Below are 57671 nucleotides of genomic sequence, written 5' to 3'. Positions count from 1 at the left end.
AGAACCCCAGCGCCCTGCGCGGCCGGCCTTCGGCGGGCTTCGAGCCGATCGACCCGCAGAACTGGGAGAACCCGGACCACATGACGTGGGCCGACTACAAGAAGATCCCCGGCACCAACTGGAACGACCCCTCCGCCGAGGGCTCCGTGCGCACCTTCAAGGGCGCGCTGGTGCTGCTGGACTACCCCAACCAGCCGTTCGTGGTCACCCAGCCCCAGGGCTCGACCATCTTCGGCAACCCCAGCGCCCAGGCCCACGACGTGCCCCGCGACCAGGTCGCCAAGTTCTACCAGGACTTCCTCAACACCCCGAACGACCTCAACAAGGGCCACACCATCCACGAGTACTGGATGGAGGACTCCGGCGGGCGTTACGGCGTCGATCTGACCGGGTTCGGCCCGTACACGATGCCCGGCAAGGACCACGAGTACGCGCTGGAGTACCAGCGGGACGCCTGCCCCGCCGGCGACACCTGCAACCGCAACCTGCGCACCGACGGCAACGCCGCCTGGCTCGCCGACGTCGGCCAGGAGGTGGCCGACCAGTTCGACTTCGTCTTCTACGTGAGCGCCGGCCAGGACGAGTCGTCCACCTGGCAGGAGTTCGGCATGATGAAGTTCCCCACGAAGGAGGACGTGCCCGACGCGTGGGGCCCCGAGAACGACCCCGCCCTGCCCAACTGGTCCAGGACCCGCTACGTCGAGTGGACCTCCTGGCAGGCGGGCTCCACGTTCTGGCCCAACGCCCGCTTCGGCATCGACTCGGTGCAGGCCGAGAGCTCGGGCATGGCGGTCTACGCCCACGAGCTGAGCCACATCATGGGCATCGCCGACAACTACAACAACCCGTACGGGGTGCCGCCGCGGCGCGCGTACACCGGCATCTGGGAGATGCTCAGCCGGGGCAGCTTCAACGGGCCCGGCGGCCCGCACTCCCGCTGGCTGATCCCGCCCACCGCGGGCGCGTCCATGGGCGCGCAGCACATGCTCCGCAACAAGATCAAGCTGGAGATGGTGGACGAGCGGAACGTGCTGCGCCTGTCCCGTGAGGCGCTGGACGAGTCCGGCCTCGTCACGGCCAAGGTGACCGCCCGCGCCGTCCAGCCGGGCGACAAGGGCCTGTCCGGGATCAACATCGCCTTCGACACCGGTGACAAGAGCCCCGCCTGCGACCCCGGCACCGACCCGATGTGCGACGGCGGCGGCTACGACAACTACACGGTCGAGGTCGTCGACCGGATGGGCAGCGACTCGTTCACCCCCGACTCCGGCGTGCTCCTGGCCAAGACCAAGAACGCCGACCGGGCACCGTTCGAGTGGGTGATCGACGCCAACCCGCAGGACATCGGCATGACCGACTACGTGATGCCCGACGGCACCGAGGTGCCGATCACGATCGGCGACTACCGTCAGCTGTCCGACGCGCTCTTCCACGCCGGCACCGACTCCGGCAGCGAGTACGAGTACGTCGACGAGGCCAACCGGCTGCACTTCTACATCACCGACGTGCACCGCGACCGCAAGGGCATCCTGTCCTACACCGTGGCGATCCGCTCCCTCGACGGCGCGGGCCCGCAGCGGCGCGGCGTGCGGCTGCTGCCCGGCGCCGGCGTCCCGTCCGGCAAGAACCTGTCCACCTGCAGATTCCCGCTGTTCAACACCGGCAGGTCGGCCCCCGCCCAGGGGCAGCACCCCGAGGACGTCAGCGCCTACCTGAAGTCCGACGTCTACCGCCTCACCGCGGAGGTCTCGGGCAAGGGCTGGACCGCTCAGACGCCCAACGCGCTGGCCACCGTCGAGTTCGGCGGGCACGACACCGTGACCGTCAACGCCGTCCGCGGCTCCGGCGGCGACCGGCTGGCCCGGGTCAAGCTCACCGCCACCTCGGAGAGCGACCCGGCCAAGTCCGCGACCGCCACGTGTCTCGTGGTGGGCGTCTGAATGAACGATGGGGTACGGCTGGCGCGAGCCGTGCCCCATCGGTTTGAATCCGATCATGACAGGTGACCTGCCTGACAAACCGCGACCGCGGCGGTTAAGAAAGATCGGGGTGGCCGCGCCGGTCGCCGCGGGCTTCGCCGCCGCCGCGGCCAGCATCTTCGCGGCCGCCCTGGAGTGGGAGATCCCGCCGGTGGCCAAGGTGGGCGTCACGGCGGCGGCCGCCCTCCTGGTGGGCGTGGCCACCTGGGCCACCACCGAGGTGCGGCCCCGCCGCGTGACACCGGCCGAGCCCGCCTCCAGGGCGCCCGAGCAGTGGCCGCCCGTGCCGGAGCACTTCACCGGCCGCGCCGACGCGCTGGCCGAGCTGCGCGAGGTGTTCGCCGCCCGCAGGAAGGCCGCGGCCCCCGCACCGGCGCTGGTGGTCTCCGTGTACGGCAGGGGCGGCGTCGGCAAGTCATCCCTGATCACCCGGTTCGGCCAGGAGGTCGCCGGATCGTTCCCCGACGGCCGCCTCTACGCCGACCTGCGCGGCGGCGTCGACTCCCCGGTACGGCCCGAGGAGGTGCTGATCGGATTCCTGCGCGCGCTCGGGGTCCGGCTGGCCATCGACCCCGGCGGGCTGGAGGAGCTGCGCAAACTCTGGCTGACCTGGACCAAGGACCGCAGGATCCTCATCGGCCTGGACAACGCGCACAGCGCCGATCAGGTCAAGGCGCTGATCCCGGCCGAACGCGGCTGCGCCGTGCTGGTCACCTCCCGCCAGCCGCTGTTCCTCGGCGGCACCCACGACACCCGGCTCGGCCCGTTCAGCGAGGCGCACGGCGTCGAACTGCTGGCCAGGCTGGCCGGCGGCGAGCGGGTCTTCGAGGACCTGGAGTCCGCCAAGGAGATCGTGCGGCTCTGCGACTACCTGCCGCTGGCCATCGGTATCTGCGGCGGCCGCCTGGCCACCCGCGAGCAGTGGACGCTGCGGCAGATGGCCGACCGGCTGGCCGACGAGCGCCGCCGCCTGGACCAGCTGGAGCTGGCGCCCACGGTGGACAAGAGCGTGCGGGCCTCGGTGCAGCTCAGCTACGACGACTGCACCGGCATGCAGCGGCGGCTGCTGCGGCTGCTCAGCGCCCTCAGCTCGGCGCCCGACGTGCCCGGCTGGGTGGCGGGCGAGCTGCTCGACATCTCCACCCTGGACGGCGCCGACCAGCTGGAGGCGCTGATCGACGCCCAGCTCGCCGAGTGCTCCGGCACCGACCTGACCGGCTCGATGCGCTACCGGCTGCACGACCTGGTCGCCCTGTTCGCCGCCGAGCCGGCGGGCGACGACGACCCGGCCAGGCGCGGCGACGCCGTCGAGCGCGTCCTGCACGGCTACCGCCGCCGCGCCGAGGAGGCGGCGCAGAACCGCTGGCCGCAGGACTGGAGCAAGGGCGGCCGCCGCTCCACCGCCGAAGGCCAGATCCACGCGGGCGACTGGCTGAACGCCGAGCGGCTCACGTTCATGGCGATGATCGGCATCGCCAGGCGGCTGGAGCTGTGGGAGCTGACGTGGGGGCTGTCGCGGGCGTTCTGCTCGCTGTGCCACTCGCTGCGCGCCTACTGGGCCGACTGGGCGGAGGCCGCCGACATCGGCTGCGAGGCCGCCGAACGGGCCGGCGACCGGCGCGCGCGGGCCATCGCCGCGCTGGACCGCGCCGCCGTCTGGGGCGGGCAGGGCGGCCAGGAGCGCGGCCGGGCGGACGCCGAGCAGGCGCTGGAGGCGTTCACCGAACTGGGCGAGACGTGGTGGGCGGCCAGGGCGCTGCGCACCATCGGCATGACGCTGTTCAGCGACGGCCACCTCGACCGGGCCCAGGAGTTCCTGGTCGCCGCCATCACCGCGTTCAAGGGCGTCGAGGACTTCTGGTGGATGGCGCGTACGCAACGCAACCTCGCCGAGATGCGGCTGGCGGAACGGCGCCCCGAGGAGGCCAGGGAGCTGCTGGAGGACGCGCTGGAGGTGTTCGAGCGCGAGGGCAACCGCTACTCCGAGGCGCAGACGCTGCGCGTGTACGGCGAGGTGCTCGCCGCCCAGGCCCGCGGCCTGCACCGGGCGGGAGACCAGCGGGCGGCCGTCGAGACCTTCACCAAGGCCGGCTACAGCCTGGACCGGGCGGCCGAGATGTTCCGGCGGCGCGGCGAGCTGTGGGAGGAGGCCCGCTGCCTGCGCGCCGCCGGCGAGGTCGGCGACCCGTCCAGCGGCCTGCGCGAGCTGGAGGTGGCCCGCCGGGCGGGGGAGATCCTGGAGGCGCTCGGCGACTCCTGGGGCGTCGCCCGCTCGGCCCTGTCGGTCGGCCGGGTGCTCGGCAGGCTGCGCCGCGTGGCGGAGGCCGAGCGCGAGCTGCGCCGCGCCGTCGACGCCTTCGAACGGCTGGGCGACCGCTGGTGGATGGCGCGCGGCCTGCAGTACATCGGCGAGGCGCACCTGGACGCGGGCGCCGGGAGCGCCGCCGGGCCGCCGCTGCGCCAGGCCAGGGACATCTACCGCAGCCTGGGCAACGAGGCCGGCGTGCGCCGCACGCTGGAGCTGCTCAAGGCCGCGGAGGCCTGAGCAGCTCGCCCGCCGCCTGCCTGGCCTGGTGGATGCTCTCCTCGAACAGCTTGCGCGCGTGTGCGGCCTGGTCGGTCAGCTCCCGCAGGTGCGCGCGCGCCATGTCGTCGCGCACCGTGTCGGCGATCAGCTCCTGGTAGTCGGGCGTGCGCGCGGCCAGCGCCTCCAGCCGCCGGTGCGCGTGGAACACCCGGTCGGCCTTCACCACCTGCTTGGCGTACTGCTCCAGGTTGCGCACCCGCTTCGACAACGACGTCCAGGCCGCGTCCAGCGCGGTGCTGTACGGCTTGAACGCGTCCTTCAGCCCCGTGGGCAGCTCGCGGGGGACCAGCTTGCCGTGCTCGGCGTGCATGGCCGACAGCTTGCGCAGCCGTTGCGCGATCTGCCAGACCTCCTCCGGCAGCGTCACCCGGTTGTCGATGGTGTCGATCAGCCCTTCCCTGTGCACCTGCGACCCGAGGATCGCCTCGGCCGCCCGCTGGGCGCGCCGCAGCAGCACCTGGCAGGGGTAGTCGAGGTCCTCGGGGAGGATGTAGTAGTTGGCGTACTCGTAGGCCAGGGCGAGCCTGCGGCGGGTCGCCCTGTTGTACGACCCGACGGAGAGCCAGCGGATCAGTCCGAAGAGGCCGGCGCCGACGGCCGCCGTGATGACCGCGCCGGTCCCCGTCACCATCCACAGCAGCAACAGGAAACCGGGCAGGACGAACAGCCAGGTGAGGTTGCGAGGTGCCATCCGCCAGCCGGACCTGGCCAGTCTGAGCACGTGCGGGCTCGACCGGAGCTCGACGGAGACGTCCGGGGGCAGCGATGGATCGATCACCAGCCGAGGGGGCAGAGCACGTGGATCCATACGTTCATGCTGCGTTATGAACCGCGAATCCGCTCATGTTTGCGGGACATATAGGGTCGGCGGGGTGAACGTGATGAGCAGATGGATCGATCTCGACGGCGCCGTCAACGTCCGTGACCTGGGCGGGATTCCGACGCGTGACGGCGGCGTCACACAGTTCGGCCGCATCCTGCGGTCGGACAACCTCCAGGGACTGACCCCCGCCGACGTCTCCCGGCTGGTCGGCGAACTCAAGCTGCGGCACGTGGTCGACCTGCGCTCGACCCCCGAGGTGACGCTGGAGGGCCCGGGGCCGCTGGCCGAGGTGCCCGAGGTGACCCATCACCACCTGACGCTCTTCCCCGAGGGCGGGCGGCGCACCGACGTCGAGGCCGACACCATCGAGGCCGACCGGGTGCTGCCCTGGCACGAGCGCCAGGGCGACGTGGAGCTGCGCGTCACCGGCTTCTACTACGGCTACCTGCGCGACCGGCCCGACGCGGTGGTGCGGGCGCTGCGCACGATGGCGCGCGACGACGGCGCGGCCGTGGTGCACTGCGCCGCGGGCAAGGACCGCACCGGCGTGCTGTGCGCGCTCGCGCTGGAGGTGGCCGGCGCCACCCGCGAGGCCATCGTGGCCGACTACGCGGCCACGGGGGAGCGGCTGGAGCTGATCCTGCGCCGCCTGCGCGGCAGCTCCACCTACCGCGACGACCTCGACTCGCGCCCGGCCGACGACCACATGCCGCGCCCGCGCTACATCGAGCAGTTCCTGAGCGTGCTGGACGAGAGGTTCGGCGGCCCGCTCGGCTGGCTGGCGCGGCAGGGCTGGACCGACGACGACAGCCAGGCGATGTACGACCGCCTGCGCGGCTAGCCCACCCGCACCACGGTCCGCTCGCCGGCCGACCGGCGGGCCGCCTCGATCACGGCCAGCGCCTCCACGGCGCTCTCGGGAGTCACCGGAGGCGGCCCGCCGGTGCGCAGCGCGGACTCCACCTCGCGGTAGAAGTCGAGGTAGGCGCCCGGTTCGGTGGGCACCTCGCGCAGGTCGTCGCCGGCTCCCGCCACGCCCCAGCGGTCCGCGTCCTCCTCGCCGAACCCCGCCGCGGCCGGCGACCGTCCTTCGCGCAGCCGTTCCTCCTGCACGTCGAGCCCGTACTTCAGGTAGGCGCCCGACGAGCCGAGCACGCGGAAGCGCGGCCCCAGGCTCGGGGTCACCGCGCTGACCCACAGGTGGGAGCGCGCCCCGCCCGCGTGCGTCAGCGCGACGAACGTGTCGTCGTCGGCCGCCACACCCGCGCGCCGCACGTCGCTCTCGCAGTAGACGTGGGTGACCGGGCCGAGCAGCTGGAGCGCCTGGTCGACCAGGTGGCTGCCCAGGTCGTAGAGGAGCCCGGCGGCGTCGCCGGGGCCGCCGGTCTCGCGCCAGCCGCCCTTGGGCGACGGCCGCCAGCGCTCGAAGCGCGACTCCAGCCGCCGCACCTCGCCCAGCGCGCCCTCCGCGACCAGCCTGCGCACGGTGCGGAAGTCGCCGTCCCAGCGCCGGTTCTGGAAGACGGTCAGCATCAGGCCCTTCGCGGCGGCCAGCCGGGTGACGGCGCGGGCCTCCTCCGCGGTGCGCGCGAACGGCTTGTCGACCACCACCGCCCTGCCATGGTCGAGGGCCTCGGCCGCCAGGCTCGCGTGCGTCCGGTTGGGCGAGGCGACCACCACCAGGTCGCACCGGCCCCACAGCGCCGCGGCCTCGGAGACGGGCTCGGCGCCGTAGCGGGCGGACACCTCGTCGCGGCGGGCCGGATCGCGCGTCACCACGGCCGTCAGCCGCAGCCCGGGCGTGGCCTCGATCAGCGGCGCGTGGAAGACCGCCCCCGCCGTGCCGTAACCGATCAGCCCGACCTGGATCTCGTCCATCGCCCCAGGCTACCCGGGGTGATCAATCGTCGTCGCGCTCCGCCAGGAACCGCTCGAACTGCGCCGCCAGCTCGTCGCCGGTCGGCATCGGGATGGACTCGGCGATCAGGTTCTCGCGCTCCTCGCCGGCCGCGAACGCGTCGTACTGCTGCTCCAGCCCGCTGATCGCGCTGGACAGCTCCGCCGAGGAGCTGATCTGCTCCTCGATCTCCACGGTCGTGCGCTCCGCGGCCTCGCGCAGGGCGTCGAGCGGGAACATCAGCCCGGTGTTCCTGGTGACCGCCTCCAGCGCGGCGACCGCGGCCGTCGGGTACTCGGCCTGCGACAGGTAGTGGGGCACGTGCACGGCGAAGCCGATCGCGTCACGCCCCTCCGCGCCGAGCCGGAACTCCATCAGGGCGGCCACGCTGCCCGGCACCTGCACCCGGCCGAACGTGCTCGGCTTGCCGCTCATCAGCTCCGGCCGGCTGGCGTGCATGGTGAGGCCCAGCGGGCGGGTGTGCGGCACGGCCATCGGGATGCCGTGCATGGTCACCATCTTGCTCACCCCGAACCGGCCGGCGAGCGTGCCGACGGCCCGGATGAACAGCTCCCACGCGCGGTCCGGCTCGGGGCCGGTCATCAGCAGGAAGGGGGTGCCCGTCGCGTCCTTCACGCTGTAGACGACCAGCTCCGGCGTCTCGACCTCCACCCACCTGTCGGTGTCGAACACCATGATCGGCCGCCTGGACCGGTAGTCGAGCAGCCGGTCCACGTCGAACGTCGCGACGACCCGGTGCTCCAGCTCGTCCAGCACGTGGCGCAGCGCGAGCCGTCCGGCGGCCCCGGCGTCGACGAAGCCGTCGAAGTGATACAGCAACACCGGATCGGTCAGCTCGGGGAGGTCCTCGGCGAGCCTGTATAGATCCGTCGGGTCGAACACGTTGGACAGCCTTTCCCTAGGTACTCACATCCAGAACCCACGGCGAGCCGGAACGATTCCGTGCAGGGCACCCTATCGAGACACAACGGGATACAGGGACGGGGACCCGGAGCCCGAAGAGTCCGCCACCAGGCTGTTCGACCCCGCCAGTTCCGGTGGCATGGAGGGCCTGAGCAACGGAGGGGGCGAATGGTTCACAGTATGAAATAACCTGCAAATGCATGATGGTAGCCGAGTGTGGCCTTTCGGACACTCTCTCGTCATGCTGGGTGGGTGGCTACTTCTGCGCACTCCTTTGGTAGGCGACCACTCCGCATCCCTCCGCTCCCGTGCCCCTTCCCCAACGAGATCAACGAGCACGCGGCCGAGGTCGACGCCGAGAGCCATCTGTGGCTGGCCGCCTCGTCCATGCTCGACGGAACCGGCGCGATCGAGCACTTCCGCCGCTCCAAGATCGGCATGCTCGCGGCGCGGACGAACCCGCCCGTGCCCCGCGAGAGCCTCAGACTGATCAACGATTGGTACAACTGGCTGTTCGCCTTCGACGACGCGTTCTGCGAAGGGGAGCTGATGGGCCACCGGCCCTCCGCCTTGGCCCGCGCCCTGCCGCCCCTGTTCGACGTCCTCGACAGACGCAGGGAACCGGCCCCCGGCGACCCCTTCGGCGTCACCCTGCGCGAGTTGCTCGACCGCATCGCCGAGCTGGGCACCCCCGCCCAGGTCGACCGGTGGCGGACGACCGTGAAGGAGTATCTCTTCGCCCAGATCTGGGAGGCCGCCAACCGCGAGGCCGACCTCATCCCCACCCCCGAGGACTACGTCCTCATGCGGCGCATCACCGGCGCCACGTTCACCTGCTTCGCCCTCATCGACGTCGGCGGCGGCTACCGCCTCGAAGCCGAGGAGTGGCACCACCCCGACGTGCGCGCCCTGTCCGACCTCGCCTGCGACCTCATCGGCTGGGACAACGACCTGCTCTCGTACGCCAAGGAACGCGGCAACGACAAGGCCCGGCACAACCTGGTCACCGTGCTGGCCACCCACCGGGCGCTGACCCTCCAGGAGGCGCTGCACGAGGTCTCCAGGATGCACAACGCCGCCATCGACGCCTTCGTCGAGCGGCGCGCCCGCCTCGACACCTGGGCGCCGCTGCCGGTCCGCAAGTACGTGCTGGGCCTCGAACACTGGGTACGCGGCCACATCGAGTTCTCGCTGGGCAGCGCGCGCTACGTGCACGCCTGGCCGACCGGCACCCGCTGGCCGCAGGCCGTCTGATCCGGTCCCCCCACGCCGTGCCGGTCCCGGGCACGGCGTTCACCGTCTCAGCCGGTGGAGTCCTCCGGGGCGTCCAGGTCGCCGAGCGCGAGCGCGGACGCCTCGTCGAGGTCCAGCCTGCCGCCCTCCTCGAACGCCGCCCAGTAGGCCTTCTCGCCCAGCGACTTCTGGCACTCCTTGACGCACTGGTCGTGGTCGGTGGTGAGGAACGGGGCGCCCAGCATGGGCAGCCCGGCCGTCTTCCAGTTCTGATGGAGCGCGCCGAGCAGCACCGCGGCCACCCGGTCCTGGTCGCGCGCCACGCAGATGCGCGCCGTGGTCTCCAGCGCCAGGAGGGTGCCGAGCGTGTCGTGGAAGTGGCGCTTGACCCGCAGCCCTTCCCGGGCGCTGTGCAGCGCCTCGTCGGGACGGCCGGTGGCCAGCTTGGTCAGCGACATCGCCCACTGCGCGTACGAGCCGACCCACAGCTCGCCCCGCTCACGGCACACCTGCAGGCAGTCCTGCAGCAGCGACTCGGCCTCGTAGACCTCGCCCTGGGCCGACAGCACCAGCGACAGCTCGACGATGGCGGGCAGCAGGCCCGGGTTCAGCTCCTTGTTGTCGGTGTTGAACTCGATCGCCACGCCCAGCAGCGCGCTCGCCTTCTGCAGGTCGCCCTGGAGCAGCGCGGCCGTGCCCTGCATCTTGGAGGCCAGGATGACCGCCCGCGAGTCGCCCACCCTGACCGCCTCGGTGCTGCACGCCTCGGCCGCCTCCAGCGCGCCCACGCTGTCGCCCTGGGCGCTGCGCACGTACGACAGCACCCACAGCGCCTTGCAGCGCTCCTTGCTCACGCCGGGGTTGGCCTCCAGCGCCCGCTCCAGGTAGAGCCGGCCCTCACGGACGAAGCCGCAGCACACCCACATGAACCAGAGCGACGACAGCAGGGTCAGCGCCATGAGCGTCTCGCCGGGGGTGCGCAGCGCGTGCTCCAGCGCGAGCCGTACGTTGTCGTGCTCCTGCCGCATCCGGATGAACCAGTAGATCTGCCGCGGCCCCGACCAGGCGTCCTCGCTGCGGGTGGCCAGCGACAGGTAGTACTGCAGATGCTTGTGGCGCATGACCTGGGTCTGGCCGAGCTTGTCCAGCCACTCCTCGCCGTACTCCGCCAGCGTGTCGATCAGCTTGTAGCGGACCCCGGCGTGGTTGCTGCGGATGAGCAGGATCGACTTCTCCACCAGCCCGGTCACCAGGTCGGTGATGTCCTCCGACGGCAGCCGCTCGTCGGAGCACACGAACCGGGCCGCGTCGAGCTCGAAGTCGCCGGCGAACACCGACAGCCGCGCCCACAGCAGCCGCTCGGCGGGCTCGCACAGCTCGTGGCTCCACCCGATGGCCGCCCGCAGCGTCTGGTGGCGCGGCAGGGCCGTGCGGCTGGCCCCGGCCAGCAGGCTGAACCGGTCGGCCAGCAGGCCCAGGATCTGCTCCACCGACAGCGCGCGCAGCCGCACCGCGGCCAGCTCGATCGCGAGCGGGATGCCGTCGAGCCGGCGGCACAGCTCGGCCACCGCGTTGATGTTGTCCTCGTCGAGCATGAAGTCGGGCTGGACGGCCACCGCCCGGGCCGTGAACAGCTGCACCGACTCGTTGGTGAAGAGGTTCTCCATCGGGTCGTCGTCGGGCACCTGCAGCGGCGGCACCGGCACCACCTGCTCGTAGGGCAGGTGGAGCGACTGGCGGCTGGTGGCCAGCACCTTCAGGTTGGGCGCCGCCTCCAGCAGCTCGTGCACCAGCTCGGCGCAGCCCTCCACGAGGTGCTCGCAGGTGTCGATGATGAGCAGCATGTCGCGGTCGCCGACCCACTCCGAGAGCGTCTCGGACTCGGCGCGCGAGGACTGGTCGGCGATGCCGAGCGCGGAGGCGATCGTGTGGCGGACCATGCCCGCGTCCTGAAGCCGGGCCAGGTCGGCGAACCACACGCCGTCGGGGTAAAGACCGCGGACCTGGTGCGCCAGCCGCAGCACGGTGCGGGACTTGCCGACTCCGCCGATGCCCGTGACGGTGACCAGGCGCGACTCACCGAGGTGTCGCTTGAGGTTGGCGAGGAGGCGGGTCCGCCCCACGAAGCTCGTCAGCTCCGCCGGTAGATTGCCGTCTCGCCGCCATCCTGTCGGGGTGGCCATCAACGACCTCACGGGGGATAGGCGACAACCTGCCCTCGCATCGTACCGCCGCTCCCGCGGGGTGTCCCGGCACCGGATTCCGGCCCGGGAGGGGGTTTGTAGCACCGAGTAGCATGATTGCCGTGCAGGATTTTCTCCCGGAGCAGACCTCCGACGACACCGACCTCGGCTGGGGCGACTGGCGCGACGACGACCCCGACGCCTTCTACCTCGACAACCGCCCCCCTCACTGGGGATAGTCCCGGAGCTCGCCGCGGGTGGCGAAGGCGTCGGTCAGCTTCAGCATGCCGCGCAGCAGCAGCCGCTGCTTGAAGACCTGGTTGCGCAGCGCGATGCGCGCCCGCGTCGGCGGGGCCAGGAACGGCCCCGCGTTGCCCTTCATGGCGGCCTTCGCGTAGGGGCGCATCACCTCCTCGTACTCCGCGAACGCGGCCCGGTGGTCCCCGCCCGCCGCGGCCAGCTCGCCCGCCAGCGTGTACGCGCCCAGCACGGCCAGCCCGGAGCCGAAGCCGCCCAGCGTGTTGCCGTAGGCGGCGTCGCCCAGCAGCACCACCCGGCCGCGCGCGTAACGGCCGAGTTCCGTCCGGCTGATCGCGTCCACGTACACGTCGTCCACGGCGGCGATCTCCCGCAGCACCTCCGGGATCCGCCAGCCACCGCCCCGGTACGCGTCCGCCAGGACGCGCCGCTGCTCGTCCACGTCGAACCTGTCGTAGGCGAGCGGCCCTGAGGCGAAGACGAAGAACGACGCCGCCTCCGGCCCGCCCAGCGACACCATCCGGCCGGGCTCGTTGTACATCTCGCCGGCGCCGTCCACGTCCAGCCGGGCCAGGGCGTAGTAGTAGCCCAGGTGCCGCACGTACCGCTCCTCGGGGCCGAACGCCAGCCCCCGCACGGTCGAGTGGATGCCGTCCGCGCCCACCACGAGATCGAACACACCCGGCGCGCCCCGCTCGAACGCGACCCGGACCCCGTCCGCCGCCTCCTCCAGCGCGGCGATCGAGTCGCCGAACACGTAGGCGCAGTCGCCGGCGGTCCGCTCGTGGAGCAGCGCCGCCAGGTCGCCGCGCAGGATCTCCACCTCACCGCCGGTGAACTCGGCCGGCATGACCGCCAGCCGCCTGCCCGCGCCGTCCACGATGACCTGGTCACTCCCGCCGGTCTGGCGGCGCCGCACCTCCTCCAGCACGCCCATCCGCGCCAGGACCTCCAGCTGCGCGGCGCCCTTGAAGTCCACGGCCTGCCCGCCGGGCCGCGATCCCGGCGCCTTCTCCACGACGGTGACCTCGCACCCGTACCGGCTCAGCCAGTACGCGACCGCGGGCCCGGCGATGCCGGCGCCGGAGACGAGAATCTTGAGTTTCCGCATGTGTCCGAGGCTGCCGCCCGCCGCTGACAACCCGCCCCCGGTCCGCTGACAGCGTCGTCAGCGTCTCGCGGGCGCTCCGCCCTCCAGCAGCGCGAGCGCCTCCTGCCTGCTCATCGCCTTCCCTCGCGCGTACGCCTCGGCGAAGGCCTCCGCCCCGGACAGCGCCCGCCCTCCGGCGGCGGTACGCGCGGCGTGTCGATCACCCGTCACCGGCGCCCCCCGCAGCGCGACCGCCGCCCCCAGCAACACCCCCACCAGCCACCCGGCGTCCACCTCACCGGCGCCGGGCTCCGCAGGCGTCGCGACCGGCTCCCCGGCGTCCACCTCACCGGCGCCGGACTCTCCGGCGGTGCGCGTGTCCGATGGGCGGGTCCTCGTCCCGGCGAGGACGGCGGCGGCCCGGGCCTCGGCGGCGTCGGCCAGGACCGTGCCGAGCGGGACATCGCGCGCGACGGCGAGGATCTCGCCGGAGACGGCTTCCGCGCCGAGGGCCCCGGCGTCGCCCGCCTCGGCCAGGCGGGCGAGCCCGAGCAGCACCCGCACGCGGGCGTGCCGGGCCCCGAACACCGCGCCGTCCGACGCCGCGAGCGCCGCCTCCAGGAGGCGGCGGGCCTCCCGCAGGTCCCCTTCGAGCAGCGCGACCTCCGCCAGCCCCGCCGACACCGGCACCGGCACCTCGCGCCCCGCCCGCCGGGCCGCCTCCTCGGCCCGCCGGTAGCCCGCCAGGGCCTGAGCCGGATCTCCTTCGCGCAGGAAGGCCTCGGCGCGGTGGGCCAGCACATCCGCGGTCTCTTCCAGGGCGCCCAGCTCGTCCAGCAGCTCCAGCGCCTCCCGCCACAGCTCACGCGCCCGCGCCCACTCGCCGCGCCGCCCGGCGATGGTGGCCAGGGCGTCGAGCGCCTGCGCGGTCCCCCACCGCTCGCCGACCTGCCGGAACAGCGCCAGTACCGCCTCCAGTTCCCGCTCCGCCGCCCGGGGCTCCCCGTCCAGCCACCGGACCAGCGCCCAGCCGAGCCGGCCCAGCGCCATGCTCCACGGATCGGACCCCAGCACCCGATCGTCGGCCGGCCGCACGCCCGAGGCGAACGGGCCGGCCGTCATCCCCCACAGCGCCGCGGTGAACGGGTTGCGCAACGGCCGCCGGAACCCCCGCATGTACGCTTCGGCCCGCGCCCAGTGCTCCCGGCCGGCGACGGGCGCGGCGTGCACCACGCACAGCACGTACTCCTCCTCCAGCCCTTCGACCGGGCCGTCCAGCAGCGCGGCGGCCGGCGACGCGGCCTGGCTCTGCCGCCCGCTCAGCCACCAGTACGTCGCCAGCGCCGACACCAGCCGCAAGGCCAGCGGCCTGTCGTGCCGGACGGCCCAGGTGAGCGCCGCCATCAGGTTGCCGTGGTCGGCCGACAGGAGGCGTAGCCGGCCGATCTGCTCCCCGCGCCGCAGCCACGGGTCGGCCTCCCGCGCCATGCCCTCGAACCAGCCGGCGTGCCGCTCCCGCACCCGTTCCCGCTCGCCCGCCCGGTCGAGCCGCCCGGCGCAGAACTCGCGGATGGTCTCCAGCATCCGGTAGCGGTCTCCGTCGAACAGCACCAGCGACTTGTCCACCAGCCCTTCGAGCGCGTCCGCGGCGTCCGGTCCGCACACGCCCAGGACCGCCTCCAGCGCGGCGCCCCCGGTGAACACCGAGAACCGCGCGGCCACCGCCCGCTCGTCCGGCGTGAGCAGGGACCAGCTCCACTCCACGGCGGCCCGCAGCGTCCGGTGCCGCCCGACGGCGCCCCGCTCGCCCCGGTCCAGCGCCAGGAACCGGCCGTCCTCCGCCAGCCGCCGCGCCACCTCCCGCACCCCGAAGGCGCGCAGCCGGGCCGCTGCCAGCTCGATCGCCAGCGGTATCCCGTCCAGCGCCGCGCAGACGCGCACGACGTCGGCCACGTTGCCCTCGTCCACGGCGAACCCGCTCCGCACGGCCGCCGCCCGCTCCGCGAACAGCCTGACCGCCGGGTACCGCAGCGCGTCGCGTACGGGCGAGTCCTCCCTGGGCGGCAGGCCGAGCGGCGCCAGGTCCAGCCGGGCCTCGCCGGTGATCCCCAGCGCCTCACGGCCGGTGGCGAGGATCCTCAGGTCCGGGCACTCGTCGAGCAGCGCGCGCACCAGCTCGGCGGCGGCTTCGACCACGTGCTCGCAGTTGTCCAGGACGAGCAGCGCCGGCCTCCCCGCCAGCGCCGCCACCAGCCGCCGCACCGGATCCCCGCCGCCCGGCGCGCGCAACCCGCCCTCCCGCGCCCCGAGCGCCCACAGGACCACCCGCGCCACCTCACCCACCGAAGGCGTGCTCCCTGCGGAGGGGAAGGCCGGGAGGGTGGAGAGGTCCGCGAAGAAGGCGGGCAGGGGGTCACGGGAGGCGGCTTCGACGGCGAGACGGGTCTTGCCGGTGCCGCCGGACCCGACGACCGTCACCAGGCGGGAGCCGCGCAGGGCGGCCAGCCGGTGGAGCTCCCGTTCCCGCCCCACGAAGCTCGTCAGCCGCGCGGGCAGCCCGCCCCCGGCGGGCGGGGCGGACTCCGGGCCGCGCAGTACGGCGAGGTGGGCGGCGGCCAGCTCGCCGGACGGGTCCACGCCCAGCTCGTCGGCCAGCAGCCGCCGCCCCTCCTCGAACGCCCCGAGCGCCTCCGCCTGCCGCCCCTGCGCCGCCAGGGCCCGTACGAGGAGAGCGCGCAGGCGTTCCCGGAGCGGGTGGGCGGCCACCAGCCGCCGCAGCTCGCCCACGGAGGGGCCGCCGGGCAGGCCCAGTTCGGCCTCCGCGAGGTCCTCGGCGGCGGACACCCGCAGGTCCTCCAGCCGCGTCGCGGCGGCCACCGCCGACGGCAGGTCCGCCAGCGGCGGCTCCCGCCACAGCGCCAGCCCCTCACGGAGGAGGGAGGCCGCCAGCGGCGGATCCCCCGCCTCCGCCGCCCGCCGTCCCTGGCGGACCAGCCGCTCGAAGCGGTGCACGTCCACGTCGTCAGGGTCGACGTCGAGCCGGTAGCCGGCGCCGGTGAACCCGATGAGCCCCGGCTCCAGCACCCGCCGCAGCCGCGACACCTGGGCCTGCACCGCGTTGGCCGCCCCCGCCGGCGGGTCCGCGCCGTACTGCCCGTCGATCAGGTCCCGTACCGCGACCGGACGGCCGGCCCCCAGCAGCAGCATCACCAGCAGCGCACGCGGCCGCCGCCCCGGCACGGAGACCGGCTCGCCCGCCGCCCGGCGTACCTCCAACGGCCCGAGCACCCTGAACCGCATGGGCCGACCCTACTCAGCTGACGACGTCCTTCACCCGGAAGCGGCGGAAGGCGATCGCGATGAGGATCGCCGCGTACGTGATCGACACCGAGGCGCCCTTGGCCATGCCGCTCCAGTCGAGTTCGGGGGCCAGGGCGTCGATCCAGGCGTTGTTCCAGAACGTCGGCAGGAACTCGCGTAGCACCCCCAGCGCCTCCACCGCCTGCAGGATGGTGCAGACGATCCAGAGCCCCACCGCGCCGCCCACCGCGCCCAGCGGCGAGTCGGTGACGGTGGAGATGAGGAACGCCAGCGCCGCCACGACGAGCTGGCTGACCAGCGCGTAACCGATCACGATGCCGAAGCGGGGCAGCACGTCGAGCGCCGGGATGGTCTCGCCGGTGCCGGGCACCTGGATGTCGTCCCAGCCGAAGGCCAGCGTGCCCGCCAGCAGGGCCATCAGCGGCAGGCAGATCACCGCGGCGGCCGAGTAGCCGAGCGCCACGACGAGCTTCTGCCGCAGCAGCCGGTCGCGCGGCACCGGCGCGGCGAGCAGGTAACGCAGCGAGGACCAGCTCGCCTCGCTGGCCACGGTGTCGCCGCAGAACAGCGCGACCGCCACCACCAGCAGGAAGCTCGCCGAGGCCGACAGCGCGAACGCGGCGAAGTTGAGCCCGCTCTCCGTCGCCAGGTCGGAGATCCGCAGCCCCTGGCCGTTGCCGGGGCCCTGCGGCCCGAACTGGAACGCGATGACCAGGATCCACGGCAGCGCCAGCAGCAGCCCGAACGCGACGATCGTGCGCCGCCGCTTGAACTGCCGGACGATCTCGACCCGCAGCGGCAGCGTACGGCGCGGCGCGTAGCCGGGTGCGGCCGTCATGCCTTGTCTCCGATCAGGTCGAGGAACACGTCTTCCAGGCGCGGGCCGTGCCCGTTGGTCGCGGTGGCCGTGCTGAGCAGCACCGACACCGGCCCGGTGGTGACGAGCTTGCCGCGGTGCATCACCACCACGTGGCTGCAGGTCTGCTCCACCTCGGCCAGCAGGTGGCTGGAGACGATCACCGTGCGGCCGTCGCGCGCGTAGCGCTTGAGCACCTCGCGCATCTCCCTGATCTGGGGCGGGTCGAGGCCGTTCGTGGGCTCGTCCAGCACGAGCAGGTCGGGCAGGCCGAGCATGGCCTGGGCGATGGCCAGGCGCTGGCGCATGCCCTGGGAGTAGGTGCGCACCGCGCGCCCCAGCGCCTTGCCCAGCCCGGCGATCTCGAGGGCCTCGTCGAAGCGGGCGTCGGCGGCCGGGCGGCCGGTCGCGGCCCAGTAGAGCTCCAGGTTGTCGCGCCCGGACAGGTGGGGCAGGAAGCCGGGCCCCTCGACGAACGAGCCGAGCCTGGACAGCACCGGCGCGCCCGGGGTGACGGGCTCGCCGAAGATGCGGACCCCGCCGCCGTCGGGGCGGATGAGGCCCATCATCATGCGCATCGTGGTGGTCTTACCGGCGCCGTTGGGGCCGAGCAGGCCCAGCACCTGGCCCTCCTCGACGCGGAACGACAGGCCGTCGACGGCGAGCTCGCCGTTGCGGTAGGCCTTGGTGAGCCCGCTGATCTCCAGCGGCGGCGCGTCGTCCGGCGCCGGGACGCGCTCGGCCGCGGGCGGCCCGGCGGCGCGGCGGGCGCCGGTGCGGCCGGTGGCGAGCACGACCGCGGCGACGGCGATCGCCGCCAGCGGCATCGCCCACACCCACCAGGCGATCCCGGACGGCGGGGCGGCCAGCGAGGACACGGTCGGCACCGACAGGGCGGGCGAGACCAGCCCGATCCGGTAGGAGGCGGGCTCGGCCGGAGTGGCGTAGGCCATGTCGGTCGTGGACACCACCAGCCGCAGCCGGTGGCCGGTCTCGAAGCGGTGGTCGACCGCCGGCAGGGTGACGGTGGCCTCCGCGCTGCCGGCGCCCTCGGGGATCGTCACCCGGAACGGCGCTACCAGCCCGGCGGGCAGCGCCGGCGGCTGGAACGAGTCCGGCACGTCGAAGAGCTTGGCGAACAGCGTCACCTCGCCGCTGCCGTGGACCCTGACCTTGACCGAAGGGCTGCCGGTGAGCTGGAGCGGCGCGGTGAGCGCGGCCGACTCGAAGGCGGCGCTCTGGCCGGGCATGTCGATCGACAGACCGGTGGTGCCCTGGCCTCCGCCGCCGAGCAGGCCGCTCACGCCGGGCACGGTGGAGACGGCGGCGGGGGAGCCGCCCGGCGGGTTGGCGACGTGCTGCTCCGGCCCGCTCAGCGTGACGGCGGTGACGTCGGTGCCGCCGAGTCCGGGGTAGGCGTCGGCCTCGGGGTGCAGGCGGATGCGCTGGCGGGTGCCGGGGTCACGGCCGCCGTCGCGGGTGATGGTGAAGGCGCTCACCGCGGCGGTGTCGTCGCCCTTCAGGTAGCGGCCGAACCAGGCCAGCGTCCGCTCACGCAGCCAGTCGGCCTCGCCGTTGCCGCCGTCATGGCCGCCGTCGTACCAGGCCAGGGAGACGGGCGTGCCGGCGGCGGCGATGGCCCTGGCGTTCGCGTCGGCGTGGCCGAGCGGGAACAGCGAGTCGCGCTGGCCCTGGATGAGCAGCGTCGGCGCCTTGACGCGGCCCGCCACGTGGACCGGGCTGGAGGCTCTGAGCAGCTCGACGGCCTCCGGGGTGGCCTTGCCGGTCTCGGCGACGTCCTGGTAGATCTCGCAGATCGAGGGCAGGAAGCGGCCGCACCGCGCCTGCTCGGCGGTCATCGGCTGCGGCCGGCGGGTGAGCGCCTCCAGCCCCTCGGCGGCGCCGCTCTGGACCGCGCCGCCCTGGCCGAAGAAGATGCCGGCCCACATGCGCTTGAACACGCCGTTGGCGGGCCCGCCGCCCGCGGCGTCGGGGAAGAGCGCGTCGCCCAGGTCGGACCAGGTGATCTGGGGGACGATCGCGTCCACGCGGGGATCGTGGGCCGCGGTCAGCAGCGCGATGGCGCCGCCGTAGGAGGCGCCGGTGATGCCCACGCGCGGGTCGCCCGCCGCGTCGAGCAGCACCTCGGGACGCCCGGCCAGCCAGTCGATGAGCTGCTTGACGTCCTTGACCTCGTAGTCCGGCGAGTTCAGCGCGATCTCGCCGGTCGAGCCGCCGAAGCCGCGCGCCGACCAGGTCAGCACCGCGTAGCCCTGCCGGGCCAGCTCCGTCGCCTCCGCGCGGACGCTCCGCTTGCTGCCGCCGAAGCCGTGCGCGAGCAGCACGGCGGGCGCCCTGCCGCCTCCCGGCGGCGGGAAGAAGGTGACGTCGAGCTCGACCCGCTGGTCGTCGGACGGCCCGTCCACGACGGTGATGCGCTGGGCCTGTCCGCGCACCTCGGGCACGGACGGCCACACCAGCCACACCGTCACCCCGAGCAGAGCGAGCACCGCGACCAGCGCGGCCGTACGTTTCATGCGGGGAGCCTACTTTCCCGACCTGAGAAAACTCTGAGACGGCCCGCACACCGCCCGGAGCCCCTCACAGGTCGTCGGCGGACAGGCCCAGCTCCCTGGCGGCGGCGGTCTTGACCAGCTCGGTGACGCGGCGCCGGGGCAGCACGCGCCCGTGCACGTTCATCTGTATGGCCAGGCCGTCGCCGAGCGCGAAGATCCTCCAGGTGGCGCCCTCCGGGTCGGGACAGGTGAAGTCCCCGGCGGCGACCCCCGCCTCGATGATGCTCTGCATCACCTGCCTGCTCTGCACGTCCAGCCTGCGGGAGGTGCGCTGCAGGTCCTTGTTGCGCATCGACTCCGCCCAGGCGTCGATCCACAGCCGCCACCCCTCGGGGGAGGCGGTGGGGGAGGAGAGCCTGAGCAGCGCCCGCAGCCGGTCGAGCGGCGGCTTCGGGGAGCGCTCGACGGCGGCGAGCGACTCCATATGGCGTCGTGCGGCGTACGCGAAAGCCTCGGCGAACAGCCGGTCCTTGGTCTCGAAGTGGTAGAAGAGCAGCGCCTGGCTGACGCCGGCTGCTCTGGCGATGTCGATGGTCCTGGTGTGCCCGAACCCCTGCGCGGCGATCACCTCGCAGGACGCCTTCAACAAGTCATCACGCCGTAACCGGCCAAAACCTGGAGTCACAGGCCGTAACTCTAATCACCCCGCAGAGGCAATCGTAGGACGAAGCGGGCACCGCGGTCCGACTCTTCGATCGTGAGCCTTCCGCCGTGCTCGTGGGCGATCTCGCGGGCGATGGGCAGGCCGAGCCCGGTGCCGCCGACGTCGCGGTTGCGGGAGGCGTCCAGGCGGGCGAACCGCTCGAAGACGACCTCGCGGTCCTCCGGCGCGATGCCGGCGCCGTCGTCGAGCACCTCCAGAATGGCCTCGCCGTCCTTCCGGACGGCGATGATGATCGTGGACTCGGCGTGCCGTTCGGCGTTGTCGACCAGGTTGGTGATCAGGCGGCTGAGCCTCAGCCGGTCGCCGGTCACCAGCACGCCCGGCTGCAGGGTGGTGATCACCCGCTTGCCGCGCCGCCTGGCCGCCTCCGCGCGGGCCACCTCGGACAGGTCCAGCGGCTCCCGCTCACCCGGCGCCCCCGCGTCCAGCTTGGCCAGCATGAGCAGGTCGGTCACGATGGCCTGCAGCCGGTCCAGGCTGTCGAGCAGTTCGCGGCCGGTCCTCGGCCAGTCCGCCTCCTCGGGATACAGCAGCGCCTCCTCCACCCGGGTGCGCATCGCGGTGATCGGGCTGCGCAGGTCGTGGGAGGCGTCGGAGGCGAACCTGCGCTGCCGCTCGGCCGCGGACTCCAGCCGCTCCAGCGTGTGGTTCGCGGTGATGGCCAGCGCCCGGATCTCGTCGTCGTGGCGGGGCACCGGCACCCGCATGCCGACGTCGGTGGCGGTGATCGTGGCGAGGCGGGCGCGGATGCGGTCCACCGGCTTCAGCGTCTTGGTGACCACCCGCCACGCGCCGATCGCGGTCAGCGCCACCGGCGCGAAGAAGATCGCGGTCAGGGCGAGCGGCACCCGCGGCGTGACGTACCAGGGAACGGCCTTCTCGGTCGTGTAGATGAGCCAGTCGCCGCCCGTCGGCCCGGCGAAGCGGTAGGCGACGACCCAGTTGCACTGGCCGGGGTAGAGCGGCAGGTCACACTGTTCCGCGGTGGTGCTGACGGCGCGCTCCGGCGGCACCAGCGTGCTGATCCGCGGCTTCCCGGCGATGTCGGAGTTGGAGAGGAGCACTCTGCCCGTGTCGTCGACCACCTGGATGTCGATCTCATAGTCGGACGCGAGCCGCTTCGGAGCCTCCCCGTGCTGGATCAGCTCGACCACCCGCATGGCCCTGCGCTCCAGCGCGTCGCGCTGGTGGTCGGCGGCCGTCTGGTAGAGCGCGTACTGCAGGTAGCCGCCCGCCGCGGCGCACAGCACGGCCATGTACGCGGTGGCGATCAGCGTCAGTCGCCCCCGCATGGACCCTATGAACCGTGTGACCACCTGCTCCCCTCCGTGGTCATGTCATCACATAGAGTCACCTTAATTCCAATTAGCGGAGATTCGGCGACAAATGGTGCAAATCTCCACCAGATCATTGCTCTGTACGGTCCGCGAAGGCGTGGCTAGAGTAAGTGAGCACTGATGCGAGGGAGTCGATGTGAACCCAGCGGACTACCAGCGCGCCGCCAGGGACTGGCTGGAGCGGAACGTCCCGTCGGAAGGGCGCGCGGACGGTGATCCGATCGCCCAGGCCAAGGACTTCATGGCCCGGCTCTACGACGCCGGATACTCCGGCATCACCTGGCCGGAGCGGTGGGGAGGCCAGGGCCTGACCCAGGAGGAGGAGCGCGCGTTCGCCGCCGCGGCCCGCGACTTCACCCTGCCCATCTACGTGTTCTCCATCGGCCTGGGCATGACCGGCCCGACGCTGGTCGACCGGGGGACCGACGCCCAGCGCGAGCGGTTCGTCCGGCCGCTGCTGCGCGGCGAGGAGATCTGGTGCCAGCTCTTCTCCGAGCCCGGGGCCGGCAGTGACGTGGCCAGCCTGCAGACCAGGGCCGAGCGCGACGGCGACGACTGGATCGTCAACGGGCAGAAGGTGTGGACGTCGGTCGCCCAGCACGCCGACTGGGGGCTGCTGCTCGCCCGGACGAACGTGGACGTGCCCAAGCACAAGGGCCTGACCATGTTCGTGGTCGACATGCACCACCCCGGCGTCACCGTCAGGCCGCTGAAGGACATGAGCGGCCGGTCCAACTTCAACGAGATCTTCTTCGACGACGTGCACATCCCCGACGAGCACCGGGTCGGCGACGTCGACGACGGCTGGAGCGTCGCCGTCACGACACTGCTGCACGAGCGGCTGTCGATCTCCGCCGGGGTCGGCATGGGCGGCCAGAAGGACAACCCCGCCTCGCTGGAGGCGCTGCGCCGCACCGTCGACACGAGCGACCCGCTGGTCCGCGACGAGCTCGTCGAGCTGCACATCCGCTCGCGCGCCCTGGCCCTGTTCAACCAGCGGCTGGCCCAGGAGACCGAGGCGGGGGTGTTCCCCGGCGCCCGCGGCAGCGCCGCCAAGCTGCTGCTGGCCGAGCTGACCCTCTACCAGGCCGACCTCGCCACCCGGCTGGCCGGGCCCGAGTCGGTCGTCGGCGGCCACCCGCTCGGCACCGTGCTCTCCACCGCGCCGGGGCTGGCGCTCGGCGGCGGCACCAACGAGATCATGCGCAACATCGTCGGCGACCGGGTGCTCAACCTGCCGCCCGAACCCCGGGTGGACAAGACCGTGCCGTTCAAGGACCTGAAGGTGGGGACGCAGGCGTGAAACTCGTACCCAGCCAGGAGCAGCGCGAGCTGCGCGCCGCCGTCCGCGACTTCCTCGCCGCCGCCTCGCCGCCGGCCAAGTCCCGCCAGGGCCACGACCCCGAGGTGTACGCGCGGCTCAACGGCGAGCTCGGCCTGTCGGGGCTGATCGTCCCCGAGGAGTACGGGGGAGCGGGCGCGGGCTTCGCCGAGCTGGCCGTCGCGCTGGAGGAGACCGGGGCGGTGCTGCTCCCCGGCCCCTTCCTGGCCACCGTGTTCGCCGCGGTCACGCTGACCCGGGCGCCCGACAAGGAGCTGCTGTCCGGCATCGCCGAGGGCCGCGTCGCCGCCACCCTCGCCCTGCCGGGAGCGGACGTCACGGCCGACGACACGGGCCGCCTCAGCGGCACGCTCCCGCAGGTGCTGTCCGGCATGGAGGCGGACGTGCTGCTCGTGACCGCCGGATCCGCGCTGCACGCCGTCGACCTCACCGGCGAGGGCGTCACCAGGACCCCGCTGGAAACCCTCGACATCACCCGCGGCCAGGCCCGGGTCGTCCTGGACGGCGCGCCCGCCCGGACGCTCGGCGAGCCCGCCGACGGGATCGCCGACCGGCTCGCCGTGGCGCTCGCCGCCGAGCAGCTGGGCGTGCTGCGGGCCGCGCTCGACGCCATCGTCGGCTACGCGAAGATCCGGGTCGCGTTCGGCCGCTACATCGGCTCGTACCAGGGCGTCAAGCACAAGCTCGCCGACATGCACTGCAAGCTGGAGCAGGCCGAGTCGATCGTCCGCTACGCCGCCTGGGCCGCCGACGAGGCCCCGGACGAGCTGCCGGGCGCCGCCGCGCTCGCGCAGGCGTACGTGGGCCGCGCCTGCTTCGAGGTGGCCCGCGACAGCCTGCTGCTGCACGGCGGCATCGGCTACACCTGGGAACACGACGCCCACCTCTACTTCAAGCGGGCCAAGACCGACGAGGTGCTGCTCGGCCCGCCCCGCATCCACCGTGCCAGGATCGCCGACCTGCTGGAGCTGTGATGGACATCAGCCAGTCGCCCGGCTTCTACGCCATCGCCCAGGCCGACCCCGGCCGGGTCGCCGTCATCGACACCGACGGCTCGCGCACCACGTACGGCGAGCTGCACGCGCTGGTCAACCAGGTGTCCCACGGGCTGCGCGGGCGCGGCCTCGGCACCGGGGACGTGGTGGCCGGCGTGCTGCCCAACGGGCTCGACCAGGTCATCATGCTCATGGCCACCGGCCAGATCGGCCTGTACTACGTGCCGATCAACTGGCACCTCGCCGCGCCCGAGATCGACTACATCGTCAAGGACTCCGAGGCCAAGCTCGTCGTCACCAGCCAGGAGTACGCGGTCCCCGGCGCCGAGATCGGCACCGCGGGGCTCGCGGACGGGCAGCCCGCCACCGCGCCCGGCGACCGCACCGCCGGGGCCGTCATGTGGTACACCTCCGGCACCACCGGCCGCCCCAAGGGGGTGCAGCGGCCGCTGCCCGGCGCCGAGCCCGAGGCGATCGTGCCGATGTACACCTGGTTCCTGGGCGAGGTCGTCGACCTGAAGCCGGGCGACGGGATCCACCTGGTGACCTCGCCCATGTACCACTCCTCGCCGTGCGCCCACACCCAGTTCGCGCTGCACTTCGGCCACACCGTGGTGATCGCGCCCCGGTTCGAGCCGGAGACCGTGCTGGAGCTGATCGAGCGCCACCGGGTGACGAACGCGATGATGGTGCCGACCATGTTCCACCGGATGCTGCAACTGCCCGCCGAGGTCAGGCGGCGCCACGACCTCTCCAGCCTCCAGCAGGTCATCCACACCGCCGCCGCCTGCCCGGTCGCCGTCAAGCAAGGGATCATGGACTGGTGGGGGCCGGTGCTCTACGAGTACTACGGCTCCACCGAGTCCACCATCGCCTTCTCCGTCAAGCCGCACGACTGGCTGGCCAGGCCCGGCACCGTCGGGCGGCCCGCGCCCACCTTCGAAGCCAGGATCCTCGCCGAGGACGGGACCGAGCTGCCCCCGGGAGAGCCCGGCCTCGTCTACGTCAAGTCCAGCCTCGGCAAGTTCGAGTACCGCAAGGACCCGGCCAAGACCGCGGCCAGCATGCGCGGCGAGTGGTACGCCCCCGGCGACATCGGCTACCTGGACGAGGACGGCTTCCTGTTCCTGTGCGACCGGCGCACCGACCTCATCATCTCCGGCGGGGTCAACATCTACCCCGCCGAGATCGAGGCCGCGCTGCTGGAACACCCCTCGGTCGCCGACGTCGCCGTCATCGGGGTGCCCGACGAGGAGTGGGGCCACAAGGTGGTCGCCCTCGTCGAGCCGGCCGAGGGCGTCGCCGCCGGCCCGGAGCTGACCGCTGAGCTGCTCGCCCACTGCGGCCCGCGCATCGCCAGGTTCAAGCACCCGAGGGTGATCGGGTACCGGGAGCGGCTGCCCCGCACCCCGACGGGCAAGCTGTCGCGGTCCAAGGTCAGGCAGGAGTACCTCGACGCGGGCTGAACACCAGCTCCTCGGTGTAACGCTCCGCACCCAGATAGAAGGAGGTCGACAGGGTCCGCTCGGCGGTGTCGAAGACGGTGCTCCAGAGCGTGCGGAACGGCCCGAACTCGGACTGCCGCACCGCCTCCAGGCTGTCACGCAGGTCGCGGCCCGACAGCGTGACGCCCTTGCTGCGCTCGTACAGCGCGCGCAGCCGCCCGTACGTGCCGAGCGTGTTCTCGGTGTCGGCGGGCAGCGCCATCGGGTCCGGATTGCGGTGCAGCAGGTGGTTGGTGACGCACAGCGGCCCGCCGCCGAACTCCACGACGTGCTCCGAGCCGTCCCTGCCGCGCTCCCACACGAACGCCCCGCCGTGCGCGTCGGCCACCAGGTAGTGCAGCGGCGTGCCGTGGTCGTACTGCTTGGCGCAGAGCAGCGCCTGCTTGGCCTGCTCGGCGGTCTCGCAGGTCTCCACCAGGAACCGGGGCAGCTGCACGCTGCTCAGCCCCACCTGGGGGGAGACGTTCTCCGGCGGGGACGCCTGGTCGATGTCGGCGATGAGCAGCGTCACCACCAGCCCCGCCTCGTTGATCCCGTCCATGCACCCGTCCAGGTCGGACATCGTGATCACGGTGGAGGCCAGGCCGTCGTCCGGAACCGTGGTGATCACGTACGGGCGCGACGCCATCGGCAGCTCACCCGGCGCCGGATCACCGCCCATGACCTCACTGGTGGTCAGCGTGAAGAAGTCGTAGTTGCGGCCGATCCTGCCGTGCCCGTCCGCCGACGCCGACGGCGGCACCCACAGGGCCGAGCAGGCGGAACCCGCAGGGACGTACCCGAGCCCGTCGAGGGCCAGCTCGTCCTGGTCCGGGTCCAGGCCGAGCGCCTCGGCCGCGCCGTCCATCCGGGCGTGCTGCTGCGGCCAGTGCCGCTCGAACCAGGCCCGCCTGGCCCGGTTCACGGTGGGGTGCGATGGCTGCGGCCGCCAGCCGAGCCGCAGCGCCTCCTCGGTGAGGCGGCGGCCGATCTCGGTCTGGCCGCCCTCCACGGTCATGTGGCGGACGAGCTGGAAGTCGTCCCTGCTGCCCGCGACTTGGGTGATGTTCATGCCGCCGAGGCTGCCGCCCGCCGCTGGCCGGGCCCTTACCGCTCGCTGACCGCCCGCCCGTAACGCTCCGCCAGCCGCCGCACGGCCTCCGCCAGCTCGGGCGGGTCCAGCACCTCGAAGTCCAGGCCCAGGAAGCCGATCCAGACGGCCATGCCGTCGAGGTCGTCGCTGCCCAGCTTGAGCACGCAGGTGTCCGGCCCGGCCGGCTCGATCTCCATCCGGTCGCCCAGCCCCAGCTCCCGCACCCGCTCGGCCGGGGCGTGCAGCAGCACGGTGCCGCGGTGACGCCACATGGCCGTGTTCACGCCGCGCTCCACGTACGCGGCCACGTCGCCGTCCTCCGGCAGCTCCCGCGCGGTGAACCGGGGGCCCGACGGGACGCGCGGCCTGAGACGGTCGACCCGGAACGTCCGCCAGTCCTGCCGGGTCACGTCGTAGCCCACCAGATACCAGCGGCCGCGCCGGTGCACCAGCCGGTACGGTTCCACGTCGCGGACGGTCGCCGACCCGTCGTGCCCGGTGTAGTCGAAGCGCAGCCGCTCCCGGTCACGGGCGGCGTTGGCGATCGTGGTCAGCAGCGCGGGCGGCACCGACGGGGCCTCGCCGGGGATCTGCACCGTGTACGCGTTCAGCGCGCCCACCCGCGCCCGCAGCCGGGACGGCAGCACCTGCTCCAGCTTGGCCAGCGCCCGCACCGACGACTCCTCGATGCCCTCCACGCCGCCCCCGGCGGCCCGGCCGAGCCCGACGGCGACGGCCACCGCCTCCTCGTCGTCCAGCAGCAGCGGCGGCAGCGCCGCCCCCGCGCCCAGGCGGTAGCCGCCGGCCACGCCCGGCGTGGCGTGCACCGGATAACCGAGGCTGCGCAGCCGCTCGACGTCGTTGCGTATCGTCCTGGTGGTGACCCCGAGCCGCGCCGACAGCTCGGGGCCGGTCCACTCCCGGTGCGCCTGGAGCAGAGAGAGCAGCTTGAGCAGGCGGGCGGAGGTCTCCAGCATGCCCGCCAGTCTGCCCCCTATCGCGGAAAGCGCGGTTCCTCGTTCAGCGGTCAGCCGCCGAATATCCGCTGCGCCTGCTGGATCAGCGTGAGCACGGTCAGCGTCCCGAAGAACGCGATCGACCACACCATCGCCCCCAGCCGGTACGAGCGGATCCTGATCGGCGCGGGCAGCGCCTTCCGGTTGAGCCAGATGAGCAGGATCGAGTACACGAACATCATCACCGCGGCGAAGCTCGCCGACAGCACCAGCAGCACCAGCGGCTGGTCGAAGCCAAGCAGCAGGATCACGATGCCGGTCAGCGCCAGCGCCCACACCACGGCGAAGTAGACCCGGTTCTCCGTGACCTGCTTCCCCCGGAGATACACGGTCTTGATCGTGTCGGCGACCAGCCGCGAGGTGTAGTCCACGATCCCCATCGCCGAGGCGAACAGCGCCAGCGCGCCGATCACCCAGAACAGGACGCCGAACCACGGCGCGACCGTCTGCTGCAGCACCTGCCCCTCGACGCCGAGGAAGTCGATGCTGTTCTCCAGCCCCGGCCGCCCGAACACGGTGGAGTACGCCAGCATCGACATCAGCGCGATCGTCACGAACGACACCAGCGCGAACGTGGACGCCTGCTCGATGTTGGCCACCCGCCACCACTGCCGCCAGCGGGCGAGGTTCTCCTTGGTGGGCGCGAACTGGAAACCGGTCGACGGCGCCGCCTCCTCCTGCCCGGTCACCGGGCTGACCAGGCGCGGCACGTACAGACCCATCCCGAAGCCCTTGTCGCGGATCCAGTTGCTCTGGCACAGGTTCTGCCCGCCGCCTGCGCCCGCGTACGCGATGGCGCCCATGAGCAGCGCGAACTCCAGCGGCGGTACGGGGAGGCTCGCGTCGACCGTGAGACCGCGGCCGAGGCCGGCCCAGGCGTCGGCGTTGATCGCGAACACGATCGCCACGACGATCAGCGTGAGCACCAGGGCGATCTTGATGAAGATCACCCGCTCCAGCACCGTGTAGATCACCGGCGCCAGCGTCAGCCCGAGCGCGATGACGACGAGCATGCCGATGGCGATCCACCGCACGCTGCCCTCACCGGTGCCGGTCAGGTAGGTGACCATGGTGGCCGAGGTGGTGACCCAGCCGGGCCAGAGGTTCGAGCAGAGCGTCATGAGGACGAAGACCAGGCCCCAGTGGCGCCATAACCGGCTGAACCCGGTGAGCGCGGTCTCGCCGGTGGCCAGCGTGTAGCGCTCGATCTCCATGTTGATGAACCACTGCGTGATGATGCCGATCAGCGCGCCCCAGACGAAGATGAGACCGACCTGGGAGGCGATGTACGGCCACAGGATGAACTCGCCCGAGGCGAGTCCGACGCCCGCGCCGACCAGGCCGGGGCCGATGATGGGCCACGCCGACCGGGGCGGCGGGGGAAGGTCGCGGACGGTGACGGGCGGCAGGACGCGGGAGGGGACCGTGGGGGTGAACTCCGTCATGCGGATCTCCTTATGACAGGCATCCGTAACGGAATTGGAACTACCCGGTTAATTCCGCTCCACGACATATTCCCCGTGACGGGTGAAACCGGTTACGCGCGCGCCCGCCGCCATGAGCCCGCCCAGCGTCTCGCGGGTCGCCAGCCGCCACTCCCGGGCCGCGCCGGGGTCCTGCCCCCGCAGCGTCTCGATGTCGGGCGGCGTCGCCACCAGCACTGTGCGCCCCTCGGCCGGCTTGACCAGCGGCCGCCCGCCCGCGTCGGCGAGCACGGCGGGGTAGCGGGCCTCCACCGCCGTGCCCGGCGGCCGGTCCAGCCGCCACACGGCCAGCAGCCGGTCGGACTCGTCGCCCTCGTTGATCTCGTCGGCCATCACCCCGTAGAACCGCTCCAGGTACGCCTCCGGCCTGGCCCCCAGCTTGACCAGGTTGAACCAGGCGTTCCTGCGGACCAGCGGGTCGAACGTCCAGGTGATCCGCTCCAGCCCGCGCCGCAGGCACCACTCCCGCTGGTGCAGCTTGAGCGCGGACCCGGCGCCCCGCCCCGGCAGCGCGCCGGTCACGTGCGAGTGCAGGGCCCGGTCCGCCGCCAGGAACCCGACGGACGCGCCCACGAGCCGGCCACTCTCGAAGGCGCCCGCGACGTAGCCGCCCGCGTGCGCGAAGGCGATCATCAGCTCGACCGGGACGGGCGGGTTGCGCGGGTCGGGGTGCCAGATGTCGTCGAAGAGCCGGTACGCCGCGTGGAACTCCTCCAACCGGCGCAGCTCGTGTATCTCCACCTGGTGGGTCTACCCGAGCGTGCCGGTGAGGAAGCGGTGCACGTTGCCGCCGATGATCTTCTGCACGTCCTTCTCCGGCAGGCCGCGCCCGAGCAGGCCCTCGGTCACCATGGGCAGCCCCGACGGGCCCTCCAGGCCGGGGATGGCGGCCAGCACGTCGACGCCGTAGCTCACCTCCTCGCACGGCGGCATCACGTCGGCCATCACCTCGCGGATGAAGTCCGGGCCCAGGCCGACGTGGTCGATCCCGGCCACGCCCGCGACGTGCTCGATGTGGTCGAGCAGGTGGTCGAGCGTCGCCTCGTGCTCGTGCTCGGTGAGGAACCCGGCGAAGAAGTTCACGCAGATCACCCCGCCGGTGGCGGCCACCCCGCGCAGCTGCTCGTCGGTGAGGTTGCGGTGGTGGTCGCGCAGCGCCCGCGCGGAGGAGTGGGTCGCCATGACCGGCCGGGTGGCCAGCTCCAGCACGTGCGCCACGCCCGACGCGCCCAGGTGGGACACGTCGAAGATCATGCCGAGCCGTTCCATCTCGCGCAGCGCGGCCACGCCGTGCGAGGTCAGCCCGCTGCCGGTGGCGTCCTCGCCGCTGCCGTCGGCCAGCGGGGTGCGGCCCCAGTGGGCGATCGAGGCGATCCGCACGCCCAGCCGGTGCAGGGTGGGGATCAGCTCGACGCTGGCGTCCAGCCCCGGCATGCTCTCCATGGCCAGCACCAGGGCGATCAGCCCGTCGTCCAGCGCCGCGTCGACGCCCGCCGCGTCCGTGCAGAGCCGCACGTCGCCCGCGTTCCCCTCGGCGATCACGTGCGCGCACTCGATCATGCGCAGCGTCCGCCGCAGCGCGCCCTCGGGACGGTACGGGTCGTCGATGAAGACCGGCAGCACCTGCAGCCGCACCCCGCCCTCCTTGAGCTGGGGCAGCCAGCGCTCGCGGAAGAACGCCGCCCAGCGCTCGGGCGGCCTGGCCGAGACCGCCATCAGCAGGTCGTTGTGGGTGTCGGCGACGACGGAGCGACGGTGCAGGGAAGACGTCATGAGGCGGACGCTACCGCGCGGGCCCGCGCCGCCGCCATGTCGGTCCGCACGAGCTCCGGCCCCCTTCTTGGTCGGCGGATTCAAACCTCCCTGTAGGCGGCGCGCGGGGGCTTGGCAGTCAGCCTGCGGTAGAGCATCGTGGTGCCCGGCCAGTTGTTGGTGACCCGGCCGTCGGCGGTCTTGTACCAGCTCCGGCAGCCGTCGCCCCACACCATGCGCCCCATCGCCTCGTCCAGCCGCCGGCGCCAGGCGTCCATGACCTCCGGCCGCACCTCCAGCCGGCGGCCGTCCGACAGGTGCGGCAGGCAGTTCATGATGTGGTTCACCTGGCATTCGATCATGTAGATGATCGAGTTGTGCCCGAGGTTGGTGTTGGGACCGTACAGCAGGAACATGTTCGGGAAGCCCGGCGCCGCGATGCCCAGGTAGGCCTCCGCGCCGCCGGCCCACCGGGTGGCGAGGTCCACGCCGTCGCGGCCCGTGACCCGCATCGGGGCGAGGAACTCGGTGCTGCGGAATCCGGTCGCGTACACGATCGTGTCGGCCTCGTGCACCGACTCGGTCGTCTGCACGCCCTTCTCCGTGATGCGCACGATCTTGTCGGTCACCACGTCCACGTTGGGCCTGGTCAGGGCCGGGTAGAAGCGGCTGTCGATGACCACCCGCTTGCAGCCCGGCGGGTAGTCGGGGGTGAGCCTGGCCCGCAGTTCGGGGTCCTTCACCTGGTCGCGCAGGTGGTTCAGGGCGCGCCTGCGCAGCAGGTCCTCGCTCCAGCCGCGGGCCAGCGCCGGGTAGAGCGTGGCTTCCGCGTACCGGTAGATGTACTCGCGGTAGGCGCGCTGCAGGCCGGGCACGAACCGGAACGCCAGCCTGACCGCGGCGTTGAAGGTGGCGTCGGGCTTGGGGATCACCCAGTTCGGGGTGCGCTGGAACACCTCCAGGCGCTCCGCCTGCCGGGCGACGGGCGGGATGAGCTGGGCCGCCGACGAGCCGCTGCCGATCACCGCGACCCTGCGGCCGGTGAGATCCTGCGAGTGGTCCCAGCGGGAGGAGTGGAAGGACGTGCCGGCGAAGTCGTCCATGCCGGGGATGTCGGGCAGGCGGGGGCGGTTGAGCTGGCCGACCGCCATGACCAGGACGTCGAAGGCCTCGGTGGTGCCCGAGGCGGTCAGCTGCCACCGTGAGCCGTCGAAGGTGGCGTCGGTGACCTCGGTGCTGAACCTGATTTTTCGCCTGACGTCGTATTTGTCGGCGCAGTGTTCTAAATAGCCCAAGATTTCCGGCTGTTCCGGATATCTCCGGGTCCAGCTCGCGTACTTCTCGAACGAGTACGAATACAGATGCGACGGGATGTCGCAGCCCGCGCCGGGGTAGCTGTTGTCCCGCCACGTGCCGCCCAGCCCGCCCGCCTTCTCGAAGATCGTGTACGAGCCGATCCCGGCGCGTTCGAGCCGGATCGCCATGCATAATCCGCCGAAGCCCGCGCCGATGATCGCGACCCTAGGTGTCATGCCACCCCTCCACCGAGTCAGGATCCACTTACATTACGCCGAACCAGGTTCAGTGCCCACCCCTCGCCCACACTCGCCGCCATGACCGACGGAGATCGCGCCGGCCGATAGTCTGCCCTGGTGGCTGCATGGAACCTGACCGACGTGATCGACGTGCTGGAGGCGGCTTACCCGCCCGGCCGGGCCGAATCCTGGGACGCCGTGGGCCTGGTCTGCGGCGACCCCGCCCAGGGAGTGGAGAAGGTGCTGTTCGCGGTCGACCCGGTCGCCGCCGTCGCCGACGAGGCCGTGGAGTGGGGCGCCGACCTGATCGTCACCCACCACCCCCTCTACCTGCGCGGCACGACCACCGTCGCCGCCACCACGCCCAAGGGCAGGCTCGTCCACCGGCTCATCAAGAACGACATCGCCCTGTTCACCGCCCACACCAACGCCGACGTGGCCAACCCAGGCGTTTCCGACGCCTTGGCCCGCGCCGTCGGGCTGACCGGCGACCTGGTGCCGCTGCAGCCGTTCGCCGACGACCCGTGGCGCGGCCTGGGCCGCGTCGGCGACCTGCCGGAGGAGCTGACGCTCGGCGAGTTCGCCGCCCAGGCCGCCGCCGGGCTGCCCGCCACCGCCTGGGGCATCCGCGTCGCCGGCTCGCTGTCCCGCCGCGTCTCGCGCGTCGCGGTCAGCGGCGGCGCCGGCGACTCGCTCCTGGCCACCGCGCGCGCGGCGGGCGTGGACGTGTTCCTCACCGCCGACCTGCGCCACCACCCGGCCAGCGAGTTCGTCGAGGCGGGCGGGCCCGCGCTGATCGACGCCGCCCACTGGGCCACCGAATGGCCCTGGCTCGACACCGCCGCGTCCATCCTCACCGCCAGGGGCGTTAACGTTGAGACACGTGTCTCCGCCACGGTCACCGATGCTTGGACAAGAGGATATTGATCATGAAAGCAGCCCCCGAGGTCCAGAAGAGGCTCCTCGACCTCGCCGAGCTCGACTCCGCGCTCGACCGGCTGGCCCACCGCCGCCGCAGCCTGCCCGAGCTGGCGGAGATCGACGACCAGTCCAAACGCTACGCCAAGCACGCCACCGAGGTCATCGAGGCCGAGACCGAGGCCGGTGACCTGGCGCGGGAGCAGACCAAGGCCGAGAGCGACGTCGACACCGTCCGCACCCGCATCGAGCGCGACCAGCAGCGTCTCGACTCCGGCGCCGTGTCCTCCGCGCGCGACCTGGCCGGCCTCCAGTCCGAGATCGTCTCCCTGAACAAGCGGCAGAGCGACCTCGAAGAGGTGGTGCTGGAGATCATGGAGCGCCGCGAGGCCGCCGACGCCCGCGCCGCCGACCTCAAGACCCGGCGCGACGAGGCCAGGGCGACCCTGGCCGACGCCGAGTCCCGCCGCGACGCCGCCCTCGCCGAGATCGACAAGGAGACGGGCGAGGTCCGGTCCCGCCGCGCCGCCGTCGTCGGCGACATCCCCGCCGACCTGCTCAAGCTGTACGACAAGCTGCGCGAGCAGTACGGGGTCGGCGCCGCCATGCTGCAGGGCGGCCGCTGCCAGGGCTGCAAGGTGGCGCTGTCCATCGCCGAGATGAACCAGATCAAGGCCGCCGCCGCCGACGAGGTGGTGCGCTGCGACGAGTGCCGCCGCATCCTCGTCCGCACGGCGGAGTCGGGCCTGTGACCCCGTCCCCCCGCGCTGAGAGGAAAGAGTGACCGCCTACATCGTCGAGGCCGACGGTGGCTCCCGCGGCAACCCCGGCCCGGCCGGCTACGGCGCCGTCCTCCGCGACGCGGCCGACGGCCGGGCCCTCGCCGAGTCGGCCGAGGCCATCGGCGTCGCCACCAACAACGTCGCCGAGTACCGCGGCCTCATCGCCGGCCTCCGCCTGGCGCTCGACGTCGGCGGCGAGGGCGCGCGGGTGGCCGTGCGGATGGACTCCAAGCTCGTCGTCGAGCAGATGGCGGGCCGCTGGAAGGTCAAGCACGAGGGCCTGCGCCCGCTCGCCCTCGAAGCGGGCAAGCTGGCCAGGCGGCTGCGGGTGACGGAGTGGACCTGGATCCCGCGCGCCCGCAACGAGCACGCCGACCGCCTGGCCAACGAAGCGATGGACGCCGCCGCCCAGGGCCTCTCCTGGAAGTCCGGCGGCGCGAGATCAGCCGCGGAAAGCCCCGCCGAAGAAGCGCCCTCACCCCCGAAGGCCCGACTGGTGGAGCAGACCGACCTCCTCGACCTGTCGGGCCCCACCGCCTCCGTCGCCACCGCCCAGCAGCGCACCGCCAAGGGCACCGGCTGGGCCCCGCCCACCCGGGTCGCCACCTCGCTCGTCCTCCTGCGCCACGGCGAGACCCCGCTCTCCGTCGAACGCCGCTTCTCCGGCCTCGGCGACCCCGAGCTCACCGCCAATGGCCTCGCCCAGGCCGCCGCGGCCGCCGACAGGCTCACGCGCGACCCGTACAAGCTCGACGCCGTCGTCACCTCCCCGCTCACCCGCGCCAGGCAGACGGCCGAGACCGTCGCCGAGCGCGCCGGCCTGGACGTGGAGACCGACGAGGACCTCAGGGAGACGGACTTCGGCGCGTGGGAAGGCCACACGTTCACCGAGATCCAGCGCCGATGGCCCGCCGAGCTGGCCGCCTGGCTCGCCGACCCCGACGTCGCCCCGCCGGGCGGCGAGAGCTTCACCGCCGTCGCCGACCGCGTCACCCGCGCCCAGCGCCGCCTCATCGACAGGTACGAGGGCCGCACCGTCCTGCTGGTCTCCCACGTGACGCCCATCAAGACCCTGCTGCGCCTGGCCCTGGACGCGCCCCCGGCCGCCCTCTACCGGATGCACCTGGACCTGGCCTGCCTGTCGCTCATCGAGCACTACGCCGACGGCAACCCGGTGGTGAAGTCCTTCAACGACACCGCCCACCTCCGCTGACGGTTCGCGCTCTCGTACAAGTCCAGGAGCCGGTCGTGCCGGGCGCCGCCAGAACACCCGGCACGACCCCTGGCGCCACCGCCCCCCTCAGGCGATGACACCCCGTCATCTCATCGTGCGGATCTTGTCATTTGGTTGCGGACCGCTTGCATGCGCTAACCTCGACACCGGACGAGCCGGCCGGGCGACCGCGTCGGGCCTCTTCACGAGGCCCGCCGAGGAAGGTCCGGGCTCCACAGGGCAGGGTGGTCGGTAACGCCGACCCGGGGCGACCCGCGGGAAAGTGCCACAGAAAGCAAACCGCCTTCCGGATTTCCGGGAGGTAAGGGTGAAAGGGTGGTGTAAGAGACCACCAGCGCCCACGGTGACGTGGGCGGCTCGGTAAACCCCACCCGGAGCAAGGTCAAGAAGGGACGTTCCCCTCGGGGACCGTCCCGCGTGCGCCGCTTGAGGGCTGCCCGCCCGAGGCGCACGGGTAGACCGCTCGAGGCCGCCGGCAACGACGGCCCTAGATGGATGGTCGCCCCTTCGCCTCGGCGAAGGACAGAACCCGGCCTACAGGCCGGCTCGTCCCATATTTGCTGCTCTGACCTCGCATGGAACCGTCGGCGCGCATGCGCAGGGCACATCGGGGGCACTCCGGCCTGACGCCCATGGGCGCAGGACGGATTACATCTCCTAGCGGATGGGTCTAGAGGCGCCGGCCGGGTGCCCCTTACGCGAAGGTAAGGTCCGTGGGCGCCTCTGGCATGGCGTTGGCTCGCAGGCGTACTGTCACATCGAATAGGCGTTCGATCCCGGGGCGTCCGTGATCAATATAGGAAGGTGTTCCCTTCTGGTAACCCTGTTCGCGTGCGGAGAGCATCAATAGCCCTCTCTCTTCGCATCAAACCCAAAGGTCAACTACACAACGGAGTAGGGAAACATGAACGAGGAATTCTTCCCGGCCGGTTCTGTTTCACATGATGACCCAGCGGTCGAACGGGCTATGGCAACAATTGATGGGTTGAAACCGGCTGAACAGAGAGAGCTCCTACGTAGCACCTACCGTGCAACGCTGGCCTTCCAGCGAACCAAGGATATTGACCACCTCGTGCATTTCGCTAACAATCTCCTCGCGACCATTCGTCTGCGCGGCATTCCCGATTATGCCGAAGCGGTAAGGAGCGCTTCGAAAGATCACGGGGGCTCTGGTGGGTCGCTGGACATCAATGAGGTGCTTAACCGACTCATGGAGTAGCCATGGCGGAGCTCCGGCTCCAGGCGGGAAGTGATCGAGTACTTGCGAAGTGGTGGAACTCGGATAGCTGCAAGGAGGGAGATCACCAGCTTGTCGCAAAGGTGCTTGAGACCATCAGAACCGGAGCCTGGCGGAATCGATGGTACTGGACTGAAGATCAAGCTAACGATCCAACTACCCTTCGACCAATATCCATCTGGCCGCGAACAGACTTAGTGATCACGATTCGGTTTTGGCCAGCGGAAGATCCTCCCGAGGTCCAACTAATCAGCATTCTTGATCTAGCCGACCTGCCTGAAAACGACCTCCGAGAAGAGGCCTGAGGATCATTCCTTAGATGATCAGAGTGCTTGAATCCCCTTTGAAAACGCCTTGTTCATAGCTGTGCGCGCACGCTGCGATGCTTCAGGCACCAGGTGACCGTACAGGTCCACGGTCGTGGTAATGGACTCATGCCCCAGCCACCGGGACACCTCAGAGACAGGCACGCCCTCAGCCAACGCCGTACTGGCGAAGGTGTGCCGCAGATCGTGGAACGTCATGTCCGCTGGCACCTCGGCCGCGAGGATCGCTGGCTTGAGGACGTCGGCGTTGAAGTAGTCGCGCCGGATCAGGTTGCCGCGCGACGTCCGGAATAGCGCGTCCTTGGGCTTCCGTCGATCTATGTGCTTCGCCAGGGCGTCAGCGAGCACGGCCGGCATCGGCACGTCCCGCACGGACGCCCGCGTTTTCGGCGGAGCCAGCACCGGCCGCCGATCGATCACCACAATCTGCCGGTCCACCCGCAGCATCTCTTCCTGGAAATCGACCCGATCGACGGTCAGACCGAGTGCCTCCCCCTGCCGTAGGCCGGCCGCAGCCCCGAGGAGGACCAGCGGCGCGAACTCGGGCCGCATCGCACGGTAGAGCGCGATCACTTCGGCAGGGGAGAGGAGCCGGATCGTGGTCTTATCCGCCTCTGGCAAGCGGATGTCGACGCAGGGCGAGCGACGGATCATGCCGTCCCGTACGGCACCACGCATGATGCTGGAGAAGATCACATAAATGGTTTCGATCGTCCGCGGCGTCAGGCCCTTGACGTGCAAATCCTTCACCCAGCCCTGCACGGCGGTGGGCCGGATGGCGACCAAGGGCACCAGGCCGAAGACTGTGCTGGGCGAACGTCCGCACGCTCATCCGCAAGGCGAGACGAAGTGCATGCGCTTCGCGGCCGGTCCACTCATGCACCGTCGTCACGTCGCCGCTCCCTTCCACGGCCATGAAAGCACGCAGAGTTACCGAGGGCCTACGGAAGTGCAACGGAAGTGCGACAGCGGGTCGTATCCAGCCGGGCCGGGACTGGCCATGCTCGATGAGCGTGCCATCAGCTCCGGACCACGGTAAGGACGGCTACCTTGTGGACACAGATGTGGACGGCCCATTCGCCTGCGGGTACCCGCGGGACCCAATGAGATCAGTGGCGCCTGAGGTCGCGGCGCACTCAAGTTCTCTCGGGCGGAGCCTGGTCTGGCGGCTTCGCGATGACGCGCGGGCGGTGGGGGACGCCCGCGCCTTCTCCGCCGTGCGCTCCTGCTGGTCGGTCTGCGGCCGGATCTCGTGGACGACGCGGTTCTGATGGTCAGCGAGCTGGTCACCAACGCGGTGCTGTACGGTGCCGCGCCGTATGAGCTGGTGGTACGGGTCGATCCAGCCGAAGTGGTCTGCATGGTGGTCGACGCCGGGGCCGTTCTCCCGAAGCTGCGGGGTACGGATGCTCAGGCCGAGAACGGCCGGGGGTTGTTGATCGTGGCGGAACTGTCGGCCGGGCTCTACGGCTGCATCCCACAGAGGTTCGCCACGTGCCCTGAGGTGGAGGGAAAGGCGACCTGGTTCGCGCTGCCTCGTACGGAGGGCTGGCGATGAGCATGACATGAGAAGGAGCCACGCGGCCCCCTGTCGGGGAGAATCCTGGGCCGCTCGCATGGGTGAGCCGGCCGCCTGGCGTGGGCTGGTTCGAGTTCTGGGTCAGCCGAGGACGAGTAACCTGGACAGGCAGAGTGGTTCGAGACATTTAGGCAACAAAGGCGGTCGCTCCCCATAGTTCGGGATTGCCGCCTTTGTCACGGCCTATCCGCCACAACGTGGCATCAGCCTATCTTCACGCTGATGTCCGCACCCGACTTCAATAGGGCAACTGCCGCGAGGGTGGCGATCGCCGCCATCCAGGCGGCATGAATCACCCACCACGGGATAGAGATGGTAATTTCCAGCTTCCTCATGTCCCAGGTCCTCCTTTGGGCTCTGTGCGGTCGAAAGGTGCCGGGACCTGGGGCACGATGCAATGGAGGCGCTACACTGGGATTGTCCAGATCGCCAGTGTGCGCCTCCAGCCCCAGGCTGGACGACACTCAGAGCCCGACACCCGTCTGGTGTCGGGCTCTTGTGTTGCGCGCCTCAGCCTAGGCCATCTGAACCCGCTCCGCAGCGAATACACACGTTTACTCGCCGCCTTAGAAGAGCGCAATCTTAAAGCGGTGCTCTCTATTGTGGAGCCGCCGGTTTGGTCGGCTGGCAGTGGGGAGCATGCTGCCCTACATCCGCAGGTGAAGAGGGTAGCGCGCTGCGCACTGCGTTTTGGCCGCCGTATTTCGTACGCCATTTGCATCGCGGATCGAATCCGCGTTTCGGTTCTCGTTTTGTTTGCCGTTTGCAGCTGCCGGTAACCTGGGGTTACCGCAGTTCTTTCTATTGGCGCAGTTACGAGCGGAATCTCGGAGTTGGAGCGAGAGCCCCTGTGTGGGCTTCTCAGGGCCTCCCGGCTATCGAACGCATGAACGCATTGCGGTGCGCCGGTCACGGCGTGCGATTCGAGGATCATCGTGGCGATCAACACCCATGGGCGGACCACCGGGCCGAGCGCGGGCGGGCGCCGCATCGTCGGGATGCGCGCGGATGACATCTACAGGGTGATGGCGTTCTTGGCGCGGTCGAGTGACTCCTCTGAGGCCGGCCCGCCCGGGTTCTCGGTCGCGAGCGCCTGGTTGAGCTCGACGAAGGGACGCATGCGCGTCTCGTACCGGATAAGCGCCGTCGCGTGGTCGGCGGCGGCGAGTTCGGCGGCGAGCACGTACGCGCCGACGAGGGCGAGGCTGGTGCCCTGGCCCGACAGCGGCGAGGCGCAGTAGCCGGCGTCGCCGAGGAGCGTCACCCGGCCACGCGACCAGGAGTCCATCCGCACCTGCGCCATGGCGTCGAAGTAGAAGTCCGGCGCCGTCTCCATGGCCGCGAGCAGCTTGGGCACCTCCCAGCGCAGCCCGCCGCACCGCTCGGCGACGAGCCGGCGCTGGGCGTCGAGGTCGCGGTGGTCGTACGGTACGGGATCGGACTCGAAGCCCAGGTTGACTCGCAGTTCGGTGTTGTCGCGCACGGGGTAGATGCCGCCGCCGGCCTGGCCCTCGCGGATCCAGACCTGCCAGTCGTCCAGGCCGAGGAAGTTGTCGGCGGTGAAGATCGACAGGTAGGTGCCGAGGTGGTGGACGAACTCCTCCTCGGGGCCGAACGCCAGCCGCCGCACCGTGGAGTGCAGCCCGTCGGCGCCCACGACCAGGTCGAAGGTCCGCGGCCCGCCCTTCTCGAACGTCGCGCGCACGCCGTGCTCGTCCTGCTCCAGCGCGGTGATCGAGTCGTCGAAGACGTACTCGACGTCCTGCCTGGTCCGGTCGTACAGGAGGGTGGTCAGGTCCTCGCGCAGCAGCTCGATGTCGTCGTTGTCGAGGCGGCCGCTGCTGATGGCGTGCTCGGTGGACCGCATGATCTCGTTGCCGTCGCCGTCCAGCATGGACATGCCACGCATCCGGGTGCGTACCTCGCGCAGTGGGGCCAGCAGGCCCATCCGGTCGACCACGTCGAGGGCCACGCCGCGGATGTCGATGGCCTGACCGCCGGCGCGCGGCGCGGGCGCCCGCTCGACGACGGTGGGGGTGATGCCGTGGCGGCGCAGCCAGTAGGCGAGGGCGGGGCCGGCGACGCTCGCGCCGGAGATGAGGACGGTGGTCATGTCTCGCTCCTTGTGTTGCGGTCTTCGCGGACCTGAATGTACAGCGTACTAATTTCGAGTGCAACGCTCTGACCTGCGTTTATGTACTAGGACAGCGAGAGCTGTGCTAGTTTCTGTGCTAGTACAGATGGACGAAGGAGCAGGTCGTGACCGATCCCACCGGGCCGCCCTATCTGCGCATCGCCGCGGAGATCCGCCGGAGCATCGCCGACGGCCGGCTCAGGCCGGGGGATCGGGTGCCGTCCACCCGCCAGATCGCCAGGGAGCACGGGGTGGCGCTCGCCACGGCCACCAAGGTCCTCAACCGCCTGCGCGACGAAGGGCTCGTGCACTCCAGACCCCGCGCCGGCACGGTGGTCGCCGCCCCCGCCGAGCCGCGCGGACCCGCCGAGCCGCCCGACCCTGCTCAGCCCCGCGATCCCGCAGAGGCGGGTGATCACACCGCCGCCTCTGCGCGTGCCCCGGCGCGGGCGCGCGAGCCCGGGGACCAGCCGCGGCGGCGTGGGCCGCGGCCGTCCGGGCAGCCCGACGGCGAGCTGAGCCGGGACCGCGTCGTGCGCGCCGCGATCGAGCTGGCCGACGCCGAAGGGCTGGACGCGCTGTCCATGCGCGGCGTCGCCGCACGGCTCGGCGTGGCGACCATGACCATCTACCGCTACGTCGCGGGCAAGGAGGAGCTGGTCCTCCTCATGGCTGACGCCGCGTTCGGCGAGCTGGGCTATCCGGGCGAGCCGCGAGCCGGGTGGCGGGCCCAGGTCGAGCGCGCGGCGCGCACCCTGTGGGCGGTGCATCGCCGTCATCCGTGGCTCGCCCAGCTCAACTCGCTTTTCCGGCCGCTGCCGCTGTCCAACCTGCTGGCCCACGGCGAGCAACTGCTCGCCGGGCTGGAGAGCCTCGGCCTGGACGAGACGACCAGGATGGACCTCCAGGTGGTGATCTACAGCCACGTCCAGGGCCTGGCCGTCCACCTCGAACGCGAGGTCCTGGCCGAGGCCGCCACCGGCCTGTCTGAGGAGCAGTGGATGGAGAGCCAGGGGCCCGCCCTCGGGTCGATCGCCGCGACCGGCGCCTATCCGGCCTTCTCGCGGCTCATGGCCGCGTTCGGCCGCGACGGCTACGACCTCGACCTCGACCGGCTGTTCGAGCTCGGCCTGCGCACCCTCCTCGACGGCCTGACGGTGCTCGTGGAGGAGCCCTGACAACACGGAAGGTCACGAATGAGATCGATGTCTTGATCGGCCCGACACCGGGCTGTTAGACAGGGGCAGCGGTTGCTCAGGCCCGAGAAACGGTGGTCCCCCCATGCAGCAGTCCGTTCTCACCACAGTCATGCTCCCCGCCGCGCTCGCACTGATCATGTTCGGGCTCGGGCTGTCCCTCACCCTCGGAGACTTCGCCCGCGTGGCGACCCGGCCCAAGGCCGTGATCGTGGCCCTGGTCGCCCAGGTGCTCGTGCTGCCCGCCGCCTGCTTCGGCCTGGTCGTGCTGTTCGGCCTGGACCCGCTGCTCGCCGTCGGGATGATGCTGCTCGCCGCCTCACCCGGCGGGACGACGGCCAACCTCTACAGCCACCTGTTCGGCGGCGACGTGGCGCTCAACATCACCCTCACCGCCGTCAACTCGGTGCTGGCCGCCTTCACGCTCCCCGTGGTCGTCAACCTGTCGCTGAACCACTTCCTCGGCGACGGCCAGGACATCGGGCTGCAGGCGGACAAGGTGGTGCAGGTCTTCGCGATCGTCCTGGTGCCGGTCGTGATCGGCATGCTCGTACGGCGGCTCAGCGTGCGGTTCGCCGACCGGATGGACAAGCCGGTCAGGATCCTGTCGGCGCTGGTGCTGGCGGCGGTCATCGTCGGGGCGATCGTGCAGGAGCGGGAGCGGCTGGGCGGTTACATCGCCGCCGTCGGGCTGGTGGCGCTGCTGTTCAGCGTGATCAGCCTGACCGTGGGCTATTGGCTGCCCCGCCTGTTCAAGGTGGAGCGGCGGCAGGCCATCGCGTCCGGGATGGAGATCGGCATCCACAACAGCACGCTGGCCATCACGATCGCGCTGAGCCCCTCGCTGCTGGCCAACTCGACGATGGCGGTGCCGCCCGCCGTCTACGGGGTGCTGATGTTCGGCACCACACTGGTCTTCGGCTATCTCGTACGCCGCCGCGCCGGCCTCGCCGAACCCGAGGAGCGCCTGCCGGCGGAAGCCTGAGCGTCCGCCGGGAAGGCGACCGCCGGTCAGCCGTCAGGAGGACGACCACCGGCGCGTCCGCGCCCTAGCTTGGGCGGAATGTTAGGCAACCCCGTGACCTTCCGCCGCACCGCGGCGGGCATCCTGCTCATCCTGGCCCCGCTGCTCCAGGCCGTCGCCGTCGTCGTCGACCCCGGCACCTGGGGCGACGACAGGGAAGCCGTCAGCTTCGGCGACAACCCGGCGCTGGCCCAGCTCCAGTCGGTGCTCTACCACTGGAGCTGGATCCTCATGGCCTTGGCCGCCCTCGGGCTCATCCATCTCACCCGGCGCAAGGCCACCGCCTTCGGCCATGTGACCGGCGCCCTCACGGTCGTCGGCTACATCTCGGCCTCGGCCCTGCTGATGAGCGACCCCGTCGAGTGGTGGCTGGGACAGCGGTACCAGCCGGAGGAGTCACAGCGGATCATGGAGGAGATGCTCGGCCTGCCCGGCGTCATCTGGGGCTTCCAGCTGCCATGGTTGCTCTTCGGGACCCTCGGGCTGCCCCTGCTGACGGCGGCGGTGTGGCGGGCCGGTTTCGTCGGTTGGTGGGTTCCCGCGCTGGTCGCCGGCGGGTACGTGCTGTCCTTCCCGGTGCCGTACGGACCGCTGACAGCGGTCTTCTGGGCCCTGCCCGTCATCGGCCTCGGCTGGACAGGGCTGAAGATCCTGCGCATGGGAGACGCGGCATGGGCCGCGTACTATCCGGCGGCCGTGCGGGCCGACGCCTGAGACCCGGGGACTTACGCGGTGAAGGGCGGAGGCGGTGGTCCCGCCGCCGGCGGCCCTCGTCAGGGGACGCGGCTCGGCGGCGGGCGCCTCCGCCCTCCCGGCCCCTGGGAGTCAGGACCTCCGCGAAGCGCCACCTCGCGTACCCCGCACGCTAACCCCGGCCGGCCGGTCGAGTCTGTGCAGGAATACGCAGAACGGACGCCCCAGGCTCACGCCTTCACGGAGAGCGAGGACGACACCGGCGGCAGCATGTGCACCCGCGCCGAGCCGATGTCGAAGTAGAGTCCCACCAGCTTCAGCCGGCCCGCGCGGACCTGGTCGTCGACCTTCCGGTAGGTGCGCAGGTTGTCCAGCTGCTGCTGCACGTTGACCTTGCAGAGCAGGTCGAGCGCGTCGGCGTCGAGCCGGTCGCCCGCGGTCTCGATGAACCTCGCCAGGCTGTGGTTGCCGTGACGCAGCCAGCGCCGCAGCGACGGCAGGCTGCCCGCCTTCACCCCGCCGCTCAGCAGCCCCGCCATCGCCCCGCAGCCCGAGTGGCCGCACACCGTGATCGTGTGCACGCCCAGCACCTGCGTCGCGTACTCGATCGCCGCCCCCATCGAGTCGTCGTGCGGCTCGGTCCCGCGGCGCGGCACCAGGTTGCCGATGTTGCGCACGGTGAACAGGTCTCCGGGGCCGCTCGCGGTGATCAGGCTCGGCATGATCCGCGAGTCCGCGCACGTGATGAACAAGTGCGTGGGCTGCTGCTTGCGCGCCAGCTCGGTGAAGATGGGCCGCACCAGCGGAGCCGTGCGCCGGTGGAACTCCCGCGCGCCCTCGGTGAGCCGGCAGTCGGCCTGGCCGGGCGTGCCGTGCGGCGGCTCCACCCGCTGCGAGGCGCGGGAGCGGCGGTGCGCCCACGGCAGCCACGACCGGTCGGGGCCGCTCGACAGGGTCTTCGCCGGATACATGCGCACCCCGCTGGCCGCCATCGCGTACCACTCGTCGTGCAGCTCGTCGATGTCGACCGTGCCGCCGAGCCGTTCGTGGTCCAGCCGCCACGCGTGGATCGCCTCGAAGGCGGCGTTGTCCATGAAGTCGATGTTGAGGTCCAGGTCCACGGGCGCCCCGGCGGGGATGGCGCGCAGCTCCTGCGTCAGCCTCGGCACGCCGAGGAACGTGAGCGAACCGGAGATCGTCGCGTGGTAGCGGCCGTCGGGTTGCTGCCGCGTCCGCACCGTCACCCCCGTCAGCCTGCGCAGCGCCATCAGCGCCGCCAGCGCCAGCCCGAACAGCACGCCCTCGGCCAGTCCGAGCAGGATCACCGCCGCCATGGTCACGATGTAGACCGGCACCTCGCCATGGCCGTGGACCTTGCGGATGTGGCCCAGATTGACCATCTGCACGCCGATGAACACCAGCAGCGCCGCCAGCGCCTCGACCGGGATCAGCTGGATCGACCACCCGAATCCGATCGCGAACACCAGCACCCACACCCCGTGCAGAATCGTCGAGGCCCGGCTGCGGGCGCCCGCCCGCGCGTTCGTGGTGCTCCGCACGATCACGCCCGCCAGCGGCAGCCCGCCCAGCGCCCCTGACACCATGTTGGCCACGCCCTGCCCGGTCAGCTCCTGGTCGAGGTCGGCGCGCGGCCCGGTGTGCATGCTGTCGACCGCGACCGAGCACAGCAGCGACTCCACCCCGGCCAGCAGCGCCACCAGCAGCACCGCCGCCACGACCATGTGCCAGTCGCCCTGCGGCAGCACCGGGAACGTCCACTCGGTGAACGCGCCGGACAGGTCGATGCGGGTGACGTCCCAGCCGAACGCCCAGGCCGTGACCGCCGCGACCAGCAGCGCCGCCAGCGGCGCCGGCACCACCTTGACCTGCTTGGGCAGCCGCAGCCAGAGCGCGAGCACCCCGATCGTCAGCATCCCGACCGCGATCTTGTGGCCGTGCGGGTCGACGAGCTGGCCGGGCAGCTCGATGATGTTGGCCAGCGCCGAACGCTGCGGGCTGCCGCCGAGCACCACGTGCAGCTGCGACAGCGCGATCACCACGCCCACCCCGGCCAGCATGCCGTGCACGACCGCGGGGGAGACCGCCAGCGCCGCCCTGGCCGCCCTGAACACCCCCAGCAGGAGCTGCACCGCCCCCGCCAGCAAGGTGATCATACAGGTGGCCCGCCAGCCGTAGGTCTGCACCAGGTCGGCCACCACCAGCGACAGGCCGGCCGCCGGGCCGCTCACCTGGACGGCGGAGCCGCCCAGCGCGCCCGCGACCACGCCGCCCACCACGGCGGCGATCAGCCCTGAGGCGAGCGGGGCGCCCGAGGCCATCGCGACGCCCAGCGAGAGGGGCACCGCGACGAGGAAGACCACGATCGAAGCGGGCACATCATGGCGGAGTGTGCTCAGCAGGCTACTCTGCGTAAGGCGGACCATGCGCAAACCCTAGCGGGGCCGACCCTCATTTGAGTGGCCCGCTAGGGGTTTTACGGATTCCTGTCTCGCTCCCGCGACGCCGATCAGCGGTAGTAGTCGGGGAACTCCTGCTCGGGCGTGGTGCGCCGGTGACCGCCGCCGTCGCGACCGGTCTCGGCCGCGCCGTACGTGTCCGCGCCGTAACCGGCGTTCGCCGGAGGGGCGGGCCAGGCCGCCTGGGAGGTGGCCGGGTTGGCGAAGTCGCCGGTCTCGTACGCGAACGACTGCGGCGACGGAGCGGGCATCGGCGTGGACGTCGGCGCGGCGAGCACGTCGTCGTAGGCCGGGACGGGCCTGGCGGGCGCGGCCGGGGCGGCGCTCGCGGGGGAGGGCCCGGACAGGGCGTCGGAGTCGTCGGCCACCGCCCAGCCCGCGCGCACCTCGTAGGAGGAGCGGTACGGCTGCTGCGGCTCCTGGAAAGCGGGCCAGGAGCCGCTCGTGGCGCCGGGCGCCGGGTCGTCGAGGATGTCGGGCGACGGGGTGGCGGGCCAGCCTCCGGACGCGGTGGCGGCGGGCTGCGCGGGCCAGGAGCCGCCCGGACCGGCGGCGGGGGAGCCCCCGTTGTAGGCGGGGAACGGGTCGCTGGTCGGCGCGGCGTTGATCGGCGAGGCGGGCACGGCAGGGAAGGAGCCGCTGGAGGCGGGGTCGACCGCGGGGAAGGAGCCGCTGCCCGCGCCGGGCGCGGCGGCGTATCCGCCGGTGGACTGCTGGGGGGCGCTCTGGGCGCGGCTCTGGCCGCGGCCCTGGGCCGCGCGGGAGCCGCCGGTCTGCCGGGCGTCGGGGCGCGGCGACGGCACCGGCTGGGCGCCCGCGCCGAGGATGCTCATCACGTCCGACGTCTGCGCCGAGAACGTGACCGTGCGCTGGTCGGCCAGGTCGGAGGCGGACGGCGCGGGATGCTGCACCGGCTCCACCAGGTCGGCCAGACCGGCGGCGGCGGGGCTCGGGGCCTTCGCCGGCCGCTGGGGCAGCGGAGCCTGGACGGTGGCCGCGTTGGGGTCGACGGCGGTGGCGTCGACCGGGGTGGGCCTGGTGCGACGGGGAGCGGGGCGCTGGGTCTCGGTGGAACGGTCCCTGGCAGCCGGCTCACTCTCGCGCTCGGCCGGCCTGGACGCCGCCTTGCGGGCCGCGACCGTGCCGCCGGCGCCGAACCCGCCCTCCTCGGCGTCGCTGCGGATGTTGGCCCAGAACTCCTCGTCGTCGTCGTCCGAGCGAGGGTTGCCCCATTCGTCGACGCCCCGCTTGCCCCGCTGGCCGGTGCGGACCGGCTTGGGCTTCGGTTCGTCGATGGGGCTGAAGTCGGGGCTGAACTTGGTCATCTTCGGCTCGGCGGCCGCGAACTGATCAGTGGAGCGGGTGACCGTCCGCTCCTCCTTCTCGGCCATCTCCTTCAGACGTTCAGGAGGAAGCGAGCTCTCCCTGCGATTCATCGAACGCATGCCCAGTGCCACGACGACAAGCACGAGGAGCACAACAGCGACCAAGCTCACTACGACCGCAGTCATTGCACCACCCTCAAAGCCATGGCCTGCCTTCGGCACCGGTGAGATCGCGCGGCCATCGACGCGACCTGCCCCCTTTGATCACCAGCACCTAACAATTGGATCTGATTCTGTCGGACCACGACGAGCGTTGTCACACCCTAAGTGAAGAATTGGTAACCAGAACTACGCTCCGTGTCGTCCGTCTCACTCGATGTTCACCGCCGTGAGCCGGCCACGGGCGATGGTGCGATCCGCGATCCTCTTCAGGACCGTGGAAAGGGACGCGCCCTCCTCCACGTCGACCTTCCCGCTCAACGTGTAGACGCTGAAACGGTAGGTGCCCTTGCCCACGCAAGGGGGCTCGTAGCCCGCCTTGCCGCTGGTGACCTTGGCCTGACCGGACCCCTCCGGGGGGCTCTCGGCGGCGTTGGGCCCCAGCTCGGTCGTGGTGGCCGGGATGTTGTAGAGCACCCAGTAGACACCTGACGACTCGGCGGAGTTGGAGTCGACGACGATCGCGACGGTCTCGGCCTCCTCAAGAGGCCGGCTCGACCAGCGCAGCGGCGGGCTGCCCTGGCTGCCCTGGCACGAGAACTGCCGCGGCAGCGGCCTGCCCTCGCGCAGATCGGGGCTCGAGACGTTGATCCGCGCGATCTCCTGCGCCTCGGACGTGCCGATGATGGTGCCGCAACCGGACACGGTGAGCACAGACGCCACCGCCGTCACCATGACGGCGGCACGTCGCACTCGCCTCGTCCTGTTACACAGCCCCATGCCGCACGATGCTACGCGCGTCTCGGGCATGCGCCGACCGTTTCGGAAGGGTCGGTGGCCGGTAAAGCCCGGCAAATCCGCCACCGGCCGGAGCGGCAGAGGGGTGACGGCGGGCGCGGTCGCGAGCTCCGCCGTCCTCGATCAGGGGAAGCGGGGGCGAGACGTCCCGCCTGCCAAGATCACTTACCACCGCCTCCGCGCCGTGTCTGGCCTGCCGCTTCTCGACGCGGGCCACCCCGCGCCGCCGGACCGGCTGATCGCCCGTTTCTGGGACGACCGGATGCCGCCCGCGGCGCGAAAAACGCCGCGGGCACCGCCTCCGCGCCCGCGAACCACCCTCCGAAAAAACGCCCCCGAAGCCCTCGCCGATCAACGACGACAACCACTGACCGATCCGTACGCGATCCGGCCGGCTGATTCGATACTGCTCGATCCGGCCACGGGTCGAGCGGCGTGACGGACGCGCGCCGCGTCGCCTCCGGGGGCGCTTGGGAGCTACCCGCCTTGAGGATGGTTTCCGGTGGGACGCCGGGCGTCCGAGAGGATGGCTCGGAAGGTCGTCCCTTCTTCAGAACCGGGCGGTCAGTGCCTCCCGAGCGATGCCCGAACGGCAGTCTGAATGCCCGGCTTCGTCGGTTGAGGGAAGGGTTCATGCCAACGCCCGCCCGCCGCCGGAGAACCGGATGGTCAGCCTCGGATCGCCGGGCGTGAATAAGATCATTCACGCCCGCCGCCGGAAGACCCTGATCGCCAGCGGCGCGAACACCACCATGAACCCGGCCGCCCACAGCAAAGAGATCAGCGCCGGCCGGGCCACCTCGCCGCCGATCAGCAGGCCCCGGATCGCGTCGGAGAGATGTGTCACCGGGTTGACCCCCGCCCACGCCGCCAGCCAGGAGGGGAACGTGTCGGGGTTGACCAGCGCGCTGCTGGTGAACGTCAGCGGCATCATCACCGAGAAGGAGAACATCTGCACCTTCTCCGGATTGGACGCCGTCAGCCCGATCAGCACCGACATCCACGACATGGCCAGCGCCACCACCACGAGCAGCGCCAGCGCCCCCAGCAGGCCGGTCACCCCGGTCGTCACCCGGAACCCCAGCACCATGCCGAAGCCGATGAGCAACGCGAACGCCCACACCTGCTTGAACGTGTCGGCGATGATCCGCCCCGCGAGCGGCGCCGACCGCGCGATCGGCAGGCTGCGCAGCCGATCGAAGACGCCCTTGGCGATGTCGGTGTTGAGGCCGATGGCCGTGGACAGCGTGTAGAACAGGGCGTTCTGCACCAGCAGCCCGGGCAGCGCGAACTGCAGGTAGTCACCGGTCGATCCGGAGATCGCGCCGCCGAACACGTACGTGAACAGCAGCAGGAACATGATCGGCTGGATGCTGAGATCGAGCAGCTCCCACGGGTTGTGCTTGATCTGCACCAGGCTGCGCCAGGCCAGCGTCAGGGTCTGGCTCACGGTGGCGCCGGGGCTCACCCGCCTGGGCGGCGCCGGCAACGTGGTCGCGGTCACGCGTAGGCCTACTCGTCGTCCTTGGCCGGCTCCTCCGCGCGGTGCCCGGTCAGCGCCAGGAACACCTCGTCGAGGCTGGACTTGCGCAGCGTCAGCTCAGAGGCGACGATCCCCAGGTCGTCGAGGCGGCGGACCACGGCCGGCACTACGGCGGGGTCGCGCACGGCCACGGTCAGCCGCCCGCCCGACACCTCCGGAACCTCGCCCACGATCTCCTCGACCACCTCCGACACCACCGGCACCTGGTGTCCGGCCATCGGCCGCACCTCCAGCACCTGCGCGCCCGTGGTGGCCTTGAGCTCGTCGGACGTGCCGGAGGCGATCACCTTGCCGTGGTCGAACACCACGATGTCGTCGGCGAGCTGGTCGGCCTCCTCCAGATACTGGGTGGTCAGCAGGACGGTCACGCCGTCGGCCATGAGCCCTCGCACGACGCCCCACAGCTCGGTGCGGCTGCGCGGGTCGAGGCCGGTCGTCGGCTCGTCCAGGAACAGCACCTGAGGGCTGCCCACCAGGCTCGCCGCCAGGTCGAGCCGTCGGCGCATGCCTCCCGAGTAGGTCTTCGCGGCCCGCCCGCCCGCGTCGGACAGGTCGAACCGCTCCAGCAGGGCCGTGGCTCGCCCGCGCGCCTCACGCCTGGACAGGCCCAGCAGCCGGCCGATCATCACGAGGTTCTCGACGCCGGTCAGCATCTCGTCGACCGCCGCGTACTGGCCCGTCAGCCCGATCAGCGAGCGCACCTGGTGGGCCTGACTCGTCACGTCGAACCCGAGCACTGACGCCCGGCCGGCGTCGGGCGTCAGCAGCGTCGCCAGGACGCGCACGGCGGTGGTCTTGCCCGCGCCGTTGGGGCCCAGCACGCCCAGCAGCCTGCCGGGCGGCACGGCCAGGTCGACGCCGTCGAGCGCCCTGGTCTCCCCGTAACGTTTGACCAGGCCTTCGGCCTCGATCGCGTAGTGGTTCCCCGTCATGGGGACACTCTGCCTGAGCCCACCGACATTCTTCGGATCCGGATCCGGACACCGGTGACAGATCAGCGATATGCCACGAGCCCTAAGCTGGCCTTGTGACGTCATCAGGTCCTTTGCGCGATCCCGCCAACCGCGTCTCGCCCCGGGCCCGCGGGCTCTGGCTGCTGGAGGCGCTGATCGGGTTCGTGCTGCTGGTCGGCGGGTCGGTGCTGGTCGCCGGCTGGGTCGGTGGCAGCGGCTGGCCGTGGGTGCCGCAGTGGTTCGCCGCGCGGCCGTGGCTGCTGCCGGTCACGGTGGCGGTCCTGACCACGCCGTTCCTGCTGGCCGAGCCGTTCGTGCGGTACGCGGTGCACCGGTGGGAGCTCTCCGGTGACGTCGTCTACGCCCGGCAGGGGTTCCTGTCCAGGGAATGGGTGTTCGTACCGGTCAGCCGCATCCAGACCGTCGACAAGGGGCAGGGATGGATGGAAAGGATGCTGGGGCTGGCGACGCTGGAGATCCGCACCGCCTCCCACGCCGGGTCGTCGACGATCAAAGGGCTGGACTTCCGGGTGGCGGCGGAGCTCGCGGAGGCGCTGGCGCACCGCGCCGAGCAGCTCAGGGACGACGCGACATGACCGGCCCCACCGGCCACCCGCAGCCGCCCGCCGACCCCCCGCCCGAGAGGACTCCCGGCGAGGACATCCCGGCCCCGAGCGCCGACCCCACCGAGCAGACACCTCATAAGAACCCTGCACCCCGCGAGGACGCCGCACCCCGCGAGGACGCCGCACCCCGCGAGGACGCCGCACCCCGCGAGGACGCCGCGCCTCGCGACGCCGCATCCCGAGAGGGCACCCCGCCTCGGGAGGGCACTCCACCCCGCGAGAACATCGCACCCCGCGAGGACGCTGCGGTCCGCGAGAACACCGCGCCTCGCGACGCCGCGCCTCGCGAGGGTGCACCCCGAGAGGGCGCCGCGCCTCGGGAGGGCACTCCACCCCGCGAGGACGAAGCACCCAGCAAGGACGCCGCGCCTCGCGAGGACACCGCGCTTCGCGAGAACGTCCGCCTCCACCAGGACACCCCACTCCGTGAGGGCGTCGCGCCTGGGGAGGACGCCGCGCCTCGGGAGGGCACTCCACCCTGCGATGACACCCCGCCTCGTGAGGGCAGCCTCTCTGAGGTGGGTCCGCATGGGGAGGCCGGGTCCGGTGCGGGTGGGGCGCCTTACGGGGGTGGATCCCCTGAGGGGCCGTATGCGTCTCCTGGTGGGCCGTACGGGGGCGGTGCGTCTCCTGGTGGGCCGTACGCGTCTGCTGGAGGGTCGTATGTGGGAGGACTGCCGGGGCCGTTCTCGGTGCCACTGCGGTTGAGCCCCAAGGTGCTGCTGATCGATCCCGTACGGATGCTGCCCTCGCTGCTGGTGCCCCTGGTCGGTGTGCTGGTGGTGGGCGGGTTCTCGCCCAGGTCCTACCTCTGGGCGGCGTTCGGCCTGGTCGGGACCGTGGTGTTCGCCCTCATCCGATGGGCGACGTTCACGTACGAGATCGCCGGCGACCGGGTGGAGATCAAGCGCTCGCTCATCAGCCGCTCGATCCGCACCATCCCGCTGGAACGGGTGCGCGGCGTCGACGTGTCCACCCCGCCCATGCACCGCCTTCTCGGCCTGGCCGTCCTGAAGATCGACACCGGCGCGAGCGGGGGTGACGGCGAGGCCACCCTCGACGGCGTCACCGTCGGAGAGGCCGAACGGCTCAAACCCCTCCTGCTGCGCCGCGCCCGCGCCGAGGCCACCACCACCGTCAGGCCCGAGGAGGAGAGGCACGCGGAGGGGGTGCCGGCGGAGCGGGTCATCTTCGCCGTCCCGCGCAGGTGGCTGCTGTACGGGCCGCTGTCCGGCGCTTACCTGCTGACCCCGTTCGCGCTCGCGGGCGGCGCCGTCGGCCTGGCCTTCCAGTGGGGCGACGACCTCGGCTTCGGCCGCAACGCCGCATGGAGCGTCGGAGAATGGCTGTGGCAGCGCCCCTCGCTGCTGGTGGCGGCCATGGTGCTGCTGATCGTGGCGATGCCGATCGCGGGCGGCGTCATGTACGCGGTCTTCAACTGGGACTTCCGGCTCAAGCGGCGCGACGGCTACCTGGTGGCCGAACGCGGGCTGATCAACCGGCGCAGCGTGTCGCTGGAGTCCCGGCGGGTGCGCGGCTACGAGATCGTCGACGGCCTCGCCGAACGCTGGGCCGGTGTCGTCCGCGCCTGGGCCATCGTGACCGGGCTCGGCGACTCAGGGACCCGCGGGCAGCTCCTGCCGGTGGTCCCCCGCGCGGACGCCACGGCGGTCACCGGCGACGCCATCGGCCCCTACCAGGCCGAGCTGCGGCCCCACCCGCCGGTCGCCGGCAACCGCCGCCTGTTCAGGGCCGTCTTCCCGTGGCTCGTCCCGGCGGCGCTGGCCGGTCTGCTGCTCCTGCTGACAGGGCTGACCGTGTGGTGGGTGCTGCTCGTGGTCTCCCTCGTCATGGCCGCCCTGGGCGTTCCCCTGGGCCTCGACCGCTACCGCTCGCTCGGTCACGGCTACGACGGCGATCGCGTGGCGGTCCGCTCGGGCTCGCTCAGACGGTCGACGGCCGTGGTGGAACGCCGCGCCGTGGTGGGCTGGCGGCTCCACCAGACGTGGTTCCAGCGGCGGGCGGGCGTCCTCACCCTGACGGTGGGGGCCGGCGCCGGCAAGGGCGGATACTCGGCCATCGACGTCTCCGAAGCCCAGGGCAGGGATTTCCCCGCCGAGGTGACACCCGAGTGGCTGGCCCCGTTCCTCAACCCGCACACCCCCTCCGATCCTCCGTCCACCGGCTGACCCTTGCCCCGGGTGTGACAGGGCACGGGCAGCCCTTCAGAGGCACTTCTTGTCAGCGGTCAGGACTGCCGGGTCACGCGTACGGTGAAACGCCCGGCCAGGCGTCTGCCGCTTGCCTGGGCCGGGCGGGTGAGGCCGCAGTCAGTACAGACCCTGGCGGGCCCTGTGAGCTGACGCCGCAGCGCGCACGGACCCTGGCGGGCCCTGTGAGCTGAGGCCGCAGCGCGCACGAACCCTGGCGGGGCCTCTGGGCTGAGGCCGCAGCATGCACAGACCTTGGCGGGCCCTGTGTGTTGGGGCCGCAGCACGCAGGGACCCTGGTGCGCCCTGTGAGCTAAGGCCGCGGTGCGCACGGACCCTGGCGGGGCCTCTGGGCTGGGGCCGCAGCACGCACAGACCCCGGCAGGCCCTGTGAGCTGATGTCGCGGTGGGTACGGACCCTGGCGTGCCATGTGAGCTGAGGTCGCGGCGCGCACGGACTCTCGCGGGCCCTGTGGGCTGGGGCAGTACAGACCTGGCGGGCCCTGCGAGTTCAGGCGGGTGCGCTCACGTGCATCCGTCGCTGTCAGTCCTGGCGGCGGGCGCCGAACATGATCTCGTCCCAGGTCGGCACCGAGGCGCGGCGTCCGCGCGAGCCCTTGCGGGACTGGCGGGCCGGCTTGGGCGCGGGCGTCGGCGCGGGAGGCTCCTCCTTGGCCGGAGGCTCCTGCTCGGTCTGGTCGTCCTTGCTCGGCCGGGCCGCGGGCACCGCCTTCGCCGCCGGCTTGGCGCCCTTGGGCTGATGCTTGCGGCCGCCACCGGTCTCCGTTTCGGCCTGGACCTCGGGAGCTTTCTTCTCCGCCGCCTCGGTCTCCCGTACGGGCGAGGCGTCGCTTTCGGGAGCCTTCCGCGCGGCGGGAGCGCCGGCCGTCACGGGGCCCTCCGTGGCGGGCCCGGAGGCGTCGCCGGTCGATCCCGGGCTCTGCGTTTCCGCGGCAGCGGGAGGCTCGGCGGCGGCAGCCGATGCAGCGGTCCCGCCGTCGGCGGCAGCATGGGTCTCGGCATCGGTGGCGTCGGACACCGGGGCCTCGGCAGTCTGGGTCGTCGTGTCGGCGGCGGGTGTGGTGGATGTCTGCGCCTGGGCGGGCGCGGATTCCGGCTCCCGCGTGGGTGACGTACCAGGCTGCTCAGCCGTAGGCGCCGCCTGCGCGGCGGGTGCGGTGCCCTGGTCAGCGGCTGGCGTCGCCTGTGTGGCGGATGTGGTGCCCTGCTCAGCCGCGGGCGCCGACTGCGCGGTCGGTGTGGTGCCCTGCTCAGTGGTTGGCGTTGCCTGCGCGGCAGGTATGGCGCCCTGCGCAGGCGACGATGCCGCTTGCGCGCCAGGTGTGGTGCTTTGTGCGGGCGACGGTGCCGTCTGCGCAGGTGGTGTGGTGTCCTGTGCGGGCGACGGCGCCGACTGTGCGGCGGGTGCCGGGGTCTGAGTGGACGACGGCGGCGTCTGGGTGGCCGGTGTTTCCTGCTGCTGAGCAGGAGCGTCCGCGCTGATTGGAGCCGCTTCCGGCTGGTGGTCGCTTGCCGGAGGGCCGGTGGTCACGGCGTCTGCCGAGACGTCCGCGTGGTCGTCGGTGCCGTCGGTGATACGTGCCGGGGCATCGGTGGGCCGGGTGGCGGCGTCGGCAGCGGCGGGTGTCTGCGCCTGGGCGGGTGCGGATTCCGGCTGCTGTGTGGGTGACGTCCCAGACTGCTCGGCCGGTGATCCCGTCTGGGCGGCCTGCGCCGCGGTCTGCTCAGACGATTGTGCGGACTGCGCGGCCGGTGCCGTGTCCGGCGTTTCCTGCTGCCGGGCCGGTGTGGCGGACTGGGCGATGGCGGCTTCCGGACGCTGGGCCGCTCCGCCCGGCTCGGCGGAGGCGGAGGTCTCGGCGAAGGGCGTCTGAGTGGACGCGGCGGAGCCCTGATCCTGTACGGGCGCGGCCGGTGCCGCCGGAGTCTGGGCAGCGGGGGAGTCGTTGGTCGGCGCCTGAGTCGCCTCAGGAGCGGAAGGCTGCCCGACGGTCTCCGAGGACGCGGCGGTCGGAGCCGACTCCACGGGCACGGTGCTCTCGGGCGTGGCCTCCCGGAAGGAGCCAGTGGGCGCGCCGGAGGAGGACGGCCCTGCCGGAGCGGCGTCGGTGCGCGCCTGCGGGACGAACCGGTCCGTAGGCGGCTGAGCCGCCGTCGGACGCTCCGGCCGCGACGCCGCGCTCCGGTCCGGGTGTGAACCGGTCGGACGAGTCGTGCCGGGGTCTGTCCCCGGAATGGGGCTCCGGTCGGAGTATGAGCCGGTTTGACGGGTCGTGCCCGGGTCTGCGCCCGGTGCCACGCTCCGGTCGGGGTGTGAGTCTGCGCCCGGCACCGCACCCCGGTCCGGGTGTGGGCCGGTGGGGCGGTGGCCGGGACCGGCTGTGCGGTCGGGGGAGACGCGGTCGTCGGCGGGGGCGTAGAAGGGCTGGGGGCGGGACGGGCCGAGGTCCGGGAGCCATGGGGAAGGGCCGCCGCGGCGGGTGTCGTCGCGGGCGGGCGGCGCCGGGTCGGGGTCGCGGTCGAAGGCGGCCGGCGGAAGGTCCACGGGGAGCTCGCGGGCCGGCGGGTCGTAGCCGACCGCAGGCTCCTCGGGCTGGGAGCCCGGCCTGATGACGGACGGGAACGGCAGCGGGTCGGACGTCAGCGGCGGCACCGGCTGCAGCTTGGCCATCCGGGGCGCGAACGGCGTGACCGTGGTGTCCTCCACCACGGGATCAGGGTCGAAGTCGGCCGAGGACAGGCGGTGGGCCTCGTCGTCGTGCGGGCTGACGTGGCGGCGGCGCGGGTCGAAGAGCCACTCGGCGTGGCGCGTGTGACCGTTCCACACGTAGCCGAGCTTGACCCGCCACAGGCCGTCGTCGCGCTTGGCGGAGTCCCAGTCGATCTCGTCGGCGGGCACGCCGCGCCGGGTGAGCCGCTCGGCGACCAGCTCGCCCAGGGTCGGGCCGGCCGCGGTCTCGCCGGGCATGCGGACGGTGACGCGCTGCGCTTGCTGCGCGACGTACTCGCGCTCCTGGAGCACCGGCCCCTCGAACCAGCGGACCCGCTCGACCGGGATCCCGGCCGTGGCGGCGATCTCTTCCGCGGTCTCCCCGGCACGGATGCGGGCCTGGATCTCCTTGGGGCGCAACGGACTCTCCACTTCGATCTCGTACTGGCCGAGACGGGAGAAGTTGCCACGGACGGCAGCACGGAGCCGGTCGTCCACAGGAAGAGTGAAGCGCGTGCCCCGCCCGGCAGTAGCCAGCACGAGATAGGTGCCGTCCTCACTCACCGCGACGAGTCGGAGCTCCTGCATGCGAGTCCCTTCGTCAGCGTCGCCATTCTTCCCCCGGACCCTTGAGTCTCTCGCGTGTGCCGGTTGCCTGCCAGCACCGTACCCGGCATGTCCGAACATCGCCTTGCTGGGATAGCCGCGGGGCGTTGTGACGCCAGTCACATTTGACGAGTCCATCCTCTCAGAGCCCGCCCGTGCGCAGGAGGAGGTTAGACGTCCTCGTCGGATTCTGGCGAATCGGTTCGCACTTCGGGCTGGAGGCGGCCGGCGCGGTGAGGGCCGCGGTCGCGTACGGGGAGGGCAGGCCGGAACGTCGGGGCACGATCGACGAGGTTGCCGCCCCCGACGGGCGGAGGCACGGCGGGACACGCGTCCGCGCGCATTCTTTACCTGGGGGAGACCTGCCCGAGCACCCGGTCCAAATAGGCGTTGCCGAAAAGGCGGTCCGGGTCGAGGCGGTCGCGCAGGGCGGTGAAGTCGGCGAAGCGCGGGTAGACGCCCGAAAGGTACGCGGCGTCCTTGGTGTGCAGCTTGCCCCAGTGCGGGCGGCCGCCCAGCCTGGTCATGATCTCCTCGACGCCCTCGAAGTAGGCCGGGTTCGGGGTCTCACGGTAGATGTGGCAGGCCACGTACGCACTCGGCCTGCCGTACGCGGTCGACAGCCAGGCGTCGCTCGGCGGCGTCACCCGCACCTCGACGGGGAAGCTGATCTGCCAGCCCATCCGGTCGA

Annotated in this window: 42 protein-coding genes, 1 other RNA gene and 1 pseudogene (2 of these 44 cut by a window edge); 18 read left to right on the top strand and 26 right to left on the bottom strand. The window is 71.9% G+C overall.

Annotated features, from left to right (window positions below; genetic code table 11):
- Positions 1–1940, top strand: partial view of a M6 family metalloprotease domain-containing protein gene (locus AB0K05_RS17605; RefSeq protein ID WP_364230085.1) — the 3' portion only. Its footprint begins 172 nt before the window's first position; the window shows 1940 of its 2112 coding nt (coding positions 173–2112); its start codon lies beyond the left edge, outside the window; it ends in the stop codon at positions 1938–1940.
- A 55-nt stretch (positions 1941–1995) separates the two neighbouring features.
- Positions 1996–4524: a tetratricopeptide repeat protein gene (locus tag AB0K05_RS17600; protein WP_364230083.1), complete on the top strand. Its 2529-nt coding sequence runs from the start codon at positions 1996–1998 to the stop codon at positions 4522–4524.
- Here AB0K05_RS17600 and AB0K05_RS17595 read toward each other — a convergent pair.
- On the bottom strand, positions 4505–5374 hold the full coding sequence (locus tag AB0K05_RS17595; protein ID WP_148030260.1) for a hypothetical protein: 870 nt from the start codon (positions 5372–5374) through the stop codon (positions 4505–4507). The genes AB0K05_RS17600 and AB0K05_RS17595 overlap by 20 nt on opposite strands.
- 73 nt (positions 5375–5447) lie before the next feature.
- On the opposite strand from AB0K05_RS17595, the gene AB0K05_RS17590 reads away from it, so the two are divergent.
- Complete coding sequence (locus AB0K05_RS17590; protein ID WP_148030261.1) at positions 5448–6230, top strand: tyrosine-protein phosphatase; 783 nt, start codon at positions 5448–5450, stop codon at positions 6228–6230.
- Here the strand turns inward: AB0K05_RS17590 and AB0K05_RS17585 are convergent.
- Both AB0K05_RS17585 and AB0K05_RS17580 read right to left on the bottom strand, forming a co-directional pair.
- Positions 6227–7267 carry a Gfo/Idh/MocA family oxidoreductase gene (locus tag AB0K05_RS17585; protein WP_364230080.1) on the bottom strand — a complete coding sequence of 347 codons (1041 nt, stop codon included), beginning with the start codon at positions 7265–7267 and terminating at the stop codon, positions 6227–6229. The two genes, AB0K05_RS17590 and AB0K05_RS17585, sit on opposite strands and share 4 nt — an antisense overlap.
- 22 nt (positions 7268–7289) lie before the next feature.
- A complete protein-coding gene (locus AB0K05_RS17580) occupies positions 7290–8189 on the bottom strand; it encodes a PAC2 family protein (protein ID WP_148030263.1) in 900 nt (299 codons plus the stop codon).
- Positions 8190–8462: 273 nt separating this feature from the next.
- On the opposite strand from AB0K05_RS17580, the gene AB0K05_RS17575 reads away from it, so the two are divergent.
- Positions 8463–9464: a hypothetical protein gene (locus AB0K05_RS17575; RefSeq protein ID WP_148030264.1), complete on the top strand. Its 1002-nt coding sequence runs from the start codon at positions 8463–8465 to the stop codon at positions 9462–9464.
- Positions 9465–9511: 47 nt separating this feature from the next.
- On the opposite strand, the gene AB0K05_RS17570 is transcribed toward AB0K05_RS17575, so the two are convergent.
- The 7 genes from AB0K05_RS17570 to AB0K05_RS17540 all read right to left on the bottom strand — a co-directional run bounded on the left by AB0K05_RS17570 (position 9512) and on the right by AB0K05_RS17540 (position 21683).
- Positions 9512–11638: an AAA family ATPase gene (locus AB0K05_RS17570; RefSeq protein WP_308248751.1), complete on the bottom strand. Its 2127-nt coding sequence runs from the start codon at positions 11636–11638 to the stop codon at positions 9512–9514.
- A 214-nt stretch (positions 11639–11852) separates the two neighbouring features.
- Positions 11853–12995 carry an FAD-dependent monooxygenase gene (locus AB0K05_RS17565; RefSeq protein WP_364230077.1) on the bottom strand — a complete coding sequence of 381 codons (1143 nt, stop codon included), beginning with the start codon at positions 12993–12995 and terminating at the stop codon, positions 11853–11855.
- Between the two features lie 57 nt (positions 12996–13052).
- A complete protein-coding gene (locus AB0K05_RS17560) occupies positions 13053–16274 on the bottom strand; it encodes a BTAD domain-containing putative transcriptional regulator (RefSeq protein WP_364230075.1) in 3222 nt (1073 codons plus the stop codon).
- Positions 16275–16287: 13 nt separating this feature from the next.
- Positions 16288–17133: an ABC transporter permease subunit gene (locus tag AB0K05_RS17555; protein WP_148030267.1), complete on the bottom strand. Its 846-nt coding sequence runs from the start codon at positions 17131–17133 to the stop codon at positions 16288–16290.
- Entirely contained in the window at positions 17130–19688 is a 2559-nt protein-coding gene (locus AB0K05_RS17550; RefSeq protein ID WP_364230073.1) for a CocE/NonD family hydrolase, read from the bottom strand. Before AB0K05_RS17550 ends, AB0K05_RS17555 begins: the two co-directional genes overlap by 4 nt.
- Positions 19689–19752: 64 nt before the next feature.
- The gene (locus tag AB0K05_RS17545; protein WP_364230071.1) at positions 19753–20313 is read right to left on the bottom strand and encodes a TetR/AcrR family transcriptional regulator; all 561 of its coding nucleotides are present in this window, start codon (positions 20311–20313) and stop codon (positions 19753–19755) included.
- 50 nt (positions 20314–20363) lie between these two features.
- Complete coding sequence (locus AB0K05_RS17540; RefSeq protein ID WP_364230069.1) at positions 20364–21683, bottom strand: ATP-binding protein; 1320 nt, start codon at positions 21681–21683, stop codon at positions 20364–20366.
- A 181-nt stretch (positions 21684–21864) separates the two neighbouring features.
- On the opposite strand from AB0K05_RS17540, the gene AB0K05_RS17535 reads away from it, so the two are divergent.
- From AB0K05_RS17535 to AB0K05_RS17525, 3 genes are read left to right on the top strand one after another with little or no spacing between them, the layout of a single operon-like run.
- Positions 21865–23031 (top strand): acyl-CoA dehydrogenase family protein, encoded by a 1167-nt coding sequence (locus AB0K05_RS17535; RefSeq protein ID WP_219543099.1) that lies wholly within the window; start codon positions 21865–21867, stop codon positions 23029–23031.
- Positions 23028–24044 (top strand): acyl-CoA dehydrogenase family protein, encoded by a 1017-nt coding sequence (locus tag AB0K05_RS17530; RefSeq protein ID WP_364230067.1) that lies wholly within the window; start codon positions 23028–23030, stop codon positions 24042–24044. The genes AB0K05_RS17535 and AB0K05_RS17530 overlap by 4 nt, the downstream gene beginning before the upstream one ends.
- The gene (locus AB0K05_RS17525; RefSeq protein WP_364230065.1) at positions 24044–25531 is read left to right on the top strand and encodes an AMP-binding protein; all 1488 of its coding nucleotides are present in this window, start codon (positions 24044–24046) and stop codon (positions 25529–25531) included. The genes AB0K05_RS17530 and AB0K05_RS17525 overlap by 1 nt, the downstream gene beginning before the upstream one ends.
- On the opposite strand, the gene AB0K05_RS17520 is transcribed toward AB0K05_RS17525, so the two are convergent.
- The 6 genes from AB0K05_RS17520 to AB0K05_RS17495 form a co-directional block, all read right to left on the bottom strand.
- Positions 25503–26621, bottom strand: coding sequence for a C45 family peptidase (locus AB0K05_RS17520; RefSeq protein ID WP_364230063.1), 1119 nt, complete (start codon positions 26619–26621; stop codon positions 25503–25505). The genes AB0K05_RS17525 and AB0K05_RS17520 overlap by 29 nt on opposite strands.
- 35 nt (positions 26622–26656) lie before the next feature.
- Positions 26657–27619, bottom strand: a complete 963-nt coding sequence (locus tag AB0K05_RS17515) for a YafY family protein (protein ID WP_364230061.1) — start codon at positions 27617–27619, stop codon at positions 26657–26659.
- A gap of 50 nt (positions 27620–27669) precedes the next feature.
- Positions 27670–29103, bottom strand: coding sequence for an Nramp family divalent metal transporter (locus AB0K05_RS17510; RefSeq protein WP_364230059.1), 1434 nt, complete (start codon positions 29101–29103; stop codon positions 27670–27672).
- Positions 29104–29151: 48 nt separating this feature from the next.
- Complete coding sequence (locus AB0K05_RS17505; protein ID WP_345482506.1) at positions 29152–29883, bottom strand: GNAT family N-acetyltransferase; 732 nt, start codon at positions 29881–29883, stop codon at positions 29152–29154.
- A gap of 9 nt (positions 29884–29892) precedes the next feature.
- Positions 29893–30915, bottom strand: a complete 1023-nt coding sequence (locus AB0K05_RS17500; RefSeq protein WP_345482507.1) for a membrane dipeptidase — start codon at positions 30913–30915, stop codon at positions 29893–29895.
- A gap of 80 nt (positions 30916–30995) precedes the next feature.
- Positions 30996–32426, bottom strand: coding sequence for an NAD(P)/FAD-dependent oxidoreductase (locus tag AB0K05_RS17495; protein WP_345482508.1), 1431 nt, complete (start codon positions 32424–32426; stop codon positions 30996–30998).
- A 120-nt stretch (positions 32427–32546) separates the two neighbouring features.
- Between AB0K05_RS17495 and AB0K05_RS17490 the strand changes: the two genes are divergently transcribed.
- The 5 genes from AB0K05_RS17490 to AB0K05_RS17470 all read left to right on the top strand — a co-directional run bounded on the left by AB0K05_RS17490 (position 32547) and on the right by AB0K05_RS17470 (position 36582).
- The gene (locus AB0K05_RS17490; RefSeq protein ID WP_271275934.1) at positions 32547–33356 is read left to right on the top strand and encodes a Nif3-like dinuclear metal center hexameric protein; all 810 of its coding nucleotides are present in this window, start codon (positions 32547–32549) and stop codon (positions 33354–33356) included.
- Positions 33357–33358: 2 nt separating this feature from the next.
- The gene (locus AB0K05_RS17485; protein ID WP_148030279.1) at positions 33359–34099 is read left to right on the top strand and encodes a C4-type zinc ribbon domain-containing protein; all 741 of its coding nucleotides are present in this window, start codon (positions 33359–33361) and stop codon (positions 34097–34099) included.
- A 28-nt stretch (positions 34100–34127) separates the two neighbouring features.
- Complete coding sequence (locus AB0K05_RS17480) at positions 34128–35342, top strand: bifunctional RNase H/acid phosphatase (RefSeq protein WP_271275932.1); 1215 nt, start codon at positions 34128–34130, stop codon at positions 35340–35342.
- A gap of 172 nt (positions 35343–35514) precedes the next feature.
- An RNA gene (rnpB, locus tag AB0K05_RS17475) (RNase P RNA component class A) lies at positions 35515–35916 on the top strand.
- A gap of 351 nt (positions 35917–36267) precedes the next feature.
- Entirely contained in the window at positions 36268–36582 is a 315-nt protein-coding gene (locus AB0K05_RS17470; protein WP_364230055.1) for a hypothetical protein, read from the top strand.
- Positions 36583–36923: 341 nt separating this feature from the next.
- On the opposite strand, the gene AB0K05_RS17465 is transcribed toward AB0K05_RS17470, so the two are convergent.
- The gene (locus AB0K05_RS17465; RefSeq protein WP_364230053.1) at positions 36924–37718 is read right to left on the bottom strand and encodes a site-specific integrase; all 795 of its coding nucleotides are present in this window, start codon (positions 37716–37718) and stop codon (positions 36924–36926) included.
- A gap of 430 nt (positions 37719–38148) precedes the next feature.
- Here AB0K05_RS17465 and AB0K05_RS17460 point away from each other — a divergent pair.
- Positions 38149–38484, top strand: a pseudogene (locus AB0K05_RS17460) (ATP-binding protein); the annotation flags it as partial.
- Positions 38485–38708: 224 nt separating this feature from the next.
- Here the strand turns inward: AB0K05_RS17460 and AB0K05_RS17455 are convergent.
- Positions 38709–38840 (bottom strand): hypothetical protein, encoded by a 132-nt coding sequence (locus AB0K05_RS17455; protein ID WP_364230051.1) that lies wholly within the window; start codon positions 38838–38840, stop codon positions 38709–38711.
- A gap of 680 nt (positions 38841–39520) precedes the next feature.
- Entirely contained in the window at positions 39521–40618 is a 1098-nt protein-coding gene (locus AB0K05_RS17450) for an FAD-dependent monooxygenase (RefSeq protein WP_364230049.1), read from the bottom strand.
- Between the two features lie 146 nt (positions 40619–40764).
- On the opposite strand from AB0K05_RS17450, the gene AB0K05_RS17445 reads away from it, so the two are divergent.
- The 3 genes from AB0K05_RS17445 to AB0K05_RS17435 all read left to right on the top strand — a co-directional run bounded on the left by AB0K05_RS17445 (position 40765) and on the right by AB0K05_RS17435 (position 43573).
- On the top strand, positions 40765–41817 hold the full coding sequence (locus AB0K05_RS17445) for a TetR/AcrR family transcriptional regulator C-terminal domain-containing protein (protein ID WP_271275925.1): 1053 nt from the start codon (positions 40765–40767) through the stop codon (positions 41815–41817).
- Positions 41818–41920: 103 nt separating this feature from the next.
- The gene (locus tag AB0K05_RS17440; RefSeq protein WP_219543114.1) at positions 41921–42820 is read left to right on the top strand and encodes a bile acid:sodium symporter family protein; all 900 of its coding nucleotides are present in this window, start codon (positions 41921–41923) and stop codon (positions 42818–42820) included.
- A 78-nt stretch (positions 42821–42898) separates the two neighbouring features.
- A complete protein-coding gene (locus AB0K05_RS17435) occupies positions 42899–43573 on the top strand; it encodes a hypothetical protein (RefSeq protein ID WP_364230047.1) in 675 nt (224 codons plus the stop codon).
- A 209-nt stretch (positions 43574–43782) separates the two neighbouring features.
- On the opposite strand, the gene AB0K05_RS17430 is transcribed toward AB0K05_RS17435, so the two are convergent.
- From AB0K05_RS17430 to AB0K05_RS17410, 5 genes are all read right to left on the bottom strand, one after another.
- Positions 43783–45948, bottom strand: coding sequence for a SulP family inorganic anion transporter (locus AB0K05_RS17430; RefSeq protein WP_364230045.1), 2166 nt, complete (start codon positions 45946–45948; stop codon positions 43783–43785).
- A 131-nt stretch (positions 45949–46079) separates the two neighbouring features.
- Complete coding sequence (locus tag AB0K05_RS17425; protein WP_271275922.1) at positions 46080–47420, bottom strand: hypothetical protein; 1341 nt, start codon at positions 47418–47420, stop codon at positions 46080–46082.
- 303 nt (positions 47421–47723) lie between these two features.
- Positions 47724–48266, bottom strand: coding sequence for a YbhB/YbcL family Raf kinase inhibitor-like protein (locus tag AB0K05_RS17420; protein ID WP_345482509.1), 543 nt, complete (start codon positions 48264–48266; stop codon positions 47724–47726).
- Positions 48267–49014: 748 nt separating this feature from the next.
- Positions 49015–49815: an ABC transporter permease gene (locus tag AB0K05_RS17415; RefSeq protein ID WP_148030291.1), complete on the bottom strand. Its 801-nt coding sequence runs from the start codon at positions 49813–49815 to the stop codon at positions 49015–49017.
- 8 nt (positions 49816–49823) lie between these two features.
- The gene (locus tag AB0K05_RS17410; protein ID WP_271275921.1) at positions 49824–50786 is read right to left on the bottom strand and encodes an ATP-binding cassette domain-containing protein; all 963 of its coding nucleotides are present in this window, start codon (positions 50784–50786) and stop codon (positions 49824–49826) included.
- A gap of 95 nt (positions 50787–50881) precedes the next feature.
- Between AB0K05_RS17410 and AB0K05_RS17405 the strand changes: the two genes are divergently transcribed.
- Together AB0K05_RS17405 and AB0K05_RS17400 are read left to right on the top strand one after the other, a co-directional pair.
- Complete coding sequence (locus AB0K05_RS17405) at positions 50882–51403, top strand: PH domain-containing protein (RefSeq protein WP_261808402.1); 522 nt, start codon at positions 50882–50884, stop codon at positions 51401–51403.
- A gap of 695 nt (positions 51404–52098) precedes the next feature.
- Entirely contained in the window at positions 52099–53622 is a 1524-nt protein-coding gene (locus tag AB0K05_RS17400) for a PH domain-containing protein (RefSeq protein ID WP_364230041.1), read from the top strand.
- Between the two features lie 565 nt (positions 53623–54187).
- On the opposite strand, the gene sepH is transcribed toward AB0K05_RS17400, so the two are convergent.
- Positions 54188–56962, bottom strand: coding sequence for a septation protein SepH (gene sepH / locus AB0K05_RS17395; RefSeq protein ID WP_364230039.1), 2775 nt, complete (start codon positions 56960–56962; stop codon positions 54188–54190).
- A gap of 365 nt (positions 56963–57327) precedes the next feature.
- Positions 57328–57671: the end of a D-arabinono-1,4-lactone oxidase gene (locus AB0K05_RS17390; protein ID WP_271275918.1), read on the bottom strand. The gene runs 949 nt beyond the window's last position; 344 of the gene's 1293 nt are visible here — the last part of the coding sequence; its start codon lies beyond the right edge, outside the window; its stop codon occupies positions 57328–57330.

The organism is Nonomuraea sp. NPDC049486, from assembly GCF_040676925.1.
Taxonomy (GTDB): Bacteria; Actinomycetota; Actinomycetes; order Streptosporangiales; family Streptosporangiaceae; genus Nonomuraea; species Nonomuraea ferruginea.
This window is presented reverse-complemented; position numbering and strand designations above follow the sequence as displayed.

Bases quoted from the DNA above. Each gene is read 5' to 3' on its own strand.
- AB0K05_RS17600 (WP_364230083.1), top strand. From the start codon at position 1,996: ATGACAGGTGACCTGCCTGACAAACCGCGACCGCGGCGGTTAAGAAAG.
- AB0K05_RS17595 (WP_148030260.1), bottom strand. From the start codon at position 5,374: ATGGATCCACGTGCTCTGCCCCCTCGGCTGGTGATCGATCCATCGCTG.
- AB0K05_RS17590 (WP_148030261.1), top strand. From the start codon at position 5,448: ATGAGCAGATGGATCGATCTCGACGGCGCCGTCAACGTCCGTGACCTG.
- AB0K05_RS17585 (WP_364230080.1), bottom strand. From the start codon at position 7,267: ATGGACGAGATCCAGGTCGGGCTGATCGGTTACGGCACGGCGGGGGCG.
- AB0K05_RS17565 (WP_364230077.1), bottom strand. From the start codon at position 12,995: ATGCGGAAACTCAAGATTCTCGTCTCCGGCGCCGGCATCGCCGGGCCC.
- AB0K05_RS17560 (WP_364230075.1), bottom strand. From the start codon at position 16,274: ATGCGGTTCAGGGTGCTCGGGCCGTTGGAGGTACGCCGGGCGGCGGGC.
- AB0K05_RS17555 (WP_148030267.1), bottom strand. From the start codon at position 17,133: ATGACGGCCGCACCCGGCTACGCGCCGCGCCGTACGCTGCCGCTGCGG.
- AB0K05_RS17550 (WP_364230073.1), bottom strand. From the start codon at position 19,688: ATGAAACGTACGGCCGCGCTGGTCGCGGTGCTCGCTCTGCTCGGGGTG.
- AB0K05_RS17540 (WP_364230069.1), bottom strand. From the start codon at position 21,683: ATGCGGGGGCGACTGACGCTGATCGCCACCGCGTACATGGCCGTGCTG.
- AB0K05_RS17525 (WP_364230065.1), top strand. From the start codon at position 24,044: ATGGACATCAGCCAGTCGCCCGGCTTCTACGCCATCGCCCAGGCCGAC.
- AB0K05_RS17520 (WP_364230063.1), bottom strand. From the start codon at position 26,621: ATGAACATCACCCAAGTCGCGGGCAGCAGGGACGACTTCCAGCTCGTC.
- AB0K05_RS17515 (WP_364230061.1), bottom strand. From the start codon at position 27,619: ATGCTGGAGACCTCCGCCCGCCTGCTCAAGCTGCTCTCTCTGCTCCAG.
- AB0K05_RS17510 (WP_364230059.1), bottom strand. From the start codon at position 29,103: ATGACGGAGTTCACCCCCACGGTCCCCTCCCGCGTCCTGCCGCCCGTC.
- AB0K05_RS17500 (WP_345482507.1), bottom strand. From the start codon at position 30,915: ATGACGTCTTCCCTGCACCGTCGCTCCGTCGTCGCCGACACCCACAAC.
- AB0K05_RS17495 (WP_345482508.1), bottom strand. From the start codon at position 32,426: ATGACACCTAGGGTCGCGATCATCGGCGCGGGCTTCGGCGGATTATGC.
- AB0K05_RS17485 (WP_148030279.1), top strand. From the start codon at position 33,359: ATGAAAGCAGCCCCCGAGGTCCAGAAGAGGCTCCTCGACCTCGCCGAG.
- AB0K05_RS17470 (WP_364230055.1), top strand. From the start codon at position 36,268: ATGAACGAGGAATTCTTCCCGGCCGGTTCTGTTTCACATGATGACCCA.
- AB0K05_RS17455 (WP_364230051.1), bottom strand. From the start codon at position 38,840: ATGAGGAAGCTGGAAATTACCATCTCTATCCCGTGGTGGGTGATTCAT.
- AB0K05_RS17450 (WP_364230049.1), bottom strand. From the start codon at position 40,618: ATGACCACCGTCCTCATCTCCGGCGCGAGCGTCGCCGGCCCCGCCCTC.
- AB0K05_RS17440 (WP_219543114.1), top strand. From the start codon at position 41,921: ATGCAGCAGTCCGTTCTCACCACAGTCATGCTCCCCGCCGCGCTCGCA.
- AB0K05_RS17435 (WP_364230047.1), top strand. From the start codon at position 42,899: ATGTTAGGCAACCCCGTGACCTTCCGCCGCACCGCGGCGGGCATCCTG.
- AB0K05_RS17425 (WP_271275922.1), bottom strand. From the start codon at position 47,420: ATGGCCGAGAAGGAGGAGCGGACGGTCACCCGCTCCACTGATCAGTTC.
- AB0K05_RS17410 (WP_271275921.1), bottom strand. From the start codon at position 50,786: ATGACGGGGAACCACTACGCGATCGAGGCCGAAGGCCTGGTCAAACGT.
- sepH (WP_364230039.1), bottom strand. From the start codon at position 56,962: ATGCAGGAGCTCCGACTCGTCGCGGTGAGTGAGGACGGCACCTATCTC.